The organism is Paracoccus rhizosphaerae, assembly GCF_026162645.1.
In the GTDB taxonomy this organism is placed as follows: domain Bacteria; phylum Pseudomonadota; class Alphaproteobacteria; order Rhodobacterales; family Rhodobacteraceae; genus Paracoccus; species Paracoccus rhizosphaerae.
This window is the reverse complement of sequence record NZ_JAOTBE010000023.1, coordinates 1-51,914: the sequence shown is the minus strand read 5'-3', so window position 1 is coordinate 51,914 and position 51,914 is coordinate 1. Positions and strand designations below refer to the sequence as shown.

The following is a 51,914-nucleotide window of genomic DNA, read 5'->3' as shown; positions in this document are numbered from 1 at the left end:
TCGTGCGGTCGATGCCGACGAACAGGTAGAGCTTTCCTTCGGCAGTCTGCACTTCGGCGATGTCGATGTGGAAGAAGCCGATAGGGTAGTGCTTGAACTTCGACCGCTTCGGCTTGTCGCCTTCCATGTCAGGCAGTCGAGAGATGCACTCGCCATTGGGCTTGAACCGGTGGCGCCGCAATGGCTCACCGCTGAGGGCAACGATGCAGCGCTGAGCGTGTCAGATGTGGGATCGAGGGCTGCAAGGCGTAGAGGCAGTCGTCAAGCGGTAGCAGCGTGTGACGTCGGAACGCAACGATCGCCGCCTCCTCCGCCTCGGTCAAGATCGTCAAACGTGGCTCCTTCGGCCCCGTCTTGAGATCCTCGACCGTCTGGCGTTTGCGCCACTTCGCAACCGTCTTGGGGTTAATCCCCAGCTCCCGGCTCAGCGTCGCGAGCGAAGCTTGCGATCATTCGGGCCGACCCTCGGACCGATGGCGGGCCAGCCCTCATTATTGCAGCTCTGACGGCGTGCGTGGTCGTGGCGCTCCCGTGACGAACCTGGCCCATAATGCTTCCTTCCATTCCTGAAAAAGGATCGCACCATCAAACCCTGGGATCAAGCAGCTATGCCCGCCAGAAGCGAGGCAGCAGCAGGACCAGAACTGACACCAGTTCAAGGCGTCCCAGGTACATGCCCAGGATCATCAGCAACTTGGCGCTTTCGGGAAAGGCCACGATCGATCCGTTGCTGCTGATCTCGGGACCCCAGGCGGGGCCGATATTGGCGATGGCCGTCCAGGCCGCCGTCAGCGCGGTGCGGGGATGAAGGCCTGTCAGCGCCAGCCCCACGATCAGCAGGCCGAAGGTCAGCATGAAGAGCGTGAAGAAGGCCATCACCGAATCGATGATGTCCTTGTCCAACGGCTGGCCTTCATAGCGCAAGGGATAGACGCGGTGGGGGGAATGCATGCGGCGGATCTGCGCGCGCACCGCCTCGAGCAGGACCAGATAGCGGAAGATCTTGACCGAGCAGCCCGTCGACCCGGTACAGCCGCCGATCAGTCCGACGACGATCAGCAGCGCCAGCGGCAGGTGCCCCCACGCCGTCATGTCCGTCGAGGCGAAGCCCGTCCCTGAAAAGGTGGAGATGGTGTTGAATACGGTCTCGCGCACCATCTCTCCGAAGGGCGCGTCTTCCTGAAGATAGACCAGTCGATAGACGATGATGATCGCGCAGGCATAGAAGATCCAGCGCAGGTATGTGCGCACCTGACGGTCCTGCCACAACGGCACCACATTGCCGCGCATCGCCTGCACGAACCGGATGAAGGGCACCGAAGCCGTGACCATGAAGACCGAGGCCGCCCATTCGGGCCCGCCCAGATACCGCCCGAAGCTGGCGTCATAGTTCGAGAACCCTCCGGTCGAACAGGTCGTCAGCGCATGGACGACCGCGTCGAAGCCGGACATCCCCAGCACCATGAATGTTATTGCGCAGGCGACCGTCATCAGCAGATAAACGGTCGACATCTCGGATGCGATCTGGCCCGCGCGGGGCAGCACCTTGCCGAGCGTGTCAAAGCCCTCCGAGCGAAAGAACTGCATGCCGCCGACCTTCATGACGGGCAGGAAGACCATCGCGACCACGACAATCCCAAGGCCCCCCATCCATTGCAGCAGCGCCCGCCACAGATGCGTGCCCATGGGCAAGTCGTCCAGCGAGGGGAACGCCGTCGTCCCGGTGGTCGTGAAACCCGACATCGCCTCGAAATACGCGTCGACCGGGCTGGCACCTGGCGCGCCGAGGATAAAGGGCAGGGCGCCGAAGACCGGCAGCACCGCCCACAGGCCCGAGGTCAGCAGGAACGCCTGCTGGATCTTCAGCGACCGGGAATCCCCACGTGCCGCGAAGACGATCAGCAGGCCGGCGACGCTGGTGATCGCGCTGCACTCCAGAAAGACCATCCAGTGCGGGTCCTCTTGCCACAGGTCCACCATCATGGGCAGCAGCATCGCCGCACCCAATGTGACGATGATCTTGCCAATCGGGTGGGCCACGGGACGCAGGTCGATCATTCCGCCTGCTTGCCCGCCCCCCCGCGCCCCGTCAAGCGCCCGCGTGCGGGGCCTGCCGCCCCTTGAACGGTCCGCCCCGCCGCGTTACGTTAACTACAACTTGTCATCGGAGGGCGTGTGTCATGGCGCCCAAGCGTCCTGCGGGTGCGGACGCGTTCCCGAGATCTACGGTCGAGCCGTCGGGCACCCGACACCCCGAGGAAGGGCCGCTTTATGCTGCCCTCGACCTCGGGACAAATTCGTGCCGGATGCTGATTGCCCGTCCGACGGGCAGTCAGTTCCAGGTCATCGACAGCTTCTCCAAGCCGGTTCAGCTTGGTCAGGGGCTGGAAGCTTCGGGGCGGCTGTCCCGCAGTTCGATGGCGCGCACCGTGCATGCGCTGCAGGTCTGCAGGCGCAAGTTGGATCAGCACCGGGTGCGTAACATGCGCCTGGTGGCGACCGAGGCATGCCGTCGCGCCAGGAACAGCCGCGATTTTCTGCGCAGCATCCGCCGCGAGACCGGCCTGCCGATCGAGATCATCGGAGCCGAGGAAGAGGCCCGGCTGGCCGTCATCAGCTGCGCGCCGCTGGTCAGCCACAAGACGGAAACGCTGATGGTCGTCGATATTGGCGGGGGCTCGACCGAGCTTGTCTGGATCGACCTCGAGGACGTGGAGCCCAAGGAACGCCCGCGCGCGATCATGCGCTTGTCTGACGGGTTCGGAAACCCGCAGCCCGGCGGGGCGCGGGTCGTCGACTGGATCAGCGTCCCTCTAGGCGTGGCGACCCTGCGCGACCAGTTCGCCGATGTCGAGGATGACCAGGGCCGGTTCGCGCTGATGTCGTGGTTCTTCGAGGAGGCGCTGGCGAACTTCACCCCCTATGCCGACGGCTCGCCCGACGGGGGGTTCCAGATCATCGGGACGTCGGGGACGGTCACCACGGTCGCGGCCAGCTTCCTGGGTCTTCGTCGATACGACCGGACCAAGGTTGACGGACTTGAGATGACCAGCGACCAGATCGACCGGGTGATCCACAGCTATCTGCAGTTGGGACCTGACGGGCGCCGTGCTGATCCGCGCATCGGGCGCGAACGGCACGCCTTGATCATGTCGGGCGCCGCCATCCTGCAGACGCTGATGCGCGTCTGGCCCACCAACAAGCTGTCGGTCGCGGACCGCGGCCTGCGCGAGGGGTTGCTTTATGCCCAAATGGTGCGCGATGGGGTGCTGACGCCTGACGGACTGAACGGAGTGGCATGATGACGAAGCAACCGACCAGCCGGACGGGCAAGACCAGCGGCCGCGGCACGCGCGACCTGAAGGTGCGGGTGAAGACCGCCAAGGGCCGCAAGATGTCCTCGAAGCTCTGGCTGGAGCGGCAGCTGAACGATCCTTATGTCTCGCGCGCCAAGCGAGAGGGCTATCGCGGTCGCGCGGCCTACAAGATCATCGAGCTGGACGACAAGTATCGTTTCCTTGTTCCCGGTGCGCGCGTGGTCGACCTGGGTTGCGCCCCCGGCGGCTGGTGCCAGGTGGCCGTGGCCCGCGTGAACGCCTTGGGCGAGAAATCCGGCAAGAAGATCGGCCGCGTCCTGGGGCTTGACCTGCAAGAGGTCGACCCGATCGCAGGGGCCGAGATACACGTGCTGGACTTCTTGTCCGAGGGCGCCGACGACAAGGTCAAGGGATGGCTGGGCGGCCCCGCCGATGTTGTCATGTCCGACATGGCGGCGGCGTCGTCTGGTCACAAGGGCACCGACCACATTCGCATCGTCGCCTTGGTCGAAGCGGCGGCGCAACTGGCCTTCGACGTGCTGGAGCCCGGCGGCACCTTCGTGGCCAAGGTCCTTGCAGGCGGCGCCGAGACCGAAATGCAGGCGATGCTCAAGCGCAACTTCACCAAGGTCTCGAACGTCAAACCGCCGGCCAGCCGCAGCGATTCGTCCGAGAAGTTCGTGGTTGCGACGGGCTTCAGGGGGCGCGACGTGGAGCGAGGTGAGGACGAGCGGGATCTCTGACTGGGCCTGATCGACCAAGCGTCGGCCCCTTCCGCGCCCCTGAAGTATGCACGGCAGGCCCCCGCTCAGGATGGGCGCGATGTCTGGGCAGGGCGCCCGTCACTCTCTCATCTGGCTGCGATAGGCCTCCGGCGTCCGGCCGGTCGCGGCCACGAAGGCGCGGGTGAAGTGGGCGTGGCTGACATATCCCAGATCCAGCGCCAGCCGTGCCATCGGCCGGTCGGTATGGCACAGAAGCTCGGCCGCACGCTCCAGCCTCAGGTCGTTCAGGACGTCGATGGCACGCTGGCTGCGCGTCTCGGCGCAGGCGCGATCCAGGTGCGTCAGCGTGGTGCCTAGGTCCTGGGCCATGTCCGCCAGCGTGCGGCCGTCCCCCAACTCGGTTGCGGCCAGCGCCAGGAAGCGGTCGACCAGAGGACGGTCCGGAACCGGCGCGTGCCCGCTTGAATGGTGATCCTGTTCAGGATCAAGGCGCGACAGGCGAAGCGACAGCAGGCTCAACTGGCAGGTCAGGGCCTTTCCTTCCGGTGCGCGCGCGGCCTCCTCGGCCAGCTCGCGCAGGTTTACCAGCATCGCGTCGCTTGCATGCCCGATGCTGCCGGAGAATGCGGCAGCCGGCATCGGCGGATCAACTTGAATTGTCAGACTTGGAGAGAGCGTCAGCACATAACCGTCGGTCCCCAAATCGGTCCGCGCCGCGAAGGCCGTACCGGCGGGGATATAGCGCACGTCGCCGGGCCCCAGCACCACCGATTGTCGCGGAAACCGCAGAAGCATCCGGCCTTCCGTGACCCAGATCAGCGTGTGTTCAGTGCGCGTCCGCGGCTGCGCCTGTGGATCCGTCCCGGTCCAGCCGAAGGCGGGAAGGGGAACCAGCCTCAGGCCGGCGCGACGTGGCGTGATCCTGCGGGACGCAGGTGTCGTCCGCACGGTCAGCGCTTCCGGCATTCGAATCCGGCCGAGCGGTGCGTCGCTTGCCGTCCAGGGACGCGGCGGTGCCCCGGCGTCCGGAACGCTGGCGGCCGTCACGCCATTGGTCGCGCCTTGGACTGACGCGCTTCGATCCGGCGGCCGAAGCCGCGTCGGCGAAAACGGGAATCCTCCCTGCCAGCCAGTGCGATCCCAAAGCGACATCTGCTGCGTCCGATCTGCAAAGTCCGTAGGCGAATTATCGCCTATCTGCAGAGAAACTCAACGACAGCCGGCTTGGTTTCATGATTCGGGCAGTGGATGCACGCCGGCGTTGCCGGCGCGCCACAGATGCCAGTCCTTCATCCGGCCCCGGAACCAGATCCTCTGCGACTTGGCGTATTGACGTGATGAAATGATCGCACGTTCGGTCGCCTCGGGCAGGGTCAGCCGCCCCTGGAGATGCTCGACCAGTTCCGGCGCGCCGATGGCCTTGGCCCATTGCGCCTGCGGGTCCCAGACGGGCAGCATGGCCCGCACCTCGTCCAGCGCGCCCCAATCCAGCATCGCGCGAAATCGCATCGCGATCCGGTCCGCCAGCCAGTCGCGGTCAGTGGTGATCAGCACCCGCTGGCAATCGTCCGGCGCCATCAGGGGGGGCGGGGTCTCGGCCTGCCAATCGGCAATGCCGCGGCCGGTCGCCTGCAGCACCTCCCATGCGCGCTGGACGCGGGCGGGGTTCTGCAGGTCGATCCGCGCGCGAGTCGCGTCGTCGAGGTCCCGCACCATGCCTTCCAGACCCCCCTCCTGCCTCAGCCGCGCGTCTGCTGCGGCGCGAAGGTCCGGCGGCGTGGGCGGGATCCGCGCCAGCCCCCGCGTCAGCGCCGTCAGGTAAAGGCCAGTGCCCCCGACGACGATCAGCCGCCGGCCCGTCAGTTCCTGCACCTCTCGCAGCCAGTCGCCCACCGAGTAGGAACGCCCTGGCGCGACGTGGCCGTAAAGCGCGTGCGGCGCCATGGCCTCGTCCGCCGTGGTGGGGCGGGCGGTCAGAACCCGCCAGCACGACCAGACCTGAAGCGCGTCGGCATTGACCACCAAACCGCCTTGCGCCCGCGCGACGGCCAACGCCAGCGCCGATTTGCCGCTGGCCGTCGGCCCGGCGATCAGCAGGTGGCGCGAGGGATCGATCTGTGTCAGGTCTGGGTCGCGCATCGGCCATCCGGCAGTTGAACCTGCGGCCCTTTTGCGACATTTACCGCCCCGATGAAAGCGACCGGCGACAGGAGCCCCCCGATGACCACCGAGACCCCCAGGCAGTATGGCCGCGTGATGCTGAAGATCTCGGGCGAGGCGCTGATGGGCGACCAGGGCTATGGCCTGCACCCGCCCACCGTGTCCCGCATCGCCAACGAGGTCGAGGCTGTCCAGGCCATGGGTGTAGAGGTCTGCATGGTGATCGGCGGCGGCAACATCTTCCGTGGCCTGCAGGGCAGCGCCCAAGGGATGGAGCGGACCACTGCAGATTACATGGGCATGCTGGCCACCGTGATGAACGCGCTGGCGATGCAGTCCGCGCTTGAAGCAAAGGGCCTGCACTGCCGCGTCATCAGCGCCATCCGCATGGACGAGGTCTGCGAGCCCTACATCCGCCGCCGCGCCATCCGGCACCTGGAAAAGAAGCGGATCGTGATCTTCGCCGCCGGCACCGGCAACCCCTATTTCACGACCGACACGGCGGCGACGCTGCGCGCGTCCGAGATGAACTGCGAGGCGATCTTCAAGGGCACCAAGGTCGACGGCGTCTATGACAAGGACCCGGTCAAGTTCGCCGACGCCAAGCGCTATGGTGACGTCAGCTATGACGAGGTGCTGCAGAAGCACCTGGGCGTCATGGACGCCTCGGCCATTGCCCTGGCGCGCGACAACAAGCTGCCGATCATTGTCTTCTCGCTGGACCAGCTGGGTGGCTTCCGCACCATCCTGGAAGGTCGGGGGACCTATACCCGCGTCCACAACTGACGTTCTCCCCGTGGAACTCGCGGTGATCGGCCACTGGTCCCGTGGGTTGTGTCGACAGGCGGCAAGCCTTGGGCAAAGGCTTTGCCAACCTGCGACATAGTGGTTACAAGCAACGAAAATCCAAAGCAGAGGCAGTCCGACATGGCTGAGGACATCGAAATCGATATCGACGATCTGGAACGGCGCATGAAGGGCGCCATGGAAAGCCTGCGCTCGGAATTCGCAAGCCTGCGCACGGGCCGCGCCTCGGCCTCGATGATCGAGCCTGTGCAGGTCGAGGCCTATGGCCAGATGACGCCCGTCAACCAGCTGGGCACCGTCAACGTGCCCGAACCGCGGATGGTGACGATCAACGTCTGGGACAAGGCCATGGTCGGCAAGGTCGAGAAGGCCCTGCGGGAAAGCGGCCTGGGCATCAACCCGCAGTTGAACGGCACCATCATCATGCTGCCGATCCCCGAACTGAACGAGGAGCGTCGCCGTGAGCTGACCAAGGTCGCGGCGCAATATGCTGAAAGCGCCCGTGTCTCGATCCGGAACGTGCGCCGCGACGGCATGGACCAGGTCAAGAAGGGCAAGTCGAACGGCATGCCGGAGGATGACCAGAAGTTCTGGGAAACCGAGATCCAGTCCCTGACCGACCGGATGATCGCGTCGGTCGACGAGGCGCTGACGGCCAAGCAGGCCGAAATCATGCAGGTCTGACACCATCATGGAACTGGCGCAGGACGTAGGGGGCAAGATGGCGGGCGGCGCGGCGGGCGCACGGCCGCGCCACGTCGCCATCATCATGGACGGAAACGGCCGTTGGGCGACCGAGCGCGGCTGGCCGCGCCTTGTCGGCCATCGCCGCGGCGCCGAGCGCGTGAAGCAGATCGCCCGCGCCTGTCCGGATCTGGGCGTGGATTGGCTGACGATCTATGCCTTCTCGACCGAGAACTGGAAGCGGTCGACCGAGGAAGTCCTGGGTCTGATGAAAATCTTCCGCCGCTATATCCAGCACGAGGCTCAGGGTATGGCGGCCGAAGGCGTGCGCCTGCGCTTCATCGGCGGGCGCGACCGGCTGGACCGCAAGCTGCAGGACCTGATGGCCTCGATCGAGGCGCGGACGGCGGGCAACACGCGGCTGAACCTGACCGTGGCGATCAACTATGGCGGCCGGGACGAGTTGCTGCGGGCGTCGAACCGTCTGGCGGCGCGGATTGCCCAGGGCGATGTCACCGAGGCGACGCAGGCCGATCTCGAGGCTTGTCTCGACACCGCGGGCCATCCGGACCCGGACCTCGTGATCCGCACCTCGGGCGAGACGCGGACCTCGAACTTCCTGCCCTGGCAGGCGGCCTATGCGGAATACGAATTCACGCCGACGCTCTGGCCAGACTTCACGCCCGAACACCTGTCCCGCATTCTGGACCGCTTCGGCCTGCGCGACCGGCGCTTCGGAGGCGCATGACGGGCGCGACCGGCAAAGCGCCACCGCCGCCGTCCGGCCGATGGGCGGACCTGTCGCGCCGCGTCGCCTCGACGCTGGTTCTTCTGGCGATCGGCGTGCTGCTGGCGGTGGCGCAAGGCATCTGGCTGCGGCTGGGGATGGCCGTCATCTCGGCCATCACCTTCTGGGAACTGGCGGCGATGACCGGGTGGAAACATCCGGCGCGCCATGTCACCCTGTTCGGACGCAGCCGTCCCATCGCGCTGGCGTCGATCGCCGGCGTATCGCAGGCCCTGGCACTGACCGAGTTTCACCCCTTGGCCTGGACGGCGCTGCTGCTGCCGATCCTGCTGGGCCTGCCTGGCGCCGCCGCGCGTGACCGCGGTACCTATGCGATCTTCGGGACCGCGATCCTGCTGGTTGCCTATGGCCTCGTCGGTTTCCGCGAGACCTATGGCCTCAGCTTCGTTCTGTGGTTGATGGGGGTCATCATCATCTCGGACACGGCCGGCTATTTCTTCGGCCGCATTCTAGGCGGCCCCAAGTTCTGGCCGAAGCTCAGCCCGAAAAAGACGTGGTCCGGCACGGTCGCCGGATGGATCGGGACCTGTCTCTTCGGTGCGCTTCTCTCGCTGACCAATCACGGCGACATCGCGCTGGTCTGGGTCTCGCCACTGGTCTGCTTCGCGGGCCAGATGGGCGACATCGCGGAAAGCTGGCTGAAGCGGCGGGCAGGGGTCAAGGACAGTTCGAACCTGATCCCCGGCCACGGCGGCTTCATGGACCGGTTTGACGCAGTGACCGGCGCGGTTCTGGCGACCATGCTGATCGGCATCCTGACACAACTTCCCGTGGTGGGCTGACGGATGAGACGCATCTCGATCTTCGGGGCGACCGGTTCGGTCGGTATGAACGGCGTCGACCTCATCCGTCGCGGCGGTGGGGCGGATGCCTATCGCGTCGTGGCGCTGACCGGTGGCCGCAACATCGGCCGCCTGGCGCAGATGGCCCGAGAGCTGAGGGCCGAAGTCGCCGTTACCGCACATGACGATCTGCTGGACGACCTGCGGCAAGCCTTGGAAGGCAGCGGCGTCGAGGCGATGGCCGGAGAGACCGCTCTTAACGAAGCGGCTGCGCGTCCGGCCGACTGGACGCTGTCCGCGATCGTCGGTTCCGCGGGGCTGGCGCCCGGTCTGACCGCGCTGGCGCAAGGCGGAACCCTGGCCCTTGCCAACAAGGAGTCACTGGTCTGCGCGGGTGCGCTGCTGAGGCGTGCTGGTGCGAACTCGGGGGCAACCATCCTGCCAGTCGACAGCGAGCATTCTGCTATATTTCAAGCCCTTGGGGCAGAGAACCTAGAGTCTGTCAAGGATGTGACCATCACCGCCTCTGGCGGCGCGTTTCGTGACTGGCCGCTGGAGCGGCTGGCTGCCGCCACAGTGGCCGAGGCCTCGACCCATCCGAACTGGGCCATGGGGCAGCGCATCACCATCGACAGCGCATCAATGTTCAACAAGGCCATGGAAGTCATCGAAGCCAAAGAGTTTTTTGGCCTTGATGAAGACAGGATCAAGGTTCTGGTCCACCCAGAATCCATCATTCATGCAATGGTCACTCATGTCGACGGCGGCAGCATTGCGCATCTTGGGGCACCAGATATGCGCCACGCCATCGGTTATGCCTTGCACTGGCCCGAACGCCGGGCCCTGCCGGTGGCGCCGCTGGATCTGGCGGCGCTTGGAACGCTGACCTTCCGCGCCCCGGACGAGGTTCGCTGGCCCGCGCTGCGCCTCGCGCGCGAGGTCATGGCCGCCGGAGGCGCGGCCGGCGCGGTCTTCAACGCGGCCAAGGAGCAGGCGCTGGACGACTTCATCGCGGGCCGCATCCGGTTCACCCAGATGGCGCCGCGGGTCGAGGCGGTGCTCGAGACGCTGTCGGCCGAACCCGGCTTTTCGCAGGCGCCAGACGACCTGCCGACCGTCCTTCATTGGGACGCGCTTGCCAGACGAAAGGTCGCCGCATGACCGATTTTCTGGCACAGACTGCGGGTACGCTCTGGACGCTGGCATCCTTCGTCGTGGCGCTGGCGGTGATCGTGACCGTACACGAATACGGCCATTATATTGTCGGCCGGTGGTCCGGCATCCGGGCAGAGGTCTTCTCGATCGGTTTCGGGCCGCGGCTTGCGGCTCGACGCGACAGGCGCGGCACGGTCTGGCAGGTCGCGGCGCTGCCTTTGGGCGGCTATGTGCGCTTTCTGGGCGACGACAATGTCGCCAGCGCCGGGCCCGGACGCGCGGTCGATCCGGCGCTGCGACGGCAGACTTTGCAGGGTGCGCCGCTTTGGGCGCGGTCCTCAACGCTGCTGGCGGGGCCGGTCTTTAACTTCATCCTGTCGATTTTTGTCTTCGGCGGCTTTGCGCTGCTCCAGGGGCTGCCCACGACCGAAGTTCGCGTCGGAACTGTCATCAGCGCCCCGCCGGGGATCCAGAACCAGCTGCAGCCCGGCGACCGTATCCTGAGGGTCGGTGACGTCGCGGTCGAGACATGGTCGGATCTGGGCGCTGCGGGCGACGTCCTGGCCGTCGCCCCGCAGCAGCGCTGGCAAGTCGAACGCAACGGTGAGACCGTGACGGTGACAGGCCCCGACCCGATGCCTGCGCGCATCAGCGGCGTCGCGCCCCGCAGTGCTGCAGCCGATGCTGGCATCCGCGCGGGCGATGTGGTGCTGGCCATTGACGGCCGGCCGGTGACGCGCTTCACCCAGATGCGCGATGCCGTCGAGGAGGCGGGTGGCGATCCGCTGCAGCTGCGCCTGTGGCGCGAAGGCGCGGGCGAAGTCGATGTCACGCTGCGGCCCAAGCTGTCGGATCTTCCCGTCGAGGGCGGGTTCGAGCAGCGCTGGCTGATCGGTGTCACCGGGGGCGAGGGCTTTTTCACGCCGCAGACCCGCAGCGTGGGCCCGGTCGAGGCGCTGTCACTGGGCGCCGCGCAGACCTGGGGGATCATCGTGTCGTCGCTGACCGGGCTCTGGGCGATGATCTCCGGGCAGATCGGAACCTGCAACTTGGGCGGCGCGATCAGTATCGCTGAAAGCACCGGACAGGCGGCCAGCGCGGGCGGCGCGAACTTCCTGTGGTGGATCGCGGTCCTGTCGGCAGCCATCGGGTTCCTGAACCTGCTGCCGATCCCTGTTCTGGATGGCGGGCATCTTGTCTTCTACGCCTACGAGGCGATCAGCGGCCGCCCGCCCTCGGAAAAGGTGCTGGGCGTGCTGACCGCGGCGGGAATGGCTGCGGTGCTGTCACTGATGCTCTTCGGCCTGAGCAACGATCTTTTCTGCCCCTGACGACGATGCGGTTTTGACAGGCCGGGCCAGTTGGGGCTAGAGGAAAAGGCAAAACAAGACGCCCGGCACGGGCGGCAGGCATGAGGGGCTGCGATGACACGGAAACTCGGCAAGCGCGCGGTGGCGCTGATGACGGCCTTGGCAATCACTGTGCCCGCGGGCTTGGCGCCGGGGCCGGTCTTAGCCTTGGTCTTCAACGATATCCGCATTGAAGGCAACGCGCAGGTCGAGGACGGAACGATCCTGTCGGCCCTGAACCTGCCGCGCGGCCAGGACGTCAGCCCCGGAGAGGTGAACGACGCACTGCAACGCCTGCAGAACACCGGATTGTTCGAAACAGTCGAACTGATCCCCGAGGGCGGGCAGCTGGTGGTGCGCGTCAGCGAATATCCGATCGTCAACCAGATCAGCTTCGAGGGCAATCGCCGCGTCGACGACGCCCGCCTGGCCGAGATCGTCCAAAGCCGCGCCCGCCGCGTCTATCAGCCCAGCCAAGCGATCCAAGACGCGCAGACCATCGCCCAAGTCTACGCGGCCGAGGGGCGGCTGTCGGCCCGCGTCGATCCCCGGATCATTCGCCGCAGCGGCAACCGCGTCGACCTGGTCTTCGAGATCCGCGAAGGCGCGGTGACCGAGATCGAGCGCATCAGCTTTACCGGCAACCGGGCCTTTTCGGACCGCCGGCTGCGCGACGTGCTGCAGACCAAGCAGGCGGGCATCCTGCGGACCTTCATCCGCCGCGACACCTTCGCGCCCGAACGCATCCCGCTGGACGAACAGCTGCTGACCGATTTCTATCGCTCGCGCGGCTATGCCGATTTCCGCGTGCAGGCCGTCGCGCCCGAGATCGCGCGCGAACGCGACGCGTTCTTCATCACGTTCAACATCCAAGAAGGCCCGCGCTATCGCTTCGGCCGCGTTGATACGGTCTCCGAGATCCCGGGCGTGGATGCGTCGCTGTTCGCGGAGCAGAATCGTGTCCGCCGGGGCGCGGTCTACAATCCCTCGGACATTGACACCACCATCCGCCGGATGGAGACGGTGGCGATCCAGCAGGGGCTCGACTTCGTCAGCATCGAACCCCGCATCTCCCGCAACCCGTCGAGCCAGACGCTGGACCTGACCTTCGCCCTGACCCGAGGTGAGCGGATCTTCGTCGAGCGTATCGACATCGAGGGCAACACGACGACGCTGGACCAGGTGGTCCGCCGGCAGTTCAACACCGTCGAAGGCGACCCGTTCAACCCGCGCGAGATCCGCAACTCGGCCGAGCGTATTCGCGCACTGGGGTATTTCGCAGACGCTCAGGTTGAGACACGCCAGGGCAGCTCGCCGGACCAGGTCATCGTCGGCGTGGCGGTCGAGGAGCAGCCGACAGGCTCGCTGTCCTTCGGCGCGTCCTATGGCGTCAACTCGGGAGTTGGCCTGAACGCCTCGCTGACCGAGCGGAATTTCCTGGGCCGCGGCCAGACCCTTGGACTGCAGATCTCGACGGCAGATGGCGATCGCGCCGCCGGCATCAACTTCGTCGAGCCGTTCTTCCTCGGCCGCGACCTGCGCTTCGGCTTTGCCGCCAGCTACAACGAAACCGACGACCTGAACTCGGACTACGACACGCGGATCATCCGCATCCAGCCGTCGATCGAGTTTCCGGTGTCGGAAAACGGGCGGGTCGAACTGCGCTATCGCATCTCGGAAGAAAAGCTGGATAACGTCACCACCGACAGCTCGCTGCTGCTTCAGGAAGAGGCGGGGACACGTCTCACCTCGGCCATCGGCTATACCTACAACTGGGACTCGCGCCGCACGGGGCTGGACCCGCTGACCGCCTATCGCTTCCGCTTCGCGCAAGACTTCGCGGGCGCTGGCGGTGATACGAAGACGGTGACGACGACGGCACTGGCTGGCGTGGAAAGCACCGCCTGGCGCCAGAACGTGACCCTGCGCGGAGAAGTCGAGGCCGGGGCGATCTATACCTATGGTGACTATTCGACCTGGATTCTGGACCGCTTCCGCACCGGCAACCGCATCCGCGGGTTCGAGCCGAACGGCTATGGACCCCGCGACCTGGTGGCCGAGAACCAGGACGCCATCGGCGGCAACTATTACTGGGCGGCGCGGGCCGAGGCACAATTTCCGATCGGCCTGCCCGAGGAATACGGCATCCAGGGCGGGCTGTTCGCAGACGTGGGTTCTCTTTGGGGTCTGGACGACACCAGCTATGTCACGCCGGGCGGCGTGCCCGTCACGATCGATGACGACATGTATGTTCGCGCCGCGGTCGGGGCATCGATCTTCTGGACGACGCCCATCGGGCCGCTGCGTTTCAACTTCTCGCAGACCATCCGCAAGGAGGATTATGACGAGGAGCAGAACTTCGACCTGACCATCCAGACGACGTTCTGATGAGGTCGGCAGGGCGTCTTCTATCCGCCCTGGCGCTGGCCGGGGGCCTGGCCCTGCCGGCCGGCGCGCAGGAGCCTGCGCCCCTGCAGCCCCAGGTCCCGCAGGTCGAGTCCGCCCGGCCCGAGGTCGATCTGCCGAACAGCACCATTGCCGCCCCCGACGAGGTGGGGCCGCAACCCGCCGCACCAGTGCTGACGCTGGACCAGGACGCGCTTTACCTGTCATCCTCCTGGGGCCTGCGCGCCCAGTTCCGTCTTGAGGCCGAGGGGCAGGTCATCGCGGCCGAGAATGAGCGCCTGACAGAACTGCTTTCGACCGAGGAAGCCGCCCTGACCGCGCAGCGCGCCACGCTGCCGCCAGCCGAGTTCCGCCGCCTGGCCGAGGATTTCGACCGCCGCGCAACGCAGATACGCCGAGAGCGGGCGCAAGCGGTGCAGGCGCTGAATGCCTGGGCCGATGCCGACCGAGAGGCGTTCTTCCGTGCCGCCCTGCCGGTGATGGGCGAGGTGATGCAGGACCGCGGCGCGGTCGCGGTGCTGGATCGCCGGACGGTCTTCGTGTCACTGGACGCGATCGACATCACGAACGATCTGATCACCGCGCTCGACGCGGGGATCGGCGACGGCGAGGGTGCCGTGCCGATACCGCAGGCCGAACCCGCCGAGTCAGGGCAGACGGGCGATCCGATCGCTGATCAGGTCGAATAGGGCGTCGCGGTCAACGTCCCTGAGGAACAGGGCGTTGGCAGGCCGTCCGCTGACGCGCCACCAGTCGGCGACGGTCATGCCGGTGGTCCAGCGGCCTTCCGTCTCGATCTCGACGTTGATCTCGCGACCCTGGAACAAGTCAGGCTCTAGCAGCCACGCGATGGTGCAGGGGTCGTGCAGCGGGGCGCCGAGGCTGCCGTATTTGGCGGTGTCGAAGCGTTCGAAGAAGTCCGTCCAGCCTGCCACGGCCGGACCGCAACGGTTCGGGAGGTCGCGCATCCGGTCAACCCAGTCGCGGCTGGTCAGCGCCTTGTGCGTGACGTCCAGCGGCATGACGACCAGCGGCACGCCTGCGGCGAACACCTCGGCCGCGGCTTCGGGATCGACATGGATGTTGAACTCGGCCGCCGGGGTGATGTTGCCGACCTCGAAGTATGCTCCACCCATCAGGACAATTTGCTGCACGCGCGCGGCGATGTCCGGCGCCCGGCGGAACGCCATCGCGATGTTCGTCAGCGGGCCGATGGGCACCAGCGTGACTGTACCGGCGGGCTCTCGGCGTAGGGTCTCGATGATGAAGTCGACGCCGTCCTGCGGCTGCAAGGGCATTGTGGGATCGGGAAGGTCCGTGCCGTCGAGGCCGGTCTTGCCGTGGACATGCTCGGCCGTGACCAGGTCACGCACAAGGGGCCGGTCGCAGCCGGCGAAAACCGGAATGTCGGTCCGCCCGGCCAATTCGACGATCTTGCGGGTGTTCAAGCTGGTCAGCGACAGCGGCACGTTTCCGGCAACCGCGACGATCCCTAGGACCTCGATCTCGGGCGAGGCCAGCGCCAGCAGGATCGCCACCGCGTCGTCCTGACCCGGATCGGTGTCGATGATGATCTTGTGCGGCATGCGGGAAACTCCTTAGTTGGCGCGCAAATCAATGCTCCACGACAGAAAAAGGCGCAAGCCTTGCCTGCGCCTTCCCCTGCGTCACCTGATGCCGGGTCAGCCGTCGAAATTGACCCGCTCGATCAGGTCAAGCGCCTGCGGGCGCAGGTCCGAGATCTCGGTCAGCGGCAGGTCGTCCGGGGTGAACTCGCCCCAGCTGGCCACCAGTTCAGAGGCTTCGACGCCGTCCTTGACCGGGAATTCGTTGTTCGTCTCGGCATAGATGCGCTGCGCCTCGTCGCTGACCAGGAACTCCATCAGCTGCAGGGCGGCGTCGCGGTTCGGGGCCGAAGCGGTCATCCCCATGCCAGAAACGTTCACATGCGTGCCCCCGTCCTCAAAGGTCGGGAAGACGATGCGAACCGCGTCGGCCCACTGCTTCTGTTCGTCGTCCTTCAGCATGGCGCCCATGTAGTAGGTGTTGCCCAGGCTGATGTCGCATTCGCCAGCCCAGATCGACTTGACCTGATCGCGGTCGCCACCCTCGGGGCGCTTGGCCAGGTTCGACTTCAGACCTTCCAGCCAGGACAGGGTCTCTTCCTCGCCGTGATGGGCCAGATAGGCGGCGGTCAGCGCGACGTTGTAGTCGTTGGTGAAGCTGCGCGTGCAGATGCGACCTTTCCATTTCGGATCGGCCAGATCCTCATAGGTGGTCACCTCGCCGTCGGCTACGCGTTCTTTGCTGGCATAGACGATGCGGGCGCGGGTGGTCAGGCCAAACCACTGGTTCTGGTCGTCGCGCAGCCGCTCGGGGATCACGTCCAGAGCCTCGTCCTTGACGGCCTGCAGGACGCCGGCATCCTTCAGTTCGCCAAGCCGCGCAACGTCCACGGTCAGCACCAGATCCGCGGGCGAACGGTCGCCTTCGGCCTGAAGGCGTTCGACCATGCCCTTGTCAACGAAGGCGATGTTGACGGGAATCCCGGTCTCGGCCGTGAAGGCGTCGATCAGGGGCTGGATCAGTTCGGGCTGGCGGTGGGAATAGACGTTCACCTCTTGGGCAAGGGCGGGAACGGCAGTGCTGCCCAGAATCGAGGCAAGGATCAGATATCGCATGGAAAGTCCTCCTGTATCGCCGCGATTGATGAATTGTCCGACTGTAATTGTCAACCTCTACCACGCCCTGCGACGCATTGACCATCGCCGGGCCGCAGGCTAGGGCGCAGGCATGGCACGCGCACCCGTTCTGCAACTTTCCGACATCTCGCTGACCTATGGCGGCGATCCTGTTTTCGACGGCCTGTCGCTGACCGTCCAGCCCGGCGACCGCGTCGCGCTGGTCGGCCGCAACGGGTCCGGCAAATCGACGCTGATGAAGGTCATGGCCGGCCTGGTCGAGCCTGACCGGGGCGAGGTCGTGCTGTCGGCTGGTATCTCGACCGGTTACATGGAGCAGGACCCGGACCTTTCGGGCTATGAGACGCTTGGCGAATTCGCTCGCGACGGCCTGCCCGAGGGCGAGGGTTACCGTGTCGACATGGCCGCCGAAGGGCTGAAATTCGATCCCGTCCGGCCGGTTGCGACGGCCTCAGGTGGTGAGCGGCGGCGCGCGGCGCTGGCGCGGCTGCTGGCGCAGGCGCCGGAACTGATGCTGCTGGACGAGCCGACGAACCACCTGGACATCCAGGCCATCGGCTGGCTGGAGGAGCACCTGTCGCAGACTCGAGCGGCCTTCGTGCTGATCAGCCACGACCGCGCGTTCCTGCGCCGCCTGACGCGCGCCACGTTGTGGATCGACCGTGGCGAGGTGCGGCGGCAGGAGAGGGGCTTCGAGGGTTTCGAGGACTGGCGCGAGGCGACCTGGGCCGCCGAGGACGACGCCCGCCACAAGCTTGACCGCAAGATCAAGGCCGAGGCCCGTTGGGCCGTCGAAGGCATCAGCGCTCGCAGGAAGCGAAACCAGGGCCGCGTGCGCGCGCTGGCAGCGCTGCGCGCCGAACGCAGTTCGCAGATCCGCCGTCAGGGCACCGCAGCGATGGCATTGGACTCGGGCCCGCAGTCCGGCAAGAAGGTGATCGAGGCGCAGGGCATCGCCAAGACCTTCGGCGACCGGACGATCCTGCGGCCGTTCGATCTGCGCATCCAGCGCGGCGACCGCATCGCCTTCGTTGGTCCGAACGGCGCCGGCAAGACCACGCTGATCAAGATGCTGACCGGAGAGATCGCGCCGGACGAGGGGCGGGTGACTCTGGGCACCAATCTAGAGATCGCCGTTTTCGACCAGGCCCGAGCGGCCCTGAACCCCGACCAGAGCCTTTGGGAGTCGCTGACCGGTGACCCCGAGATGCGGGTTTCCGGGCGGGCGGATCAGGTGATGGTGCGCGGCACGCCCAAGCATGTCGTGGCCTATCTCAAGGACTTCCTGTTCGACGACGCGCAGGCCCGTGCACCCGTCCGCAGCCTTTCTGGTGGCGAAAAGGCGCGGTTGCTGCTGGCGCGGCTGATGGCCAAGCCGTCGAACCTGCTGGTGATGGACGAACCCACCAACGATCTGGACGTCGAGACGCTGGACCTGCTGCAGGACCTGTTGGGCGACTATGACGGCACGGTCCTGCTGGTCAGCCACGACCGGGATTTCATCGATCGCGTGGCCGACACGACGGTCGCGATGGAGGGGGACGGTCGCGCAACGGTCTATGCCGGCGGGTGGACGGACTATCAGGCGCAGCGCGGCGAGGACAGGCCCGAGACGGCGGCGCCCGGTCCCGCTCTGCGTCCCTCGGCGGCCCCTGCCGAAAAGTCCAAGCCCGCGCAGGCGGGATTGAGCTTTACCGAAAAGCACCGGCTGGAGGCGCTGCCCGGCGTCATCGAACGGCTGGAGGCCGAGATCGCCAAGCTGTCAGAGTTCCTGTCGGACCCGGACCTCTTCACGAAGGCTCCGGCCAAGTTCGAGAAGGCCAGCCTCGCCCTCTCCGACCGTCAGGCCGCTTTGGCGGATGCCGAGGAGGAGTGGCTGACGCTTGAGGAGAAGGCCGGCTGATCAGCGCGTCCCGCGCAGCCAGCGATGCGCGAACGCCAGCTTGTCGCGCACGGGCCCCGTCAGCACGAAAGGATAGAGGTCGCTGTTGTCCAGCGCCCTGTTGATGTCGTTGATCGCGATGGCGATCTCGGCCGCGACGGGCAGCAGGCGGGTGCAGTCGACCTCGTCATAGGGGCTGAAGTCGGCGGGGACGCCCGGCATCGACAGCCCGGCGCTGACGAAACTGTCGCTGAAATCCACCAGGTGCAGCAGGTGGGCCGAGGTCTCGGCCCAGTCCTCGTGCGGATGGGCGGTGGCATAGGCCGTGATGAAATCCTCGCCAGGGTCCTGCGGGTCGGCATAATGGCGCTTCAGCGCAGCGCCATAATCGGCGCGCTCGTCGCCGAAGATCTCGCGGAAGGCGGGCGGAAAGGCCGGATCGGCTGAAAGGCGGTCGAAGAGGAAATGCGACAGCTCGTGTCTGAAATGGCCCACCATAGAGCGGTAGTGTTCGCCGAGGTCACGCTGGCGCTGGAGCCGGATCAGCTCGTCCGCCTCGGTCACGTTGATGGTGATCTCTCCGGCGGCGTGACCCATGGTGATCTGCTGGCTGCGCCCTTCGGTCTGTTCCGACAGCATCAGGAACCGCGGCCGGCGCCCCGGATCGTCGCCGGTAAACCAGCCCCACCGCGCCAGGTTTGCCAGCACCCAACGCTTGGCGCGTTCGGCACGGGCCAGCAACTGCAGGTTGTCGCCGACATTCAGCACCGGCACGACCTCGGACATAGCGCAGGACGGGCAGAGAGCATCATCGAGCGGCGCGGCCCAGTTGCAGGCGATGCTGGCGCGATTGGCGCAGGCCGGGGCATTGGCTGTCATCCGCCCCGTCTGGGGGTCGAAGAACAACTGCGTCCCGCAGGCGCAGGTGAGGTTGTGGAAATAGGCGCGTGTCCCGCACATGGGGCAGTTGAAGCGTTGCATGGGACAGAGGGTCCTGTATTGCGTGGGGCCGCGGACTGACACAAGCCCGCGCCGGGCGGCCGGGTTCCGCACCCGCTTGACTTGCGGCGGACGATGCGCCATATGCCCCGGACCGGCCGGGCCTGCGCCCGTGGCCGGAATTTGTATTGAATGACATCCCGAACATGGGGTGCGCAGTCCGAAGGCGGGGCAACCCGGCAACATCTGCCGAAGGGCAGGGGCCGCAGGACGCGGTTTATGAAGGAAAGAAGCGATGTTCGCGGTTCTGAAAACTGGCGGCAAGCAGTACAAGGTGCAGGCGGGCGATGTCCTCCGCGTCGAAAAGCTGCAAGCCGCGGCTGGTGAAAAAGTCCAGTTCAACGACATTCTGATGGTCGGCTCGACCCTCGGTGCGCCGCTCGTCTCGGGCGCCTGCGTCCAAGCCGAGGTGATCGACCAGATCAAGGCCGACAAGGTGATCACCTATGTCAAGCGCCGCCGCAAGCACAGCTCTCAGCGGACCCGCGGCCACCGTCAGCAGCTGACGCTGCTGCGGGTGACGGACGTGCTGGACCAGGGTGCCGACAAGACCGGCGTGAAGGCCGCGGTCGGTGCACGTGCGAAACCGGCCGTCGAAGCCGCCGAAGCCTAAGGAGAACGACCCATGGCACACAAGAAAGCAGGCGGTTCCTCCCGCAACGGTCGCGATTCCGCCGGCCGCCGCCTTGGCGTGAAACTGTTCGGCGGCCAGGCCGCCGTCGCGGGCAACATCATCGTCCGTCAGCGCGGCACCACCTGGTGGCCGGGCACGAACGTCGGCATGGGCAAGGATCACACGCTGTTCGCGCTGACCGACGGTCATGTCACCTTCAAGAAGGGCCTCAAGGGGCGTACCTTCATTTCGGTGATTCCCGCCGGCCTTGAAGCCGCCGAGTAACCCAAGCGTAACATCTGGATGTTAAACGGGGGATCGGCGAAGGCCGGTCCCCCGTGCCGTTTTGATCGCATCATTTTGGACCAGTTTCCGGGGAGGGAACATGGTGATGTCTGCACCTATGAGGGAGGGAAGCCGTTTGGACGACCTCAAGCCCGTCGTCGAAGGGCTGCTGACGCAGCCTGTCATCCAGACGGAGCGCTTTACCCTGCGCCCCCTGCGTCCGTCGGATGCAGGCATGATTGCCCATTATACGGCCGACCGGCGCGTGGCCGAAGGCACTCGCGCCATACCGCACCCGCTGCCGCGCGGCGCGTCGGAAAGTTTCGTCGCCCGGGCCCTGGCGGCCGACCGGGCCGAGGATGTCTGGGCGATTGACGGGTCGAACAATAAGCTGGCCGAGCTTCTGGGTGTCGTGTCGCTGACCCGGATGGAGGGTGACCAGTCCGAGCTGGGTTTCTGGATCGGCGCGGGTTTCTGGAACACCGGCTTCGCGACCGAGGCTGTCGAGGCGCTGGCCGCGGCGAACCCGCACGGCGCACGGACCCTTTTTGCCGAAGCGTTCCAGGACAATCCCGGATCGGCACGGGTTCTGACCAACTGCGGTTTCGTCTATCTGGGCGACGCCGAAAGCTGGTCGGTTGCGCGTGGCGCGCGGGTGCCGACTTGGACCTATCTGCGCCGGATGGGCTGAGCGGCCATTCTTGCGCGAACTGCAAAAAGGGCGGCTTGCAATGCGTTGCTTCCGCCCTATTTGCAGATGATGACACAGACACTTCCGTTCTCGATCCTTGATCTGTCTCCGGTGCCCGAGGGGCAGACCGCCCAGGATGCGATCCGCAACACCATCAACCTCGCGCAGCACGCCGAGCGGTGGGGCTATCACAGGTTCTGGCTGGCCGAACATCACAACATGCCGGGCATTGCCAGCGCCGCCACGGCGGTGCTGATCGGTCTGGTGGCGCAGGCAACCGGCACGATCCGCGTCGGCGCGGGTGGCATCATGCTGCCGAACCACGCGCCGTTGACCGTGGCCGAAGCATTCGGGACGCTTGCAACAGCCTTTCCGGGGCGCATCGACCTTGGGCTGGGGCGGGCGCCAGGAGGTGACGGCGCGGTGATCCGCGCCCTGCGCCGCGACCCGATGGCCGACAGCTTCCCGCAGGATGTCGTGGAGCTTCTGGATTACCTGGGACCGGCGCGGCCGGGCGCGCCCGTCAGGGCGCTGCCGGGCGAAGATACCAATGTTCCGATCTGGATCCTGGGCAGCAGCCTGTTCGGTGCGCAGCTTGCTGCGCATCTGGGCCTGCCTTACGCCTTTGCCAGCCACTTCGCACCAGACGATCTTGAACAGGCGCTGAAGATCTATCGCGACCGGTTCAGGCCCTCGCCCTGGAATGACAGGCCTTACGCCATCTTGGCCGCAAATGTCTTTGCCGCCGAGGATGCCGAGGAGGCCGCGTATCTTCGTACGACAATGCAGCTGGCCTTCGCGCGGCTGCGGACGGGCATGCCCGGCAAGCTGCCGCGTCCGGTTCGCGACATCGACGCTGAGATCGGCGCGCCGATGCGGCAGGCAGTTGACCGCGCGCTGAGGATCAGCGCCGTCGGGGATGAAGCGCAGGTCCGCGAGCAGCTGGGTCGTCTGGTTGAGACCTATCAGCCGGACGAGTTGATCCTGACCGGGCAGATCCACGATCACGCCGCGCGCCTTCGCAGCTTCGAAATCGCGGCGAAAGCCGCGGGTGCTTTGAAGCTGTCGGAGGCCGCCTGAGGCTCAAGCAGCCATGGCGGTGATCGCCGGCTGCGGGGAGAGCCGTGCGAGCAGCACCAGCCGTCCCAAATGTGCGGTCGCATCGGTCAGGCTGGCAGTGTGGCAGCCAACCAGCGCATTTGCGGCCAGCCGGCGTGTCATCCTGCGCATTGAAGCCGTCTGGGGGATGTCGTGATGATAGCTGGCGAGGCGGACGCAGGTCATGAAGCCGTCCTCATCGCAGGCGATGGCTGCCCGCTGCCATAGCGCCAGCAGGGCATCGGGCGGCTTGGTCAGCATTACCAAACGGCCCTGCAGCCAGCGGCCGTGCGGCGTCGCGGCCGGCATCTCTGCGCCCCCGTTCAGCCACTGGCGCAGGTGCCGCGCTGCAATCGCGTCGCGAAAGCAGAGCGCGGCCAGGTGCGGTATTTCGGCGCTGGAAGGGCGTGGCGGCGACAGGCGCAGCAGCCAGTTTTCCCCGGTTGCGCAGGTCAGCAGGATGGCGGCATCCGCCGGCGCGGCCGGGCCGGCCAATCTGGATACCGCCCGGGCGGCTTCCTTCAAGGCCTGCTGCAGTGGGCGCGACGACAGCCATACCGGCCGTGCACCGCGCCAGCGGCGATACACGGCCATGTGCAGCGCCAGCACGACCGCAAGCGTTGGCAGCGCCGCGTCCGCAAATCCCTGGTCCCTGTCCGAAAAGCCAAGCCGGGGCGGGAACGACCCATCGGGCCGCTGCAGCTGGATCATGTCTGGCAGCATTCCTGACAGGTCATGATCCGGATCCAGAAGGCACAGGCACACCGCCAGTCCGGCCTGCGACTGCACGCAGTTCGTTCGTCGCGAGTGCTTGGCCATGTCCATAAACTGGTCGTAAATGACCCTGCCGGTCCGCGCCCCCAGCCGTGGCCGCCTTGCCCCGTGCTGGAAAAGCTGCATCACCTGTTCGGTGATGCGAATGACATGCGCGCCGTTACAGGGAAGCAGCGGCCGCGTCAGTGATGCTTCGACCTGATGCATCAGATCCGGGTCATCCGACAGCGCCAGCCGGAAGGCCAGCGGCAGGGTATCGTCGTCCGAAAGCTCCTCGATTGCAAGCTGCCACAGCGGATCGCTGCGCGCGACAAGAGCCCCGGCCAGCATCAGGTCGACCATCGCCTCGGCGCGGTCGCCAGCGATCACCCGTGCCGCGCCTGCCCTGACCAGCGCCGGCGTCAGGCGGCGCTGCACGATCACCTCCAGCGGAGAGATGCGGCCGCGCAGCCCCGTCAGGATGGCGGCGATCCGTCCGGCCCTGGCCAGCAGCCCAATGCCGGGATGATCGATCGGGCAGTCTGCGGGCAACTCCAGGATCTTCTGGCGCAGCCACTCGGTGCCGCGGTTCGCAAGCAGGCGCATCAACTGGTTGAGCGAGCCGTCCATTCTCTGCCCCGTCAGGTCGTTCCCCGGATCAAGACCGTCGGAACGGCACCGATCAAGCGGCGCTTGCAGACAATTCGACACGATGCAGGCTTCATCGCGGCAATTGCGCCGGGGCCGAAGGCGCGATAAAGCCCGGCGCATGAGCAACCGCCCTGAACTTCCGCCCGAAATCGCCCGCCGTCGGACCTTTGCGATCATCTCGCATCCGGACGCCGGCAAGACCACGCTGACCGAGAAATTCCTGCTGTATGGCGGCGCCATTCAGATGGCCGGACAGGTGCGTGCCAAGGGCGAGGCGCGGCGCACGCGGTCGGACTTCATGAAGATGGAGCAGGACCGCGGCATCTCTGTCTCGGCATCCGCAATGTCGTTCGATTTTGACGGACATCGCTTCAACCTGGTCGATACGCCGGGCCACAGCGACTTTTCCGAAGACACCTACCGCACCCTGACCGCGGTGGACGCGGCGATTATGGTCATCGACGGCGCCAAGGGCGTCGAAAGCCAGACCCGCAAGCTGTTCGAGGTCTGCCGCCTGCGCGACCTGCCGATCCTGACCTTCTGTAATAAGATGGATCGCGAAAGCCGCGACACGTTCGAGATCATCGACGAGATCCAAGAGAACCTGGCAATCGACGTGGCCCCGGCATCCTGGCCCATAGGGGTCGGGCGCGAGTTCATCGGCTGCTATGACATGTTGCACGACCGGCTTGAACTCATGGACCGCGCCGACCGCAACAAGGTCGCCGAGTCGATCAAGATCGCCGGTCTGGACGATCCGAAGCTGGAGGCGCATGTCCCGGCCGACCTTCTGGCGAAGCTGCGCGAAGAGGTCGAGATGGCGCGTGAGCTGCTGCCCGCCTTTGACCGCCGGTCCTTCCTGGAAGGGCACATGACGCCGATCTGGTTCGGCAGCGCGATCAACAGCTTCGGCGTGCAGGAGCTGATGAAGGGCATCGCGGAATACGGGCCGCCCCCGCAGCCGCAGAACAGTGCCGACCGCGAGATCTCGCCGGAAGAGACGCCGGTGACCGGTTTCGTCTTCAAGGTGCAGGCCAACATGGACCCCAAGCACCGCGACCGCGTGGCCTTCGTGCGCCTTGCCTCGGGGCACTTCGAGCGTGGGATGAAGATGGTTCATGTCCGCTCCAAGAAGCCGATGGCGGTATCGAACCCGGTCCTCTTCCTTGCCGCCGACCGCGAGTTGGCCGAGGAAGCCTGGGCCGGCGACATCATCGGCATCCCGAACCACGGCCAGTTGCGCATCGGTGACGCCCTGACAGAGGGCGAGGCGCTGCGCTTCACCGGCATTCCCAGTTTTGCCCCAGAGCTGCTGCAATCGGTGCGCGCGACCGACCCGATGAAGGCCAAGCACCTGGAGAAGGCGCTGATGCAGTTCGCCGAGGAGGGCGCAGCCAAGGTCTTCAAGCCGGTCATCGGCTCGGGCTTCATCGTCGGCGTCGTCGGTGCCCTGCAGTTCGAGGTTCTCGCCAGCCGGATCGAACTGGAATATGGCATCCCCGTGCGCTTCGAAGGCAGCCAGTTCACCTCGGCCCGCTGGGTGGCGGGACCCAAGGACAAGGTCGCGACCTTCGCCGAGGCCAACAAGGGCCACTTGGCCCACGACCACGACGGCGACCTGGTCTATCTGACGCGCCTGCAGTGGGACATCGACCGCATCGGTCGGGACCACCCCGACCTGAAGCTGACGGCGACGAAGGAGATGATGATCTAGGCTGCCTGTGACCGGATCGAGCGGCACTCCCGAGTGTCACAAGCATTTCCGCTTGCGCAGTCACAGCATCAGACCTGCCGGCTTCCGTTGTCAATCGCATGGGAGTCGGCAGGGAGCCGGTTCGGGGTCGGCGAACTGCTCTGCCGCACAGCTGACCGTCAACGCGGACCTTTGACATCGGAGTTTCAGACGGCAGCCTGTCGGTCGAAGGCGCTCGACAGGCTCGACGAAGGGGTGGCAGAGCGTTTTCGGCGGCACACCGGGAACGCGGACGTGGTGCTTCAGGCATTGGCTACGGAGAGAGGGATTGCGATCCGCGAGCGTCTGCATTCCGGTTACCGGCTCGGAATGGCGCGTCAGCCATGCGGGCCTGGAGTCGGGTGCCATCAACTGCGACCGGCGCGTCGGGCGCGGATCGTGGAACGGACGCACTTCGAAGGCATCACGGCCAACCCGCTGGCCCACCCGGCGCCGCAGGGCGATGCAGCGAACGCAACCATGTTGTTGGAACTTCTGCGGCCGGTCAGTGTATACGAAGCTGCGGCGGAAGAAGCCTGGTGATAGCCTTCGAGACGGGACCTCTCCGGTTTCGACTTTGAGGCTCAGCCCTCGGTCGACAAGGGGCAAGTGCGTGACCTTGCCACCTGACGCTTCATCGCGAACAGCGAGGCCGTGCTGCTGCTGAGCCCTACCGAAGTGGGCAAGACCCGCCTCGCTGTCGCAATCGGCCGGGAGGTGATCGTGGCGGGATACCGTGCTCTTCGTCCCGGCCATGACGTTGGGCGCCACCTTGGCCAAGGCGCATGCCGAGGGGAGGCCGGAGGAGAAGCCGGTGCATTTCGCCAAGCCGAAGCTGCTCATTATTGACGAAGTTGGCTATCTGCGGATGCGACACATCTCTTCTTCCAGACCGTCAGGCGCCGTCATAAACGCCGCGCACTGTTCGTCACCTCGAACAGGTCTATCGGCAAATGGGGCGGCATCTTCGGCAACGCAGTCGTCGCCACTGTGATCCTCGACCGGATGTTCCACCACAGCCACGTCATCACCATCCAAGGCAAGAGCTACCGGTTGCCCGAGAAGCGCCGGAGCCGCCTTCTGCAAAAGGCCGCTCCGGCGCACCCTGCCATTACCCATCACACAGAAAGGGTCTTACTGCCGCAAGGAGATCATTTCCTGATATCGCTGGACACGGGAACGCAGCCTTCTGGCGGAGCACGTCCGGACGCTACAACCGGTCACCGAGGCTCTGGACAAGCCAGGGGGAAATCAGACAGATCGCCCCGACCATGGGAATGATCCCGAGAGTGTGCTGGAACGATGCCAGATTTTCCCGACCTGTGGCTGATGCGGCATGGTGAAACGGTGTGGAACCGCGACGGGCGGCTGCATGGTGGGCTGGATGCGCCCCTGACCGCACTGGGCAAACGGCAGGCGGGATGGCAGGCGGACCTTGTGTGTGGCTGCCTGAGCGAGCGCTTCTCCAGCCCACAGGGCCGCGCCATCGAGACCGCCCGCAGGGTCTTCGGAGGGCAGGGCTTCGCGCTGGATGCGGATCTTTCGGAGGTCGGCATCGGCAGCTTCGCCGGGCGCCTGCTGGACGACCTGCGCCGCGAGGCACCTGCCGCCTTCGAGGGGCCGCCGCTGTCCTGGTACGACCGCTGCCCTGGCGGCGAGGGCCTGCACGCGCTCGAGCGGCGCTGCCGCGGCTTCCTGGAACGGCTCGACGGGCCTGCGCTGATCGTGACGCATGGGATCACGCTGCGAATGCTGCGGCTGCTGGCGCTTGGCCAGTCCCGCGAGCGGCTTGCCGAGGGCGATATGCGGCAAGGGGTGGTCTACCGGATCAGCGGTGGCGCGTGCGCGGTGCTGCGGCATCACGAAGACCCGCGCTGATCCCGATTTCGGCTTGCCATTTTCGCGCCTCCGCTGTTCTATGCAGCCGTCCGGGTGACGCCCGAGACATGGCCCGTTAGCTCAGTGGTAGAGCGTCCCGTTTACACCGGGCCGGTCGGGAGTTCGAATCTCTCACGGGCCACCATCGGCTTTCGCCGGCTTCTCGGTTGACCCGGAAGGCTGCGCTTCCCAACTATCAGGCAACGGCGGCGCGTCCCGCGAGGCACGCCCGGCGCGGCGGGACATCTGCCGTCCCATGTAAACTTGGATTGGTAATGTCGCGTATTCTCTCTTCTTCGACGCTCGTGTTCCTTGCGATCCTGGGCTTCCTCGCGTTCTGGATCGGCGGCGGCATGCTGAACCGGCAGCCGCCCGAACAGGCCGAGCCGATTGAAGTCCAGGTCCCGGAGGTTGCGGCAAGCCTGGCCGAGGCCGAGGTGATCCGGCCGCGGACGGTGCTGTTCGGCAACATCGTACCTAACCAGACCTCGATCCTGCGCGCGCGAACCGGGGGCATCGTCGAAGAAGTCGTGCGCCAGGGCGTCGAGGTCGAGGCGGGCGAACAGCTGGCCCGCCTGTCGGCCGATGACCGGGAAGCCTCGGTGGCGCGGGCCGAGGCCGAGTTGCGTTCGGCCGAGCGCGATTATGAAGCGGCACGCCAGTTGCAGGAGCGTGGCGTCACCTCCGAGGCCGAACTGCAGGAGCGCTTCGCCGCGCTAGAGGCCGCGCGCGCCGGCGTCCGCGCCGCGGAGCTGGAACTGCAGAATACCCTGCTGATGGCGCCGATCACCGGCACGGTCAGCGACGTGATCGCCGAGATCGGCAGTTTCGTGCAGCCGGGCGGAGAGGTTCTGGAGATCGTCAACATCGACCCGCTGATCGCCGAGGTCGAAGTGCGCCAGAACGAGATCTCCTCGGTTCATCTGGGCCAGAGGGCGCAAGTGATCTTCCAGGGCGGCCGAGAAGCCGAGGCCGAGGTCACTTTCATCGCACCAGTCGCCACCGCCGAGACGCGGACCTTCAAGGTCGAACTGGAGATCGCGAACCCGGACGAGGCAATCCCCGCCGGCCTCAGCGCCGAGATCGCCTTGCCGATGGACGAGGTGAACGCGCACCGCATCTCTCCGGCGCTGATCCGGCTGGACGACGCGGGGCGGATCGGCGTCTTTACCGTCGCCGAGGATGGCGAGACGCTGCGCTTCCAGCCAGTCGAGATCGTCCAGGCCAAGGCCGAGGCGCTGTGGGTGACAGGCCTTCCGCCCGAGGCGCAGATCGTGACGATCTCGCAGGGTGCGCTGCAGGATGGCCAGAAAGCCCGCATCAGTGAGACGCCCGAGACATATCGCGGTGTGCTGGGCGACGCGCCCCGAGGTTCCGACATCCCCGATCCTGACAGCGCCGCGGCGCTTCTTGGCGCGGCCAATGCCGGCGAAATCGCCTCGCCTCAGATCGAGTGAAGTCACGATGGACGCGTTGATCGCCGCCGCATTCTCCCGCGCTCGCACCATCGTTCTGACGATGGTGGCGCTGATCATGTCGGGGGCGCTGGCCTATGTCACGATCCCCAAGGAGTCGATGCCCGAGGTCGATATTCCGATTTTCATCGTCAACGTCACCTATAGCGGCGTCAGCGCCGAGGACGCGGCAACCCTGTTGGCCGAGCCGATCGAGCGGCAGGTCAATGCCCTGGAAGGGCTGCGCCGGATGGAGACGGTCGCCAGCGAAGGCTTCGCATCCGTCACGCTGGAATTCGAGCCGGGCTTCGACCAGGACAGCGCGCTGCAGTCGGTCAAGGATGCCGTCGACGACGCTGAACCCGACATTCCGCCCGAGGCCGACGGTCCCTTCGTGCGCGAAATCGACATGTCGACCTTTCCGATCCTGACCGTCGCCCTGTCCGGCCAGGTCCCCGAGCGCGATCTGATCCGCCTCGGCCGCGACCTGAGCGACGAGATCGAGACCGTCAGCGGCGTCCTGCAGGCCGACCTGACGGGCGAGCGCGAGGACCAACTCGAGATCCTGATCGACCCGCTGCTGATGGAGACCTATGGCATCTCGCCCACCCAGCTGACGCAGGCGGTGCAGGCCAACAACCAGCTGATCGCGGTTGGGTCATTCGACTCCGGGGCAGGGCGCATTGGCGTGTCGATTCCCGGCACAGTCGTGCAGCTGGACGAGGTCCTGTCCATCCCCGTTCTGGTCGACGGGCCGACGGTGCTGCGTGTCCGCGACCTGGCCCAGGTGCGCCAGACTTTCGAGGACCCGATCAGCTTCGCCCGCATCGACGGCCAGCCGGCGCTGGCCATCGACGTGCGCAAGTCGGCAGGCGCCAACATCATCGACACGGTCGAGGCGGTCCGCGACATCGTCGAAGAGGCGCGCATCGACTGGCCCGACCAGGTCGACGTGGTCTTCATGAACGACCAGTCCGAGGAGATGCGCGACCTTCTGTCCGACCTGCAGAACAATGTCATCGCCGCCGTGGTGCTGGTCATGCTGGTAACCGTGCTGTTTTTGGGCGTCCGGGCGTCGCTGCTGGTGGCGGTCGCCATTCCGGGATCTTTCCTGGGCGGCATCCTGATCATCTGGGCGCTTGGCTTCACGCTGAACGTGATCGTCCTTTTCGCGCTGATCCTGGTGGTCGGCATGCTGGTCGACGGCGCCATCGTCGTGGTCGAGCTGGGCGAACGACTGATCGCGCAGGGCAAGTCCAAGCGCACCGCCTTCCGCATGGCGGCGCAGCGGATGGCCTGGCCGATCATCGCCTCGACCGCCACGACGCTGGCGGTGTTCTTCCCGCTGCTGTTCTGGCCGGGGCTGGCGGGACAGTTCATGTTCTATCTTCCGGCGACGATGATCGCCACGCTGTCGATGTCGTTGCTGATGGCGCTGATCTTCGTCCCCGTCACAGGAACCATGCTGGGCGGTGGGCAGGACCTGTCGCCGGAAGAGGACGACGGTGACGTTCCGTCCTTCATGAACCGGTTTTCCGGCTGGACGATCAGGCGGCCCGGCACGACCTTGGGGCTGGCGATCCTGGGAATCCTGATCGTCTTCTATGCCTATGGGCAGCTGGGCCGCGGGGTGGATTTCTTTCCCGAGACCGATGCCGAACGCGCGCAGGTCCAGATCACGGCGAACGGCAACCTGTCGGTGCAGGAAAGCGACCAGCTGGTCCGCCTGGTCGAGAACCGCCTGTTGGGCTTTGAAGGGATCGAGCGGCTTTACGCCCGCACCATCGGCTCGGTCGAGGAACGAGTGCGGTCCAGCCTGTCCAGCGATGTCATTGGCCAGATCCAGGTCGAGTTCACCGACTGGCGCACCCGAATCCGCTCGCCCGAGCTGATCGAGAAGATGCGCGCCGCCGCCAGCGAGGTGCCGGGCATCGGCATCCAGGTTGAGGCGGCGGCATCGGGACCCGCCGCCTCGCGCCCCGTTCAAATCGAGGTGTCGGCCGACACGCGCCCCGCACTTCAGCAGGCGGCCACCACGGTCGAGCGGCTGATGGAGGAGCAGGGCAGCTTCGTCGACATCGTCAACGACACGCCCCGCCCGAACCCCGAGATCCGACTAGTGGTCGATCGCGAGGAGGCCGCCCGTTACGGCGTCGACATGAACACGATCGGCACCGCCGTGCAGCTTTTGACCAACGGCGTCGTCTTGGGCACCTATTTGCCGGACTTTGCCGAGGACGAGGTCGACATCGTCCTGCGCTATCCGGCCGAGCAGCGGAACCTCGAGAATCTCGCGTCACTGCGGGTGACGACGCAGTCAGGGCTGCAGGTTCCCATCTCGAACGTGGTGCAGATCGTGCCCGCGCCCGCACCGGCGGCGATCACCCGCATCGGCGGGCGCGAGACGCAGACCCTGACCGCTGACCTCGCCCCCGGCACGACCCTTCAGGCCGAGCTGGACCGCATCGACGCGGCCATTGCCCAGGCCGATCTTCCCGACGGCGTCGAAATCGAGTTCGGCGGCGAGATCGAGGACCAGGAGGAGGCGATGACCTTCCTGATGGGCGCCTTCGTGGCCGCCATCTTCCTGATGTTCACGATCCTGCTGATCCAGATGAACAGCTTCTACCAGGCGTTCCTGGTCCTGACCGCGATCATCTTCTCGATCGCCGGAGTCTTCCTGGGCCTGATGATCCGGCAAGAGGCGTTCTCGATCGTCATGAGCGGGATCGGCATCATGGCGCTGGCGGGCGTGGTCGTGAACAATAACATCGTGCTGATCGACGCCTATAACGAACACCGCGCCGCCGGCTTGGACCCCGACCGCGCCGCCCGCCGCGCGGCTGCCGAGCGTTTCCGGCCAGTGATCCTGACGGCGTCGACCACGGTGATCGGCCTGCTGCCGATGGTGATGGGCATGACCATCGACTTTGTCGGGCGCGACCTGTTCTTCGGCGCGCCGTCGGGGCAGTTCTGGATCCAGCTGTCTACTGGCATTGCGGGCGGTCTGGTGGTCGCTACGGTCGTCACGCTGCTGCTGACGCCGACGCTTCTGGCCTGGGATGGGCGGCGGCGGTTGCGTCGCGCCGACAAGCGGCAAAGGGTGGCGCAGCCCGCCGAATGACGGGCCGCGCGATCGGTCAGTCGAAGGCGCGGTCGGTGATGGTGGACACCCAGGCCCCTTCCGGCGCGGCATTGATTACCGGGTCCGATCCGCCAGACAGCAGGATGTCCACCGTCCGCTGATAGTCCGCCTCCTCCAGCGTGCCGTTTGACCCCTCCAGCAGCTTCGCGATCTCGGTCATCATGCGGGTCTGGTGCTCGATGGTCTGGGCGCCAGTCTCGTCGTTCTCCAGCACGATCTCGGCAGCTTCCTCGGGGTGCTCGGCGGCGTATTGCCAGCCCTTCATGCTGGCGCGGACGAAGGCGGCCAGATCTTCAACCTTCTGCTCGTCCTCCAGCGTGCTTTCCAGCACATAGAGCCCGTCTTCCAGCGTCGCCACGCCCTGATCCTCGTACTTGAAGGTCACGAGGTCTTCCGGCGTCAGCCCCGCATCCAGCACCTGGCCGTATTCATTGTAGGTCATCGTGCTGATGCAGGCTGCCTGCTTCTGCAGCAGCGGATCGACGTTGAAGCCCTGCTTCAGCACCGTGACGCCCTCGGGTCCGCCCTCGGTCGAGAGACCGAGCGTGTTCATCCAGGACAGGAACGGATATTCGTTCCCGGCGAACCACACGCCGAGCGTCTTGCCCGCGAAGTCCGTCTCCGGGTTCTCGATCCCGGTTTCCTTCAGGCAGGTCAGCATCATGCCAGACGACTTGAACGGCTGCGCGATGTTGACCAGCGGCAGGCCCTTTTCGCGGGCGGCCAGCGCGGCAGGCATCCATTCGACGATGACGTCGGCCCCGCCGCCCGCCAGCACCTGGGTCGGCGCGATGTCCGGACCGCCCGGCAGGATCGTGACGTCGACGCCCTCTTCTTCGTAGAAGCCTTTTTCCTGCGCCACGTAGTATCCGGCGAACTGGGCCTGGGTCACCCATTTCAGCTGCAGCGTCAGCTCTCCGGCCTGTGCGGCGCCGGACAGAAGCGCAAGGGTGGCGGCGCCGATCATCAGTCTTTCCATTCGTCACTCTCCTGTTGGTGGGGCACGGCCCCGGTCAGTTGCGCTGCGACGGGTGCCAGAACGTCACCTTCTTTTCGATCAGCGCCACAAGTCCATAGAACAGCGTCCCGGCTATGGCCGCCACGACGATCTCTGCCCAGACCAAGGGCAGGTCCAGCCTGCCCACGGCGGTCGAGATGCGGAACCCCATGCCCCGCGTCGGACTGCCGAAGAACTCGGCCACGATGGCGCCGATCAGCGCCAGCGTCGTGGTGATCTTCAGCCCGTTGAACAGGAACGGCATCGCCGCCGGCAGCCGCAGCTTCCACAGGCTGGCGCCATAGGGGGCGGCCCAGCTTGCCATCAGGTCGCGCTGCATCGCATCCGTCGCCCTGAGGCCCGCCACCATGTTCACGAGGATCGGGAAGAACACCATCACCACAACCACGGCAGCCTTCGACTGCCAGTCGAAGCCGAACCACATGACCAGAATGGGGGCGATGCCGACGATGGGCAGGGCGGCGACGAAGTTGCCGATGGGCAGCAGCCCGCGCTGCAGGAACGGGCTGCGGTCGATGGCAATGGCCGTCAGGATCGCGGCGGCGGCGCCGATCAGCCAGCCGGTCAGCGCACCGCGCAGGATGGTCTGCACGAAGTCGGTCCAGAGGATCGCGCCGTTGGCGGCAAAGCTTGCCGCGATCTGGCTGGGCGCCGGCAGGATGACCGGAGGCACCGCATAGGTCCTGACGATCATCTCCCACAGGGCGATGATGGTGGCGCCGAAGATCAGGGGCACCAGGGTGCGCGTCAGGCGCGTGTCGAACCCGGCCAGCCAGGCGTTCATCATCCAGGCCAGAAGCCACAGCGCGACCAGCGGTGCGGCCTTGGGGGCCAGCCATTGTGCGGCGACCAAGGCGATGACGATGCCCGCCACGAACTGAAGGTTCTGGAGAAAGAAATAGGTCCGCGCCACCTTCTGCCCGTTCATCCCGCCAACCCCATCCGTGCCAGCACGCGCCGCTCGATCAGGCTGACCAGCGCGACCAGGCCGGCCGCGAGGAAGGCCGCGGTAAACAGCGCCGCCCAGATCTGCACCGTCTGCCCATAGTAGCTTCCAGACAGCAACCGCGCCCCAAGCCCCGCCGTCGCCCCCGCCGGAAGTTCGCCCACAATGGTCCCGACTAGTGCCGCCGCGATGGCGACCTTGAGGCTGGCGAACAGATAGGGCAGCGAGGACGGCAGGCGCAGGCGGGCCAAGACCTGTGGTCGGCTGGCGCTCCACGACCGCATCAGGTCCAGCTGCATAGCGTCGGGCGTCCGCAGCCCCTTGACCATGCCGACCAGCACCGGAAAAAATGACAGCCACGCCGCGATGATCGCCTTGGGCAGCAGCCCGGTGATGCCGGCGCTGGCCAGCACCACGATGACCATCGGCGCAATCGCAAGGATAGGGACGGTCTGGCTGGCCACAGCCCAGGGCATGACCGACTGGTCCATGCTGCGGCTGTGGACGATGCCGACGGCAAGCAGGATGCCGGCCCCCGTGCCGATGGCAAAGCCCGCAAGTGTCGCCGACAGCGTCACCCATGCATGCCAGACGAGGCTGCGGCGCGAGGTGACGGGCTGACCTGCCAGCCCCTCCCACAACCCCTGCGCCACCTGGTGAGGCGCCGGCAGCACCGGCCGGTCCTGCGTCAGCGTCAGGGTGATCAGGTCGGGCAAGGCAAGCTCGACCCCGGCGCGGGCGGTCTGGTCACGCTCCCACGTGGCATTCATCCAGACCGCCGCCAGATACCACAGCGCGACGATGGCCAGGATCACCGTCAGGACCGGCAGCAGGTTGCCGGTTCCGGGCCAGCGGGATCGGGGGGTTGCGGCGTCAGTCAACGGCGTGCCCCTCTCTCAGCCCCTCGCGGACTTCGTGGGCCAGGGCGATGAACTCGGGCGTGTCGCGGATGTCCAGCGGGCGGTCGGGCGGCAGCGGGCTGTCGATCACCCGCGTGATCCGGCCGGGACGCGGCGACATCACCACGATCTTGGTGGAAAGATACACAGCCTCGGGGATCGAGTGCGTGACAAAGCCGATGGTCTTCCCGGTCTTGCGCCACAGCGCCAACAGCGCCTCGTTCAGCCGGTCGCGGACGATCTCATCCAGGGCGCCGAAGGGCTCATCCATCAGCAGGATGTCGGCATCGAAGGCCAGGGCGCGGGCGATGCTGGCGCGTTGCTGCATGCCACCCGATAGCTGCCAGGGAAATTTGCCGCCAAAGCCCGACAACTCCACCAGGTCCAGGACGCGGGCGATCCGCTCCTCCCGGTCGGACTTCGAGAACCCCATGATCTCCAAGGGCAGAGAGATGTTTCCCGCAATGGTCCGCCAAGGATAAAGACCCGGCGCCTGGAAGACATAGCCATAGGCCCGCGCCCGGCGCGCCGCATCCGGATCAACTCCGTTCACGCGCAGCGTCCCCGCCGTCGGCGTTTCCAGCGCGGCGACCGAGCGAAGAAACGTGGTCTTGCCGCAGCCCGAGGGGCCGATGAAACTGACGAATTCACCCGCCCTGATCGCGAGGTCAACGTCCTTCAGCGCATGCACCGGCCCATCGGCCGTCTGGAAGGTCAGGCCGACGCGTTCGGCCTGGATGACCGGCGCACCGGTGACCTGTGTCGCTGCAGGCAAGTCAGACCCCACTGGTCGGAATGCCGCTGCGCTGCACGGGCCGCGGGGCGGTCAGGTTCTTCCATTCGGACAGCGCGCGGTTGACTGTGCCGCGCGGCTCTCGGGCGACGAACTCTCCGTGGCCCTCGCGGCTGTCGATCTTCCCCTCGGTCACGGCGACGACGCCGCGGGTCAGGGTGAAACGCGGCAGGCCCTTCACCTTCTGCCCCTCGAACACGTTATAGTCGATGGCCGACTGCTGCGCCCCGGCCGTGATCGTCTTTTCGGCCTGAGGGTCCCAGACCACAAGATCGGCGTCGCTGCCGACCAGCACCGCGCCCTTTTTCGGATACATCCCAAGGATCTTCGCGATGTTGGTCGAGGTCACGGCCACGAATTCGTTGGGCGTCAGACGTCCGGTGCCGACGCCATGCGTCCACAGCATCGGCATCCGATCCTCGAGGCCTCCGGTGCCGTTCGGGATCTTGGTGAAGTCGCCGATGCCGGTCCGCTTCTGGTCCGTCGTGAAGGCGCAGTGGTCGGTGGCGACCACCGACAGGCTGCCCGACTGCAGGCCTGCCCAGAGGCTGTCCTGGTGCATCTTGTTGCGGAACGGCGGCGACATGACGCGCCGCGCGGCGTGGTCCCAATCCTGGTTGAAGTATTCGCCCTCATCCAGCGTCAGGTGCTGGATCAGCGGCTCTCCCCAGACGCGCTTGCCCTGTTGGCGGGCGCGGCGGATCGCTTCGTGGCTGTCCTCGCAGCTGACATGCACGACATAGAGCGGCACGCCCGCCATGTCAGCCACCATGATGGCGCGGTTGGTGGCCTCGCCCTCGACCTGGGGCGGGCGGGAATAGGCATGCGCTTCGGGTCCCGTATTCCCCTCGGCCAGCAGCCGCGCCGACAGTTCGGCCACGACATCGCCGTTTTCAGCGTGGACCATTGCGATGCCTCCCAGGTCGCCAACCCGACGGAAGCTGGCGAACAACTCGTCGTCATTCACCATCAGGGCGCCCTTGTAGGCCATGAAGTGCTTGAAGCTGGTGATGCCACGATCGACGACCGCTGGCATTTCTTCGAAGACCTGTTCGCCCCACCAGGTCACTGCCATGTGATAGCTGTAGTCGCAGTGCGCGCGTCCCGACTTGTTGTCCCACATCTGCAGCGCGTCCAGCAGCCCTTGGCCGGGCGAGGGCAGGGCGAAGTCCACCACCATCGTCGTCCCGCCCGCCAGCGCCGCCCGCGTGCCGCTTTCGAAGTCGTCGGCCGAATAGGTGCCCATGAAGGGCATCTCCAGGTGCGTGTGCGGATCGATACCGCCCGGCATGACCAGGCATCCCGATGCGTCCAGCACCTCGTAGCCGACAAGGCCCCGACCGATCGCCGCGATCCTGCCATCCTCGATCAGCACGTCCGCCTGATAGCTCAGGTCCGCCGTGACGATCGTTCCGCCCCTGATCACTGTGCCCATGGCTGCCCTCTTTCCTAGTGGTCGAATTTCTTGAAGTTCGGAGGCGACGCCCCCAGTCCCTCAGCGGACAAGTTCCGCCGTCTCAAGCACCGCGTGCAGCAGCACGTCGCATCCGGCGCGCGCCCAGTCCGAGGTAATTTCCTCGGCCTCATTGTGGGACAGGCCGTCCACGCAGGGACACATGATCATCACCGTCGGCGCGACCTTGGCGATCCAGCAGGCGTCATGGCCGGCGCCGGACACGATGTTCATGTGGCTATAGCCCAGCTGCTCGGCCGCTTGGCGCACCTTGGTTACCAAAGCTTCGTCAAACGTCACTGGATCAAAGTGCCCGACCGGCTCAATCTCAATGCCCAGCCCAAGTTCCGCTGCGATGTCAGCGGCTTCCGTCTTCAATCTCGACCGCATCGAGGTCAGCTTCTCCAGGTCCGGCGACCGGAAGTCGATGGTGAAGACGGCGCGGCCCGGGATCACGTTGCGGCTGTTCGGCCAGACATTGGCCTGCCCCACGGCGCCCACCGCGTTCGGCTGGTGGTTCATCGCGATGCAATCCACCGCCTCGATGATCCGGGCCATGCCAAGGCCCGCGTTGACGCGCATGTTCATCGGCGTGCTGCCGGTATGCGCATCCTTTCCGGTCAGCGTCACCTGCAGCCACCAAAGCCCCTGGCCATGGGTCACGACGCCGATCTGCTTGCCCTCGGCTTCGAGGATCGGACCCTGTTCGATGTGGTATTCGAACATGGCGTGGATCTTACGATCGCCGGGAACCTCGTCCCCGCGCCAGCCGATGCGGTCCAATTCGTCGCCGAAACGCTTGCCGTCGGCATCGGTCCGGCTGTTGGCATAGTCTTCCGTCAGCACCCCCGCAAAGACGCCAGATGCCAACATGGCGGGCGCAAAGCGTGTGCCTTCCTCGTTTGTCCAGTTGGCCACCACGATCGGGCGCCTTGTCCGTAACCCCATGTCACGGATCGAGCGGATCACCTCGAGCCCCGCCAGGACCCCAAGGACGCCGTCATATTTTCCACCGGTGGGCTGGGTGTCCAAGTGGCTGCCGATATAGACGGGATCAAGGTCGGGCTCGACACCTTCGTGCCGCATGAACATGTTGCCCATCCGGTCGAGCCCCATGGTCATGCCTGCCTCTTCGCACCAGCGGCGGAACAGCGCGCGGCCTTCCGCATCGGCATCGGTCAGTGTCTGGCGGTTATTGCCACCCGCGACGCCGGGGCCGATCGCGGCCATCTCCATCAGGCTGTCCCACAGCCGGTCGCCGTCGACCTTCATGTTGGCAGCCGACATCAACGCGCTCTCGTCGCTCATTCAGTGTCCTTCCTGTCTGGCCGCCCCGTTCTGTCGCGGGGTCGGCTTGAATGGGTCTTGTCGTCCGAAGGATCGCCGCTCAGGCGGCCGACTTCAGCACGTCGCCGAGGGTGCCGATCAGATGGTCGATCTGCGCCTCGCTGATGATCAGGGGCGGCGACATTGCGATGATGTCGCCGGTTACGCGGATCAGGATGCCGGCCTCGAACGCCTTGACGAAGATGTCGAAGGCGCGCTTGCCCGGCTGACCGTCGATCGAGGCCAGTTCGACCGCCCCGATCAGGCCCATATTGCGGATGTCGACCACGTTCGGATGGTCGCGCAACGCGTGAAGCGCCTCTTGCCAATAGGTTTCAAGACTGGCAGCGCGGGTCAGAAGACCTTCTTCCTGATAGGTGTCCAGAGTCGCGATGGCAGCGGTGCAGCTGATCGGGTTGCCCGAATAGGTGTAGCCGTGGAACAGCTCGATCAGGTGTTCAGGCCCCTGCATAAAGGCGTCGTGGATCTCGGCCGTCGCCAGGACCGCGCCCATTGGGATCACGCCGTTGGTCAAGCCCTTGGCGCAGGTGATCATGTCCGGCACCACGCCGAAATGCTGGGCGGCGAAGGGGCTGCCAAGACGGCCGAAGCCGGTGATGACTTCGTCGAAGATCAAAAGGATGCCGTGCTTCCTGGTGATTTCGCGCAGGCGCTGCAGGTACCCTTTCGGCGGCATCAGGACGCCGGTGGATCCGGCCATCGGCTCGACGATGACGGCGGCGATGGTCTCGGCTCCGTGGAGCGCGACCAGACGCTCGAGTTCGTCCGCCAGATGCGCGCCATGCTCCGGCTGGCCCTTCGTCATCCGGTTCTCCGGCAGGTGGGTGTGGGGCAGGTGGTCGACGCCCGCCAGCAGTGTACCGAAATGCCGCCGATTGTTGACAATCCCCCCCACCGAGATCCCGCCGAAGCCCACACCATGATAGCCACGCTCGCGGCCGATCAGCCTTGTGCGGGCACCGTCGCCGCGGGCGCGGTGATAGGCCAGCGCGATCTTCAGCGCCGTATCAACGGCTTCCGAACCGGAGTTGCAGTAGAAGACATGCTCCATCCCTTCGGGCGCGATGTCGACGATGCGGTTCGCCAACTCGAACGCCAGCGGATGGCCCATCTGGAAGGCAGGGGCATAGTCCAGCTCTCCGACCTGAGACTGGACCGCTTCGGTGATGCGCGGCCGGCAATGGCCGGCGTTGCAGCACCACAAGCCCGCTGTGCCGTCCAGGATCTGGCGTCCGTCGGCCGAGGTGTAGTGCATGTCCTTGGACGCGACCAGCATCCGCGGCGCCGACTTGAACTGGCGGTTGGCCGTGAACGGCATCCAGAAGGCGCGAAGATCGTTGGGGGCGGGCTTGCGGTCGAGCGGCATGGGTTGGGAACCTCGCAGAATATTGACCAAACGGTCAGGATCACGCTAGCACGGGTCATGGGTCAGTCAAGCGTTCAGACGCATCGGCCAGCGCAGGCGGCAACTCTGCCCAATTTCGGATCACGAGGAAAGGTGGCTTTCGGATGACAGATGCGGCGCCGCCCGTGATGACGCGGATCCAGCAGAAGAATCGCGACCTGATCCTGCAGGCCGCGCTGGAGGCGTTTTCGACCAACGGTTTTCGCGGCGCCACCATTGACCAGATCGCCCGTGCCGCGCAGATGTCGAAGCCCAACGTGCTTTACTATTTCGGATCGAAGGATGAGATCCACAAGGCGCTGTTGACGACGCTGCTGGACATGTGGCTGGCGCCGATGCAGCAGATCGATCCCAGGGGCGATCCACTGGCCGAGATCCTGCGCTACGTCCAGGCCAAGCTGCAGATGTCGCGTGACTTTCCCCGCGAAAGCAGGCTGTTCGCCTATGAAATCCTGCAGGGCGCCCCGCACCTGACCGAGGTTCTGGGCGGCGGCCTGCGCGAGATCGTCGACCGCACCGTCGAGGTGCTGGAAGGATGGATGCGTGATGGCCGCCTTGCCAGTGTGGAGCCGCGCCACCTGATCTTCTCGATCTGGGCGATGACCCAGCACTACGCCGACTTCGAGATCCAGGTCCGGGCAGTCTTGGGGCCGGGGCATGATCCCTACCAGGAGGGTTTGGTGTTTCTGGACGATCTATACCGCAAGCTGCTGGCGCCCTGAGGGCGCTCAGCCGCCGGTCGGCTTGTCCAGCATCTCGGCGGCGACAAGGATCAGCCGCAGGTTCTCATGCGCGGCGGCGACAAAATCCATCCGCCTGCCGGCCGCCCAGTCCTTCGTCGCAGCATTCGTCGCCGCGATGATGGCGGCCGCCAGGATCTCGATCACGCGTTCGTCGGAGCCGGGCATCCGCCGATGCAGCAGGGTGCGCATTTGGGCGCGGCGCGCCAGCATTGCGCTATTCCGCAGCGCCTCAAGCTTAGCGTCGCTGTCCGACAGCGCCAGCATCTGGCCGATCATCTCACGCTCGTCCAAATACCGCGACAGATGGGCCTTGATAAGAATGCCCAGATCGTCGATTAGGCGGCCCTTGCCCGCCACGAAGGCTTCTGATGCCTCGGCGGGATAATCGGGCGGCGGACCCATCAGGGCCGCTTCCTTGTAGGGATAGTAATTGAAGAAGGTGCGGGTGCTAATTCCGGCGTGCCGTGCGATCGCTTCAGTCGTGACGTTGGCAAGCCCGTCGCGGACGGCTAGTGCGACGGCCGCAACCTGGATCTTCTTTGCGGTCCGGTGGCGGCGCGATTGGAGAACGCTCATGAAGGCTCAATTTCGTGATGCATGTATCCCCGTATAGCCTGTTGAAGCCGCTGTTAAAACGGCAAAAACGCCATCTGCGATGCAGAAGGCGCTTTTCAAAAAGCCGGTTGGGCGCGTGTCAGCTGCCCCAGGTGCGGACCGGACCGCAATCCATGTGCACGAAGTTAGAGCGGCTGTAACGGCCGACGCCGCCCGCGCGACAGGCCACCGCGGCCTGGTACATCTGCCCGACTGAGCGGGATTTCAGCCGCAGGTCCGCCGCCTTGCCCGTCATGTGCAGAGAGTTCTTGGCGACCCCGCTGGAGGTCCGCCGCAGCATCGCGTTGGTCCGGGGCGAGCGATAGCCCGACAGCATCATGTAGGGTTCGTTCGTCTGCAGCAGCCGAGAGGAAGCCGCCGCGACATCGATCGTGCGGGGGTCGATGCCGATCACTTCGCCCGTGCGCCAGTCGCGCATGAAGACGTTGATCTCGTTCAGCGCCTCGCGGATGTATTTGCCGTCTACCCAATAGACGGTGTCCAAGCTTTCACCCGTGCGCCCGGAATACATGCGGACGCGCCGCATGTCGCCGGCACCGCGCAGAAAACCGAAGGCATTCGCCATCACCGGAGCGGCCGCAACGCTGGTCGCCGCGAACACACCCAAGATGCCGCGACGGGAGATGAGGTCCATTGTCATGTTCAGATCGCCTGTCCTGCTTCGTTTTTTTCAGCCTGCACGGTCCCGCACGGCTTGTCGTGGTTTATCCCCGACCACTTAACAATATGTCAAATCTCGGTGCGCAGCGAAGCGGATTCTGGCCTTGACCGCAGCAGTCGTCCTTATCTAGGCAGGATTTCGCCGATAGGTTGCGCTGTTGCGGATGGGTCCGCCGATGTGCCGGAACTGCAACACGCACGGTTCATTGCAGCGGATCAACGACTTGCCGCATGGCCGGCGTGGGGAAAATATGGAACATCGGTAGAAGATGCGCAGGAGGATGGCGATGAAGCGGCTGGCAGGCTTGGTGGTTACGCTGACGCTGATGCTGGGCGTGCCGGTTGCGGTCGTTGCACAGGACGGTGTCGCTTCCGTAAGCGCGGCGATCGCGCCGAAGTTGCGCTTTACCCCGTCGCAGATGGCGCTTGCACAAATGGTCGCGGGCGATGCCGATCTTGCCGCCTTCTACGGCGGCAACGGCCTGCAGCCGATCTTTCTGGGCGCCGGAGGCGCGGCGCGCCGCGAAGCGCTGCGCAATGTCATCGCCGAGGCGCCGCGCCACGGTATCCCGTCCGAACGCTATCGGCCAGACCGTCTGCCGCAAGTAGCAGAGTCGTTGCAGGACGAGATTGCCTACGGCCGACAGGCCGCTCGGCTGCTTCGTGATCTCAGCGGCGGCATCCTGACCCCGGCTAGCGCCGATCCCGAGATCAAGCGCGCCCCGCAGCGGCCCTCAATTCCGGCGCTGCTCGACCGGTTCCAGATTGCCGCCGATCCGGCTTCGATCCTTCGGCAGGCGGCGCCTCGCCATCCTGCCTATCTGGCGTTGCAGGAGGCATTGTCCGGTCCGGCCGAGCTTGCGGTGCCCGCGGACCTTCCCAAGGCGCCGGAGGCCGTGTGGCGTTCAGGCATGCGCGGCGACGGTGTCGTGCCGCTGCGCGACCGCCTTGCCGCCATCGGCTTTCGTACCGTGTCTGACGACCCGACACTGTATGACACCGCGCTTTCCGATGCCGTGGCAGAGTATCAGCGGGCGGCGGGACTGCCGGATGACGGGGTTGCCGGTCCTCGCACGATCGGGATGCTGAACGGCGATGCGGCCAGCGGGCAGGATGACCGGCAGCGCGCCATCCTCATCGCACTGGAACGGATGCGCTGGATGGCAGGGACAGACCTGGGGACACGCCACGTCTGGGTCAACATCCCGGAATTTTCGACTATCATCGTCGACCAGGGGGCCGAGGTCTTTCGTACGCGCAGCGTCATGGGCCGCAACATCTCGGACATGCGCACGCCCGAATTCTCCGAGATGATGTCCCATCTGGTCGTCAATCCCAGCTGGAACGTGCCGCGGTCAATCACCGTCAGGGACTATCTGCCGAAGCTGCAGGACAACAGGAATGCCGTGGCCCATCTGGATGTCGTGGACGGATCCGGGCGGGTCCTGTCCCGCGACGCGGTGGATTTCTCGCGCTATACGGCGGCAAACTTCCCGTACCGACTGCGCCAGAAGCCAAGCGGCGACAATGCCTTGGGGGTCGTGAAGTTCATCTTCCCGAACCGCTGGAACATCTATCTTCACGACACGCCCAGCAAGCATTTGTTCGGCAACCGGGTGCGGGCAGAATCGAATGGGTGCATCCGCATCGGCGACCCGGTCGACCTGGCGCAGGCCCTGCTGTCGCGGCAGACGGACGATCCCGCAGCGATGTTCCGGCGCGCCCTCGACAGTGGTCGCGAAACCTGGCTGAAGCTGCAGCCGCCGGTGCCAGTCCACTTGGTGTACTTCACCGCTTGGCCTGACGCGTCGGGCCGCGTCAGGTTCTTTGCCGACGTGTATGGCCGTGACGCGCGGGTGTGGCAGGCGCTGCAGGATGCCGGGGTCGATCTTCCGCGCCAGGGCTTGTGAGGGAACGCCTGCGCCTTTCGCTGGAACGGGACCGCCAAACAGGCTAATCCCTTGCCGGAAAGGGGACAGTATGGCCGTCACGATAGCAGAACTCGCCGCGTCGCTCGGGGCACAGGCGTGGGGCGACACGGGGATCCGGGTCACCGGGGCAGGTGAGCCGTCCTCGACGGCGCCGGTCGAGTCCGGAGCGGGGCAGCTGGCCCTGGCCATGTCACCCAAATACGCCGAGGCGCTTACGCCCGGCTGCATCGCCATCCTGGCCGAGGGGATGGAGCCCGAGTCCTATGGTCTGGCGGCTGCCATCTTTGCACCCCGCCCCAGGCTGGTCATGGCCGGCCTGACACGTGCCTTCGATCGCGGACCCGATATCGTGCCCGGCATTCATCCGACGGCCGTGATCGACGCATCCGCCAGCATCGGCGCAGATGCCGCCATCGGCCCCTTCGTCGTCATCGGCGCCGGCGTGGTCCTGGGCCCGCGCGCGCGGGTCGGTGCCCATGTCAGCATCGGCCGCAATGCCCGCATCGGCGATGACGCCCTGATCCATCCAGGCGCCCGCATCGGCCATGACGTGGTCGCAGGCGACCGGCTGATCATCCAGCCCGGAGCGGTGATCGGCGGCGACGGCTTTTCATTCGTTACCCCCGAAGAATCAGGCATAGAGGAGATCCGCCGGACCCTGGGCGCCCGTGCCGACATCCGCCAGCAGCACTGGACGCGCATCCACTCGCTTGGGACGGTCGAGCTGGGCGACGATGTCGAGATCGGGGCGAATGCCACCATTGACAGGGGCACGATCCGGGCGACGCGTGTAGGATCGGGGACCAAGATCGACAACCTCGTGATGCTGGGCCACAATGTCAGCGTCGGCAAGGACTGCCTGCTGTGCAGCCAGGTGGGGATCGCGGGATCGTCGACCGTAGGTGACCGGGTGGTGCTGGCGGGGAAGGTCGGCGTGTCCGACAACATCTCGATTGGCGACGACGTGATCGCGGGCGGGGCCGCGAAGATCTTCACCCGCGTTCCGGCGGGCCGCGTCATCCTTGGCAATCCGGCCGTCAAGATAGAGACGCAGCTGGAGATCCAGAAGGCCATGCGCCGGCTGCCGCGTTTCGCGCAACAGCTGTCCAAGCTTCAGGAAACCGTTACACGCCTGTTGGAAAAGGGCTGAACAGGAGGCGACATGACAGAAATGATCAGAGAGCGGATTCGGGCGATCATCGCCGAACAGGCCATGCTGGAACCGGAACAGGTGACGGACACGTCATCCCCCGAGGATCTTGGGATCGACAGCCTGGGGCTGGTCGAGGCGATTTTCGCCATTGAGGAGGCCTTCGACATCTCGATCCCCTTCAACGCGAACGAGCCCGAGAAATCGGACTTCGACATCTCGAACATGGGCACCATCATCGCGGCGGTCGAACGGCTGGTGGCGGACAAGGCCGCATGAGCCCTGAAGGACCGGCAGACAAGGCCGATGCGGTGGCGCCAGCGATCGCGCCTGGCAGCAACCGCGGCGCGCGTCACGGCCTGCGCCGAGTGGTCATCACCGGGGCGGGCACGATCAACGCGCTCGGCCACGACGTCGCCTCGACCCTCGAGGCGTTTCGCGAAGGGCGCTGCGGCATCACGCAGCTTGATTTCCGCGACGTGGACCGGCTGTCGATCCAGATCGGCGCGCAGGTTCATAACTGGACACCCGAGACCTACTTCAACCGTCAGCAGATCCTGCTCTATGACAAGTTCACGCAGTTCACCCTTCTGGCGGCCAAGCAGGCGGTGGCGCAGTCCGGCCTGAACTTCGAGGGCGCGCTCGGCCTGCGATCGGGCGTGGTGCTGGGTACGGCCGGGGGCGGGCTGAATACCTGGGACGAAAACTATCGCGCCGTCTATGAGGAAGGGAAGAACCGCGTCCACCCCTTCGTGGTCCCCAAGCTGATGAACAACGCCGCCGCCAGCCATGTCAGCATGGAGTTCGGCCTGCGTGGGCCCGCCTTCACCGTGGCGACCGCCTGCGCAAGTTCGAATCACGCGATGGGACTGGCGTTCCAGATGGTCCGCTCGGGCGGGGCGGACGTCATGCTGACCGGCGGGTCCGAGGCGATGCTGTGCTTCGGCGGCGTCAAGGCATGGGAGGGGTTGCGCGTCATGTCCAAGGACGCCTGCCGCCCCTTCAGCGCCAATCGCAACGGCATGGTCCAGGGCGAGGGGGCGGGCGTCTTCGTCTTCGAGGAATACGAACGTGCCCGTGCGCGCGGTGCCGACATTCTGGCAGAGGTCGTGGGCTTCGCCATGTCCTCGGACGCGCAGGACATCGTCATGCCCTCGGCTCAGGGCGCCGAGCGTGCCATTACGGGGGCGATGGTCGATGCCGCACTGGATCGCGACGAGATCGGCTATATCAATGCCCATGGGACCGGCACGGCGGCGAATGACAAGACCGAATGCGCCGCCGTCGCCCATGCCTTTGGGCACCACGCGGACCGGCTGATGATCAGTTCAACCAAGTCCATGCACGGCCACCTGATCGGCGGGACGGGCGCGGTCGAGCTTCTGGCCTGCATCATGGCGCTGCGCGACGGCATCATCGCGCCGACGATCGGCTATCAAGAGCCTGACCCGGAATGCGCGCTGGACGTGGTCCCGAACGAGGCGCGCGAGGTCCGCATCGCAGCCGTCCTGTCGAACGCCTTTGCGTTCGGCGGTTTGAACGCAGTGATCGCCCTGCGTCGCGCGTGAAGGAGTGAACCGCGCCGGTCGGCGCGGTTCGGGTGCCGGTTACTCGGCGGGCGCGGATTCCGTTTCGGCCGGGGTGGCATCTTCGGCTTCCGCCGCAGGAGCTGCCGCATAGGCCGCCAGTTCGTCAAACGCGGCGGTGAAGCCGCTCAGCGAAAAGTCGAGGTCCACCGGGTTTTCGCGGTCGCCACCGAAGGGCAGCAGCTCAACCGAGGCGGTCGCGCCGCGCTTCATCCCGGTCAACTCCTGTTCGGTAAATCCGAGCCGCGCGATACAGCCGACGGGTGCGCAGAAGCTGAACGGATAGCCGCGCCGCTCGCCGTTGTCGACCTGGAAGCCCAAGCCCGCGATCAGGTCGGTCTCGAGCGGCGCGACAAGGGTCGCACCGGCCGCGACTTCGCCATTGGCCAAAGGAATCAGCGTCAGTTCCGCGACCGGGCTGTCGTCATCATCAGTCAGCAGCTTGTAGAGCTCGCAGGGATCCTTGCCCTGGCCGGCACGGATGCAGCGGATGGCCCAGTCGCCATGCTCGGACTTGAGGTAGTAGCTGCCGGTCTGATCGGCATTTTCGGCCGGGGCGGCAGCATCGGCGGTGTCTTCGCCCTCAGCTTCGGCTGCAGGCGTTGTCGCACCGGCGGCATCGGTCGCGGTCGTTTCGGCCGGGGCGGCATTCGTGTCCGCAGGTGCGGCTTCGGCGGGCTGACCACCGGTCGGGCTTTCCATCGGCGTCGCGGCTTCTTGCGCGAATGCTGGCGCGGCCATCAGCGCCAGCGCTGCCAGCACTGCATGCGAGGACTTGATCGACATAGATTATTCTTCCTTTTGCTCAACGCATTGGGGTCGATCTATCACGGCCTTCAGCCGTTGTCAGTGCTTGCGCAACCCGGCAGGGGTCACCTTGCCTTGACCCGGCCGTGTCCCGCGCATGCTCTGCCGGATACGCGATGGAACCAGAACAGGGGCCGCTGCGTCTTCACAAAGGAAAAGGCCGCGGCGTGAACCGCGGCCTCTTTAACTCAGGCTCCCTGCCGGACTGGCCGGTCATCATTGCGTCGCAAGCTAGTCCCGTGGACATGATCCGTCAACAGGGCTTGCGGCGTTGTGAGAACCGAAAAAAATGCCGCGCCCTTGCAAGGCGCGGCAGTCCAACAGGGAGGAAGGTCCGAACAGGTCGCCCGATCCGGACAAGCTGAACTTGCCATGCAAGGGTTAAGATTGTCTTGTCAGAGCGTATGTTGCGCTGGATCGGCATGAAAGGATGACCATGTCCCCTGTTATGGACCCCGAGGCGGGAACCGTATTCGTCGGTGGTGCAGGCGCTGATCATGCGGTGCGCGAACTGCTTTTGTTGCGCCAGGCCAACCGCCACGGGCTGATCGCCGGTGCGACCGGTACCGGCAAGACCGTCACATTGCAGACCCTTGCCGAAAGCCTGTCGATGGCCGGCGTTCCCGTGTTCATGTCCGACGTCAAAAGTGATCTGGCGGGCATGGCCGTGGCCGGTTCCGCAGAAGGCAAGCTACATGCGGCCTTCCTGGATCGCGCGCAGAAGATTGGGCTGGATCTGGAGTATCGTGCCTTCCCGGTCGCCTTCTGGGATGTCTGGGCCGAGAACGGACATCCCGTCCGCGCCACTGTTTCTGAAATGGGGCCGTTGCTTCTGTCACGTCTTCTGGACCTGACGGACGTGCAGGAAGGCGTCATGAACATCGCCTTCCGCATCGCCGACGAGGAGGGGCTGCCGCTTCTGGATCTGAAGGACCTGCAGTCCATGATGCTCTGGGTCGGGCAGAACGCCTCGAACCTTTCGCTGCGCTACGGCAACGTCAGTGCCGCCAGCGTCGGTGCGATCCAGAGGGCGCTTCTGGTCCTGGACAACGAAGGGGGCGACCGGTTGTTCGGCGAACCTGCGCTGGAACTTTCGGACATCATTCGCCAGGCGCCGGACGGTCGGGGCGTGATCAGCATCCTATCCGCCGACCGCTTGATGAACTCTCCGCGGCTATATGCAACATTCCTGCTGTGGCTTTTGTCGGAGCTGTTCGAGCAGCTGCCGGAGATCGGTGACCCCGACAAGCCGCGGCTGGCGTTCTTTTTTGACGAGGCGCACTTGCTGTTCGACGATGCCCCGAAGGCGCTTGTCGACAAGGTCGAGCAGGTGGCCCGGTTGATCCGCTCCAAGGGGGTCAGCATCTGGTTTGTCAGCCAGAGCCCGGCCGATATTCCGGATGCCGTCCTGGGACAACTGGGCAACCGGGTTCAGCATGCGCTGCGCGCCTTCACGGCCAAGGACCAGAAGGCGCTGCGCCAGGCGGCTGACAACTATCGCCCGAACCCTGACTTCAATGTGGCCGAGGCCATCCAGCAGGTCGGCACCGGCGAGGCGGTGACGTCACTTCTGGACGGTAAGGGGGCGCCCGGTGTGGCGCAGCGGACGTTGATCAGGCCTCCGTTCAGCCAGCTGGGACCGATCGGGTCCGAACTTCGGCGCGACATCGTCAACCAGTCACCGCTGGCGCTGAAATACGGCAAGACCGTCGACCGCGACTCGGCGCATGAGATGCTGGCGCGGCGCGCGGCCGAAGCGGCGAACGACAAGGCCGTGGAAGACCTGTTCCGCATGCCTGAACAGCCGCGGCAGCGACAGGACTCTCAGGATGATGCGCCAGCCAAAAGGGCCCGAACCTCTCGATCCGATGGAATCGTCGAGACTTTCGGCAAGAGCCTTGCCCGGCAATTGGGAACCAGGACCGGCAAGGCGCTTGTCAGAGGAGTGCTCGGATCGCTGCTGCGAAAGCGATAGCAGTCAGACCGCCTGGACCGTTGGCAGCGGCGCCGCGTCGACGGCGGCCCTCATCTCGGCAAGGATCGCCACCATCAGCAGGACGTGACGCCGGACGTCGTACTCGGCGGCGCGCGTCAGGCGAAGCTCGTTCTGGATGTCTTCCTCGACCCGCAGGCGGGCCAGCGCGGCGGCGGGTGACGGAGCCTGATCCGTGCGCAGCAGCCGGGCCAGATCCCGGCTGCGTTTCCAGCCCTTCTGCCCTTCGCGGGCCGCCCGGATCAGTGTGCCGGGTCGGCGCAGGACCTGATTGGTCGGACGCGGGCGAAAGATGATGACGTTAGAAGCTGTGGTCATGGGCCGATCCTCGGTGATGCGCTACGTGGCCAGCTTCACACAACCTTAGGATGTGTTGCCGAAACCCCTGACGCACCGCGCGCCGTGGGAAGGATTCTTTAGGAATTGTTAGGGAATGTTGCGGCTATGTGCAGAAACTTCCTGTTAACCAACAGGGAAAAAATTCAACCCAGGGTGGTTGCATGCCGGACTGCCCAAGGACGACAAGGGACCTGACATGACGATATTGACCGGTGACTTCGCCATAGACACGGCCATCGCGGAGCATCGTTCGCAGGAGCAACGAACCATTGTGGTCGGCCCTGACGAGATGACGCAGGATGCACAGCTGTATCTGCGCCATGTCGAACAAGGCGTGACGATCCGTGCCCTGGCGCGAGAGGCGGGCTGCCACGCCTCGACCATCCTGCGGCGCATCCGCAGGTTCGAGGCAAAGCGGGATGACCCCCTGGTCGACAGCGCCATTGAGGCGATGCCGGCCCGGGCGGCGATGGATGAGCGGCAGGCGCTCCGCGTGCTGCGTCGCCTGGCCGAGCCGGGTGCGGTGATGGCCTCGGCCTTGGGGATGGAGAAGGCCATCGTCACGCGCGACGACATCCGTACCGCCGTCCTCGACCGGGCATTGGCCGAAGCAATGGCGCTGAAGGGCTGGGTGGTTCAGACGGGCGAAGGTGGGCGGCTGCAGCGGTATCTGATCGCGCCTGCCGGTCGCGAAGCGCTGCGCGGCATGTTGCGGTCGTCCCGCCAGCGCGGCAAGTACATGGGGCCGGAGGCCTTTGCCGACGCCCAGCCGGTGACGGTTCAGGAAGGCATGGCCGAAGCTGCGGCGTCCTTCGATCATTCAGGTGTGGACCACGCCGACAGACATCGGATCTGGGAAGAACGGGTCATCGAGGACCCCGAGGACGGGCAGCGTCGGCGCACGCGGATCAACATTGCGGAAAGCCCGCTTCTGGTGCTGGCCCGCCGGCGCGATCACACGGGCGACGCCTTTTTGACCGCCGGCATGGTTTCGGCTGCCGAACGGCTGCGAGAGGATTTCGAATTGGCCCAGATGGGCCCGCGCGTGACGCAGAACTGGGATGGGTTTATGACCGCCGGGATCAATGTGTCCCGCGGCGGATCAGGTTATCGAGGGGGATCCGAATCCGCGCGCGACCGGGTCGCCGTTGCATTGCGTGAGCTGGGGCCCGGTATGGGCGACATCGTGCTGAGGGTGTGCTGTTTCCTTGAGGGGATCGAGCTGACGGAACGGCGTTTGGGCTGGTCGGCGCGCTCGGGCAAGATCGTGCTGCGGCTGGCGCTGATGCGGCTGGAACGGCACTATGCCGAGACCTACGGAAAGGGCTCACCGCTGATCGGGTGAAGATTGTCGGGGCGCGCGTGAATTGGGCGCGCCCCGGACCAGTCGGTCTTTCGGCCGCGTGACGCTGCTCTGCGGCCAGTTCGACGCGTGCGGCACGGATGCCTGCGCCATAGGCCGGGCTGATGCGGTCAAAATGCTCCAGCGCACGCGCAACAACTGCCTCGTCCGCCCCCCTGCATTGCCGCAGCGAGGTTCTTGTAGAGCCGACCGCGCTCGTCCTCGGACAGTACCTTGTCGTGCAGCGCGCGGGGCTGGGCATAGTCGTCGATCTGCTGCTGATGCGGATGACGTCCGGCCTCGCCCGCAATCTTCAGCGGAGATTCGGCGAAGGACGGATCCTCGACGGCGCCGCCGAAGCTGTTCGGCTCGTAATAGGCGTTCTGGCTGCCGGACTGGTGGCCGAAGAAGTTCATTTTCCCGTTCTTGTGATAGTGATGCACCGGGCATTTCGGCGCGTTCACCGGCAGATGCTCATAACGCGTGCCGAGCCGATAGCGATGCGCATCGGCATAGCTGAAGACACGGGCCTGCAGCATCTTGTCGGGCGAATAGCCGATCCCGCGCACCTTGTTCGAGGGGCTGAAGGCTGCCTGCTCGATCTGGGCGAAGTAGTTGTCAGCGTTGCGGTTCAAGACGAACTCGCCCACCTCGATCAGCGGGTAGTCCGAATGCGGCCAGACCTTGGTCTGGACCTGTCCCGGTTCCGTTCCGGTCTCGTGCTCATGTTAGGCGGCCTTGTTTTGGAAGGCCACGGGTGATTTCCAGCCCAATGCAGAGTGTCGGCGCCGCGGGTTGTAGAAGCCGTTGA

Annotated in this window: 44 protein-coding genes, 1 tRNA gene and 3 pseudogenes; 28 read left to right on the top strand and 20 right to left on the bottom strand. The window is 65.7% G+C overall.

Features of this window, described 5'->3' with window-relative positions:
- Positions 1–549, bottom strand: a pseudogene (locus OC184_RS10165) (hypothetical protein); the annotation flags it as partial.
- Positions 550–606: 57 nt separating this feature from the next.
- On the bottom strand, positions 607–2,058 hold the full coding sequence (locus OC184_RS10160) for a TrkH family potassium uptake protein (RefSeq protein ID WP_265507085.1): 1,452 nt from the start codon (positions 2,056–2,058) through the stop codon (positions 607–609).
- Between the two features lie 122 nt (positions 2,059–2,180).
- On the opposite strand from OC184_RS10160, the gene OC184_RS10155 reads away from it, so the two are divergent.
- The gene (locus OC184_RS10155; RefSeq protein WP_265507084.1) at positions 2,181–3,302 is read left to right on the top strand and encodes a Ppx/GppA phosphatase family protein; all 1,122 of its coding nucleotides are present in this window, start codon (positions 2,181–2,183) and stop codon (positions 3,300–3,302) included.
- Positions 3,302–4,060: an RlmE family RNA methyltransferase gene (locus OC184_RS10150; RefSeq protein ID WP_265507083.1), complete on the top strand. Its 759-nt coding sequence runs from the start codon at positions 3,302–3,304 to the stop codon at positions 4,058–4,060. Before OC184_RS10155 ends, OC184_RS10150 begins: the two co-directional genes overlap by 1 nt.
- 99 nt (positions 4,061–4,159) lie before the next feature.
- Here OC184_RS10150 and OC184_RS10145 read toward each other — a convergent pair whose 3' ends face one another.
- Both OC184_RS10145 and miaA read right to left on the bottom strand, forming a co-directional pair.
- Complete coding sequence (locus OC184_RS10145; RefSeq protein WP_265507082.1) at positions 4,160–5,008, bottom strand: AraC family transcriptional regulator; 849 nt, start codon at positions 5,006–5,008, stop codon at positions 4,160–4,162.
- Between the two features lie 264 nt (positions 5,009–5,272).
- Positions 5,273–6,181, bottom strand: a complete 909-nt coding sequence (gene miaA / locus OC184_RS10140) for a tRNA (adenosine(37)-N6)-dimethylallyltransferase MiaA (protein WP_265507081.1) — start codon at positions 6,179–6,181, stop codon at positions 5,273–5,275.
- An 81-nt stretch (positions 6,182–6,262) separates the two neighbouring features.
- On the opposite strand from miaA, the gene pyrH reads away from it, so the two are divergent.
- From pyrH to OC184_RS10100, 8 genes are all read left to right on the top strand, one after another.
- A complete protein-coding gene (gene pyrH, locus OC184_RS10135; RefSeq protein ID WP_265507080.1) occupies positions 6,263–6,988 on the top strand; it encodes a UMP kinase in 726 nt (241 codons plus the stop codon).
- A gap of 141 nt (positions 6,989–7,129) precedes the next feature.
- The gene (gene frr / locus OC184_RS10130; protein ID WP_265507079.1) at positions 7,130–7,693 is read left to right on the top strand and encodes a ribosome recycling factor; all 564 of its coding nucleotides are present in this window, start codon (positions 7,130–7,132) and stop codon (positions 7,691–7,693) included.
- Between the two features lie 7 nt (positions 7,694–7,700).
- Positions 7,701–8,441 (top strand): polyprenyl diphosphate synthase, encoded by a 741-nt coding sequence (gene uppS / locus OC184_RS10125; RefSeq protein ID WP_378927310.1) that lies wholly within the window; start codon positions 7,701–7,703, stop codon positions 8,439–8,441.
- Entirely contained in the window at positions 8,438–9,283 is an 846-nt protein-coding gene (locus OC184_RS10120; protein WP_265507078.1) for a phosphatidate cytidylyltransferase, read from the top strand. Before uppS ends, OC184_RS10120 begins: the two co-directional genes overlap by 4 nt.
- A 3-nt stretch (positions 9,284–9,286) precedes the next feature.
- Positions 9,287–10,444 carry a 1-deoxy-D-xylulose-5-phosphate reductoisomerase gene (dxr, locus tag OC184_RS10115; RefSeq protein ID WP_265507077.1) on the top strand — a complete coding sequence of 386 codons (1,158 nt, stop codon included), beginning with the start codon at positions 9,287–9,289 and terminating at the stop codon, positions 10,442–10,444.
- Entirely contained in the window at positions 10,441–11,769 is a 1,329-nt protein-coding gene (gene rseP / locus OC184_RS10110) for an RIP metalloprotease RseP (RefSeq protein WP_265507076.1), read from the top strand. Before dxr ends, rseP begins: the two co-directional genes overlap by 4 nt.
- A gap of 93 nt (positions 11,770–11,862) precedes the next feature.
- On the top strand, positions 11,863–14,175 hold the full coding sequence (gene bamA / locus OC184_RS10105) for an outer membrane protein assembly factor BamA (protein ID WP_265507075.1): 2,313 nt from the start codon (positions 11,863–11,865) through the stop codon (positions 14,173–14,175).
- A complete protein-coding gene (locus OC184_RS10100) occupies positions 14,175–14,882 on the top strand; it encodes an OmpH family outer membrane protein (RefSeq protein WP_265507074.1) in 708 nt (235 codons plus the stop codon). The genes bamA and OC184_RS10100 overlap by 1 nt, the downstream gene beginning before the upstream one ends.
- Here the strand turns inward: OC184_RS10100 and OC184_RS10095 are convergent.
- Positions 14,841–15,779: a nucleoside hydrolase gene (locus OC184_RS10095; protein WP_265507073.1), complete on the bottom strand. Its 939-nt coding sequence runs from the start codon at positions 15,777–15,779 to the stop codon at positions 14,841–14,843. The genes OC184_RS10100 and OC184_RS10095 overlap by 42 nt on opposite strands.
- A gap of 96 nt (positions 15,780–15,875) precedes the next feature.
- Complete coding sequence (locus OC184_RS10090; RefSeq protein ID WP_265507072.1) at positions 15,876–16,874, bottom strand: Fe(3+) ABC transporter substrate-binding protein; 999 nt, start codon at positions 16,872–16,874, stop codon at positions 15,876–15,878.
- A gap of 112 nt (positions 16,875–16,986) precedes the next feature.
- Between OC184_RS10090 and OC184_RS10085 the strand changes: the two genes are divergently transcribed.
- Positions 16,987–18,798 carry an ABC-F family ATP-binding cassette domain-containing protein gene (locus OC184_RS10085; protein ID WP_265507071.1) on the top strand — a complete coding sequence of 604 codons (1,812 nt, stop codon included), beginning with the start codon at positions 16,987–16,989 and terminating at the stop codon, positions 18,796–18,798.
- Here OC184_RS10085 and OC184_RS10080 read toward each other — a convergent pair whose 3' ends face one another.
- Positions 18,799–19,758 (bottom strand): zinc-binding metallopeptidase family protein, encoded by a 960-nt coding sequence (locus tag OC184_RS10080; RefSeq protein WP_265507070.1) that lies wholly within the window; start codon positions 19,756–19,758, stop codon positions 18,799–18,801.
- Positions 19,759–20,011: 253 nt separating this feature from the next.
- Here OC184_RS10080 and rplU point away from each other — a divergent pair.
- The 4 genes and pseudogenes from rplU to OC184_RS10060 form a co-directional block, all read left to right on the top strand.
- Positions 20,012–20,386, top strand: a pseudogene (gene rplU / locus OC184_RS10075) (50S ribosomal protein L21); the annotation flags it as partial.
- A 15-nt stretch (positions 20,387–20,401) separates the two neighbouring features.
- Positions 20,402–20,674 carry a 50S ribosomal protein L27 gene (rpmA, locus tag OC184_RS10070; RefSeq protein ID WP_265507068.1) on the top strand — a complete coding sequence of 91 codons (273 nt, stop codon included), beginning with the start codon at positions 20,402–20,404 and terminating at the stop codon, positions 20,672–20,674.
- Positions 20,675–20,792: 118 nt separating this feature from the next.
- On the top strand, positions 20,793–21,365 hold the full coding sequence (locus tag OC184_RS10065; RefSeq protein WP_378927305.1) for a GNAT family N-acetyltransferase: 573 nt from the start codon (positions 20,793–20,795) through the stop codon (positions 21,363–21,365).
- Between the two features lie 69 nt (positions 21,366–21,434).
- A complete protein-coding gene (locus OC184_RS10060; protein ID WP_265507066.1) occupies positions 21,435–22,445 on the top strand; it encodes an LLM class flavin-dependent oxidoreductase in 1,011 nt (336 codons plus the stop codon).
- 3 nt (positions 22,446–22,448) lie between these two features.
- On the opposite strand, the gene OC184_RS10055 is transcribed toward OC184_RS10060, so the two are convergent.
- Positions 22,449–23,846, bottom strand: a complete 1,398-nt coding sequence (locus OC184_RS10055) for a hypothetical protein (RefSeq protein WP_265507065.1) — start codon at positions 23,844–23,846, stop codon at positions 22,449–22,451.
- 139 nt (positions 23,847–23,985) lie between these two features.
- Between OC184_RS10055 and OC184_RS10050 the strand changes: the two genes are divergently transcribed.
- The 6 genes and pseudogenes from OC184_RS10050 to OC184_RS10025 all read left to right on the top strand — a co-directional run bounded on the left by OC184_RS10050 (position 23,986) and on the right by OC184_RS10025 (position 32,055).
- The gene (locus OC184_RS10050; protein WP_265507064.1) at positions 23,986–25,581 is read left to right on the top strand and encodes a peptide chain release factor 3; all 1,596 of its coding nucleotides are present in this window, start codon (positions 23,986–23,988) and stop codon (positions 25,579–25,581) included.
- Positions 25,582–26,253: 672 nt separating this feature from the next.
- Positions 26,254–26,880, top strand: a pseudogene (locus OC184_RS20475) (ATP-binding protein).
- A 21-nt stretch (positions 26,881–26,901) separates the two neighbouring features.
- On the top strand, positions 26,902–27,477 hold the full coding sequence (locus OC184_RS10040) for a histidine phosphatase family protein (RefSeq protein WP_265507063.1): 576 nt from the start codon (positions 26,902–26,904) through the stop codon (positions 27,475–27,477).
- A gap of 70 nt (positions 27,478–27,547) precedes the next feature.
- Positions 27,548–27,622: transfer RNA gene (locus tag OC184_RS10035), tRNA-Val, on the top strand.
- A gap of 130 nt (positions 27,623–27,752) precedes the next feature.
- Positions 27,753–28,934 carry an efflux RND transporter periplasmic adaptor subunit gene (locus OC184_RS10030; protein ID WP_265507062.1) on the top strand — a complete coding sequence of 394 codons (1,182 nt, stop codon included), beginning with the start codon at positions 27,753–27,755 and terminating at the stop codon, positions 28,932–28,934.
- A gap of 7 nt (positions 28,935–28,941) precedes the next feature.
- Positions 28,942–32,055 (top strand): efflux RND transporter permease subunit, encoded by a 3,114-nt coding sequence (locus tag OC184_RS10025; protein ID WP_265507061.1) that lies wholly within the window; start codon positions 28,942–28,944, stop codon positions 32,053–32,055.
- A 16-nt stretch (positions 32,056–32,071) separates the two neighbouring features.
- Here the strand turns inward: OC184_RS10025 and OC184_RS10020 are convergent, their stop codons facing one another.
- From OC184_RS10020 to OC184_RS09990, 7 genes are all read right to left on the bottom strand, one after another.
- Entirely contained in the window at positions 32,072–33,055 is a 984-nt protein-coding gene (locus tag OC184_RS10020; protein WP_265507060.1) for an ABC transporter substrate-binding protein, read from the bottom strand.
- A gap of 34 nt (positions 33,056–33,089) precedes the next feature.
- The gene (locus tag OC184_RS10015) at positions 33,090–33,881 is read right to left on the bottom strand and encodes an ABC transporter permease (RefSeq protein ID WP_265507089.1); all 792 of its coding nucleotides are present in this window, start codon (positions 33,879–33,881) and stop codon (positions 33,090–33,092) included.
- 137 nt (positions 33,882–34,018) lie between these two features.
- On the bottom strand, positions 34,019–34,921 hold the full coding sequence (locus OC184_RS10010) for an ABC transporter permease (RefSeq protein WP_265507059.1): 903 nt from the start codon (positions 34,919–34,921) through the stop codon (positions 34,019–34,021).
- On the bottom strand, positions 34,914–35,714 hold the full coding sequence (locus OC184_RS10005; protein ID WP_265507058.1) for an ABC transporter ATP-binding protein: 801 nt from the start codon (positions 35,712–35,714) through the stop codon (positions 34,914–34,916). The genes OC184_RS10010 and OC184_RS10005 overlap by 8 nt, the downstream gene beginning before the upstream one ends.
- A 1-nt stretch (position 35,715) precedes the next feature.
- Positions 35,716–37,167, bottom strand: a complete 1,452-nt coding sequence (hydA, locus tag OC184_RS10000) for a dihydropyrimidinase (RefSeq protein ID WP_265507057.1) — start codon at positions 37,165–37,167, stop codon at positions 35,716–35,718.
- Positions 37,168–37,227: 60 nt separating this feature from the next.
- Complete coding sequence (locus OC184_RS09995; RefSeq protein WP_378927300.1) at positions 37,228–38,493, bottom strand: Zn-dependent hydrolase; 1,266 nt, start codon at positions 38,491–38,493, stop codon at positions 37,228–37,230.
- Between the two features lie 79 nt (positions 38,494–38,572).
- The gene (locus tag OC184_RS09990; protein WP_265507056.1) at positions 38,573–39,898 is read right to left on the bottom strand and encodes an aspartate aminotransferase family protein; all 1,326 of its coding nucleotides are present in this window, start codon (positions 39,896–39,898) and stop codon (positions 38,573–38,575) included.
- Positions 39,899–40,041: 143 nt separating this feature from the next.
- Between OC184_RS09990 and OC184_RS09985 the strand changes: the two genes are divergently transcribed.
- Positions 40,042–40,659: a TetR family transcriptional regulator C-terminal domain-containing protein gene (locus OC184_RS09985; protein WP_265507055.1), complete on the top strand. Its 618-nt coding sequence runs from the start codon at positions 40,042–40,044 to the stop codon at positions 40,657–40,659.
- Positions 40,660–40,665: 6 nt separating this feature from the next.
- On the opposite strand, the gene OC184_RS09980 is transcribed toward OC184_RS09985, so the two are convergent.
- Positions 40,666–41,256 carry a TetR/AcrR family transcriptional regulator gene (locus OC184_RS09980; RefSeq protein WP_265507054.1) on the bottom strand — a complete coding sequence of 197 codons (591 nt, stop codon included), beginning with the start codon at positions 41,254–41,256 and terminating at the stop codon, positions 40,666–40,668.
- Positions 41,257–41,374: 118 nt separating this feature from the next.
- A complete protein-coding gene (locus tag OC184_RS09975; protein ID WP_265507053.1) occupies positions 41,375–41,935 on the bottom strand; it encodes a YcbK family protein in 561 nt (186 codons plus the stop codon).
- A gap of 307 nt (positions 41,936–42,242) precedes the next feature.
- On the opposite strand from OC184_RS09975, the gene OC184_RS09970 reads away from it, so the two are divergent.
- The 4 genes from OC184_RS09970 to OC184_RS09955 all read left to right on the top strand — a co-directional run bounded on the left by OC184_RS09970 (position 42,243) and on the right by OC184_RS09955 (position 46,604).
- The gene (locus OC184_RS09970) at positions 42,243–43,865 is read left to right on the top strand and encodes a L,D-transpeptidase family protein (RefSeq protein ID WP_265507052.1); all 1,623 of its coding nucleotides are present in this window, start codon (positions 42,243–42,245) and stop codon (positions 43,863–43,865) included.
- Positions 43,866–43,935: 70 nt separating this feature from the next.
- Positions 43,936–45,036 carry a UDP-3-O-(3-hydroxymyristoyl)glucosamine N-acyltransferase gene (gene lpxD, locus OC184_RS09965; RefSeq protein ID WP_265507051.1) on the top strand — a complete coding sequence of 367 codons (1,101 nt, stop codon included), beginning with the start codon at positions 43,936–43,938 and terminating at the stop codon, positions 45,034–45,036.
- Between the two features lie 12 nt (positions 45,037–45,048).
- Complete coding sequence (locus OC184_RS09960; RefSeq protein WP_265507050.1) at positions 45,049–45,315, top strand: acyl carrier protein; 267 nt, start codon at positions 45,049–45,051, stop codon at positions 45,313–45,315.
- Positions 45,316–45,395: 80 nt separating this feature from the next.
- Positions 45,396–46,604, top strand: a complete 1,209-nt coding sequence (locus OC184_RS09955) for a beta-ketoacyl-[acyl-carrier-protein] synthase family protein (RefSeq protein ID WP_265507087.1) — start codon at positions 45,396–45,398, stop codon at positions 46,602–46,604.
- A gap of 39 nt (positions 46,605–46,643) precedes the next feature.
- Here OC184_RS09955 and OC184_RS09950 read toward each other — a convergent pair whose 3' ends face one another.
- Positions 46,644–47,408 (bottom strand): invasion associated locus B family protein, encoded by a 765-nt coding sequence (locus tag OC184_RS09950; protein ID WP_265507049.1) that lies wholly within the window; start codon positions 47,406–47,408, stop codon positions 46,644–46,646.
- Positions 47,409–47,865: 457 nt separating this feature from the next.
- Here OC184_RS09950 and OC184_RS09945 point away from each other — a divergent pair, with 457 nt between their 5' ends.
- Positions 47,866–49,404, top strand: coding sequence for a helicase HerA-like domain-containing protein (locus OC184_RS09945; protein ID WP_265507048.1), 1,539 nt, complete (start codon positions 47,866–47,868; stop codon positions 49,402–49,404).
- 3 nt (positions 49,405–49,407) lie between these two features.
- Here the strand turns inward: OC184_RS09945 and OC184_RS09940 are convergent, their stop codons facing one another.
- Positions 49,408–49,740: a DUF6477 family protein gene (locus OC184_RS09940; RefSeq protein ID WP_265507047.1), complete on the bottom strand. Its 333-nt coding sequence runs from the start codon at positions 49,738–49,740 to the stop codon at positions 49,408–49,410.
- A gap of 217 nt (positions 49,741–49,957) precedes the next feature.
- On the opposite strand from OC184_RS09940, the gene OC184_RS09935 reads away from it, so the two are divergent.
- Positions 49,958–51,106 carry a DUF6456 domain-containing protein gene (locus OC184_RS09935; RefSeq protein WP_378927295.1) on the top strand — a complete coding sequence of 383 codons (1,149 nt, stop codon included), beginning with the start codon at positions 49,958–49,960 and terminating at the stop codon, positions 51,104–51,106.
- Between the two features lie 128 nt (positions 51,107–51,234).
- Here the strand turns inward: OC184_RS09935 and OC184_RS09930 are convergent, their stop codons facing one another.
- A complete protein-coding gene (locus OC184_RS09930) occupies positions 51,235–51,738 on the bottom strand; it encodes a catalase (protein WP_265507046.1) in 504 nt (167 codons plus the stop codon).
- Between the last annotated feature and the right edge of the window lie 176 nt (positions 51,739–51,914).

Bases quoted from the DNA above. Each gene is read 5' to 3' on its own strand.
- OC184_RS10160 (WP_265507085.1), bottom strand. From the start codon at position 2,058: ATGATCGACCTGCGTCCCGTGGCCCACCCGATTGGCAAGATCATCGTC.
- OC184_RS10155 (WP_265507084.1), top strand. From the start codon at position 2,181: ATGGCGCCCAAGCGTCCTGCGGGTGCGGACGCGTTCCCGAGATCTACG.
- OC184_RS10150 (WP_265507083.1), top strand. From the start codon at position 3,302: ATGACGAAGCAACCGACCAGCCGGACGGGCAAGACCAGCGGCCGCGGC.
- OC184_RS10145 (WP_265507082.1), bottom strand. From the start codon at position 5,008: ATGCCGGAAGCGCTGACCGTGCGGACGACACCTGCGTCCCGCAGGATC.
- miaA (WP_265507081.1), bottom strand. From the start codon at position 6,181: ATGCGCGACCCAGACCTGACACAGATCGATCCCTCGCGCCACCTGCTG.
- pyrH (WP_265507080.1), top strand. From the start codon at position 6,263: ATGACCACCGAGACCCCCAGGCAGTATGGCCGCGTGATGCTGAAGATC.
- frr (WP_265507079.1), top strand. From the start codon at position 7,130: ATGGCTGAGGACATCGAAATCGATATCGACGATCTGGAACGGCGCATG.
- uppS (WP_378927310.1), top strand. From the start codon at position 7,701: ATGGAACTGGCGCAGGACGTAGGGGGCAAGATGGCGGGCGGCGCGGCG.
- OC184_RS10120 (WP_265507078.1), top strand. From the start codon at position 8,438: ATGACGGGCGCGACCGGCAAAGCGCCACCGCCGCCGTCCGGCCGATGG.
- dxr (WP_265507077.1), top strand. From the start codon at position 9,287: ATGAGACGCATCTCGATCTTCGGGGCGACCGGTTCGGTCGGTATGAAC.
- rseP (WP_265507076.1), top strand. From the start codon at position 10,441: ATGACCGATTTTCTGGCACAGACTGCGGGTACGCTCTGGACGCTGGCA.
- bamA (WP_265507075.1), top strand. From the start codon at position 11,863: ATGACACGGAAACTCGGCAAGCGCGCGGTGGCGCTGATGACGGCCTTG.
- OC184_RS10100 (WP_265507074.1), top strand. From the start codon at position 14,175: ATGAGGTCGGCAGGGCGTCTTCTATCCGCCCTGGCGCTGGCCGGGGGC.
- OC184_RS10095 (WP_265507073.1), bottom strand. From the start codon at position 15,779: ATGCCGCACAAGATCATCATCGACACCGATCCGGGTCAGGACGACGCG.
- OC184_RS10090 (WP_265507072.1), bottom strand. From the start codon at position 16,874: ATGCGATATCTGATCCTTGCCTCGATTCTGGGCAGCACTGCCGTTCCC.
- OC184_RS10085 (WP_265507071.1), top strand. From the start codon at position 16,987: ATGGCACGCGCACCCGTTCTGCAACTTTCCGACATCTCGCTGACCTAT.
- OC184_RS10080 (WP_265507070.1), bottom strand. From the start codon at position 19,758: ATGCAACGCTTCAACTGCCCCATGTGCGGGACACGCGCCTATTTCCAC.
- rpmA (WP_265507068.1), top strand. From the start codon at position 20,402: ATGGCACACAAGAAAGCAGGCGGTTCCTCCCGCAACGGTCGCGATTCC.
- OC184_RS10065 (WP_378927305.1), top strand. From the start codon at position 20,793: ATGAGGGAGGGAAGCCGTTTGGACGACCTCAAGCCCGTCGTCGAAGGG.
- OC184_RS10060 (WP_265507066.1), top strand. From the start codon at position 21,435: ATGACACAGACACTTCCGTTCTCGATCCTTGATCTGTCTCCGGTGCCC.
- OC184_RS10055 (WP_265507065.1), bottom strand. From the start codon at position 23,846: ATGGACGGCTCGCTCAACCAGTTGATGCGCCTGCTTGCGAACCGCGGC.
- OC184_RS10050 (WP_265507064.1), top strand. From the start codon at position 23,986: ATGAGCAACCGCCCTGAACTTCCGCCCGAAATCGCCCGCCGTCGGACC.
- OC184_RS10040 (WP_265507063.1), top strand. From the start codon at position 26,902: ATGCCAGATTTTCCCGACCTGTGGCTGATGCGGCATGGTGAAACGGTG.
- OC184_RS10030 (WP_265507062.1), top strand. From the start codon at position 27,753: ATGTCGCGTATTCTCTCTTCTTCGACGCTCGTGTTCCTTGCGATCCTG.
- OC184_RS10025 (WP_265507061.1), top strand. From the start codon at position 28,942: ATGGACGCGTTGATCGCCGCCGCATTCTCCCGCGCTCGCACCATCGTT.
- OC184_RS10020 (WP_265507060.1), bottom strand. From the start codon at position 33,055: ATGGAAAGACTGATGATCGGCGCCGCCACCCTTGCGCTTCTGTCCGGC.
- OC184_RS10015 (WP_265507089.1), bottom strand. From the start codon at position 33,881: ATGATGAACGCCTGGCTGGCCGGGTTCGACACGCGCCTGACGCGCACC.
- hydA (WP_265507057.1), bottom strand. From the start codon at position 37,167: ATGGGCACAGTGATCAGGGGCGGAACGATCGTCACGGCGGACCTGAGC.
- OC184_RS09995 (WP_378927300.1), bottom strand. From the start codon at position 38,493: ATGAGCGACGAGAGCGCGTTGATGTCGGCTGCCAACATGAAGGTCGAC.
- OC184_RS09990 (WP_265507056.1), bottom strand. From the start codon at position 39,898: ATGCCGCTCGACCGCAAGCCCGCCCCCAACGATCTTCGCGCCTTCTGG.
- OC184_RS09985 (WP_265507055.1), top strand. From the start codon at position 40,042: ATGACAGATGCGGCGCCGCCCGTGATGACGCGGATCCAGCAGAAGAAT.
- OC184_RS09980 (WP_265507054.1), bottom strand. From the start codon at position 41,256: ATGAGCGTTCTCCAATCGCGCCGCCACCGGACCGCAAAGAAGATCCAG.
- OC184_RS09975 (WP_265507053.1), bottom strand. From the start codon at position 41,935: ATGACAATGGACCTCATCTCCCGTCGCGGCATCTTGGGTGTGTTCGCG.
- OC184_RS09970 (WP_265507052.1), top strand. From the start codon at position 42,243: ATGAAGCGGCTGGCAGGCTTGGTGGTTACGCTGACGCTGATGCTGGGC.
- lpxD (WP_265507051.1), top strand. From the start codon at position 43,936: ATGGCCGTCACGATAGCAGAACTCGCCGCGTCGCTCGGGGCACAGGCG.
- OC184_RS09960 (WP_265507050.1), top strand. From the start codon at position 45,049: ATGACAGAAATGATCAGAGAGCGGATTCGGGCGATCATCGCCGAACAG.
- OC184_RS09950 (WP_265507049.1), bottom strand. From the start codon at position 47,408: ATGTCGATCAAGTCCTCGCATGCAGTGCTGGCAGCGCTGGCGCTGATG.
- OC184_RS09945 (WP_265507048.1), top strand. From the start codon at position 47,866: ATGTCCCCTGTTATGGACCCCGAGGCGGGAACCGTATTCGTCGGTGGT.
- OC184_RS09940 (WP_265507047.1), bottom strand. From the start codon at position 49,740: ATGACCACAGCTTCTAACGTCATCATCTTTCGCCCGCGTCCGACCAAT.
- OC184_RS09935 (WP_378927295.1), top strand. From the start codon at position 49,958: ATGACGATATTGACCGGTGACTTCGCCATAGACACGGCCATCGCGGAG.